General features: G+C 57.6%; 47 protein-coding genes and 1 other RNA gene. 12 read left to right on the forward strand and 36 right to left on the reverse strand.

Annotated features, from left to right (window positions below):
* Positions 1–101: 101 nt before the first annotated feature.
* The 18 genes from QFX05_RS07355 to glf form a co-directional block, all read right to left on the reverse strand.
* A complete protein-coding gene (locus QFX05_RS07355) occupies positions 102–704 on the reverse strand; it encodes a hypothetical protein (RefSeq protein ID WP_279742069.1) in 603 nt (200 codons plus the stop codon).
* A gap of 972 nt (positions 705–1,676) precedes the next feature.
* Positions 1,677–1,916 carry a terminase TerL endonuclease subunit gene (locus QFX05_RS07360; protein WP_279742071.1) on the reverse strand — a complete coding sequence of 80 codons (240 nt, stop codon included), beginning with the start codon at positions 1,914–1,916 and terminating at the stop codon, positions 1,677–1,679.
* Between the two features lie 216 nt (positions 1,917–2,132).
* Positions 2,133–2,505: a transfer-messenger RNA gene (gene ssrA, locus QFX05_RS07365) on the reverse strand.
* A gap of 376 nt (positions 2,506–2,881) precedes the next feature.
* A complete protein-coding gene (locus tag QFX05_RS07370) occupies positions 2,882–3,736 on the reverse strand; it encodes a DUF4190 domain-containing protein (RefSeq protein ID WP_279742073.1) in 855 nt (284 codons plus the stop codon).
* A gap of 238 nt (positions 3,737–3,974) precedes the next feature.
* Entirely contained in the window at positions 3,975–4,439 is a 465-nt protein-coding gene (locus tag QFX05_RS07375) for a DUF4190 domain-containing protein (RefSeq protein ID WP_279742075.1), read from the reverse strand.
* A 123-nt stretch (positions 4,440–4,562) separates the two neighbouring features.
* Positions 4,563–5,057 (reverse strand): SsrA-binding protein SmpB, encoded by a 495-nt coding sequence (gene smpB / locus QFX05_RS07380; RefSeq protein ID WP_005505423.1) that lies wholly within the window; start codon positions 5,055–5,057, stop codon positions 4,563–4,565.
* 19 nt (positions 5,058–5,076) lie between these two features.
* A complete protein-coding gene (prfB, locus tag QFX05_RS07385) occupies positions 5,077–6,204 on the reverse strand; it encodes a peptide chain release factor 2 (protein WP_279742078.1) in 1,128 nt (375 codons plus the stop codon).
* A gap of 247 nt (positions 6,205–6,451) precedes the next feature.
* A complete protein-coding gene (locus tag QFX05_RS07390) occupies positions 6,452–6,949 on the reverse strand; it encodes a Tad domain-containing protein (protein ID WP_279742081.1) in 498 nt (165 codons plus the stop codon).
* Positions 6,912–7,361, reverse strand: a complete 450-nt coding sequence (locus tag QFX05_RS07395) for a pilus assembly protein TadE (protein WP_279742082.1) — start codon at positions 7,359–7,361, stop codon at positions 6,912–6,914. Before QFX05_RS07395 ends, QFX05_RS07390 begins: the two co-directional genes overlap by 38 nt.
* A gap of 22 nt (positions 7,362–7,383) precedes the next feature.
* A complete protein-coding gene (locus QFX05_RS07400) occupies positions 7,384–7,839 on the reverse strand; it encodes a TadE family protein (protein ID WP_279742083.1) in 456 nt (151 codons plus the stop codon).
* Positions 7,839–8,066 carry a hypothetical protein gene (locus QFX05_RS07405; protein ID WP_279742084.1) on the reverse strand — a complete coding sequence of 76 codons (228 nt, stop codon included), beginning with the start codon at positions 8,064–8,066 and terminating at the stop codon, positions 7,839–7,841. The genes QFX05_RS07400 and QFX05_RS07405 overlap by 1 nt, the downstream gene beginning before the upstream one ends.
* Positions 8,067–8,173: 107 nt before the next feature.
* On the reverse strand, positions 8,174–9,106 hold the full coding sequence (locus tag QFX05_RS07410; protein WP_279742085.1) for a type II secretion system F family protein: 933 nt from the start codon (positions 9,104–9,106) through the stop codon (positions 8,174–8,176).
* A complete protein-coding gene (locus QFX05_RS07415) occupies positions 9,103–9,957 on the reverse strand; it encodes a type II secretion system F family protein (RefSeq protein ID WP_279742087.1) in 855 nt (284 codons plus the stop codon). Before QFX05_RS07415 ends, QFX05_RS07410 begins: the two co-directional genes overlap by 4 nt.
* On the reverse strand, positions 9,957–11,219 hold the full coding sequence (locus QFX05_RS07420) for a CpaF family protein (RefSeq protein WP_279742090.1): 1,263 nt from the start codon (positions 11,217–11,219) through the stop codon (positions 9,957–9,959). The genes QFX05_RS07415 and QFX05_RS07420 overlap by 1 nt, the downstream gene beginning before the upstream one ends.
* Positions 11,220–11,676: 457 nt before the next feature.
* Positions 11,677–12,450: an ABC transporter ATP-binding protein gene (locus QFX05_RS07425; protein ID WP_279742092.1), complete on the reverse strand. Its 774-nt coding sequence runs from the start codon at positions 12,448–12,450 to the stop codon at positions 11,677–11,679.
* A gap of 4 nt (positions 12,451–12,454) precedes the next feature.
* The gene (locus QFX05_RS07430) at positions 12,455–13,336 is read right to left on the reverse strand and encodes an ABC transporter permease (RefSeq protein WP_279742094.1); all 882 of its coding nucleotides are present in this window, start codon (positions 13,334–13,336) and stop codon (positions 12,455–12,457) included.
* Positions 13,333–15,339, reverse strand: a complete 2,007-nt coding sequence (locus QFX05_RS07435; protein WP_279742095.1) for a glycosyltransferase — start codon at positions 15,337–15,339, stop codon at positions 13,333–13,335. Before QFX05_RS07435 ends, QFX05_RS07430 begins: the two co-directional genes overlap by 4 nt.
* 2 nt (positions 15,340–15,341) lie before the next feature.
* On the reverse strand, positions 15,342–16,529 hold the full coding sequence (glf, locus tag QFX05_RS07440) for a UDP-galactopyranose mutase (protein WP_279742096.1): 1,188 nt from the start codon (positions 16,527–16,529) through the stop codon (positions 15,342–15,344).
* A 204-nt stretch (positions 16,530–16,733) separates the two neighbouring features.
* Between glf and QFX05_RS07445 the strand changes: the two genes are divergently transcribed.
* Complete coding sequence (locus tag QFX05_RS07445) at positions 16,734–17,135, forward strand: hypothetical protein (RefSeq protein ID WP_279742097.1); 402 nt, start codon at positions 16,734–16,736, stop codon at positions 17,133–17,135.
* A 14-nt stretch (positions 17,136–17,149) separates the two neighbouring features.
* Positions 17,150–21,679: an FtsK/SpoIIIE domain-containing protein gene (locus QFX05_RS07450; protein WP_279742098.1), complete on the forward strand. Its 4,530-nt coding sequence runs from the start codon at positions 17,150–17,152 to the stop codon at positions 21,677–21,679.
* A gap of 64 nt (positions 21,680–21,743) precedes the next feature.
* Here QFX05_RS07450 and QFX05_RS07455 read toward each other — a convergent pair whose 3' ends face one another.
* A complete protein-coding gene (locus QFX05_RS07455) occupies positions 21,744–22,184 on the reverse strand; it encodes an alpha-N-acetylglucosamine transferase (RefSeq protein ID WP_279742099.1) in 441 nt (146 codons plus the stop codon).
* Positions 22,185–22,659: 475 nt separating this feature from the next.
* Here QFX05_RS07455 and QFX05_RS07460 point away from each other — a divergent pair, with 475 nt between their 5' ends.
* Positions 22,660–22,908: a WhiB family transcriptional regulator gene (locus QFX05_RS07460; RefSeq protein WP_005505386.1), complete on the forward strand. Its 249-nt coding sequence runs from the start codon at positions 22,660–22,662 to the stop codon at positions 22,906–22,908.
* Between the two features lie 155 nt (positions 22,909–23,063).
* Here QFX05_RS07460 and QFX05_RS07465 read toward each other — a convergent pair whose 3' ends face one another.
* From QFX05_RS07465 to QFX05_RS07475, 3 genes are all read right to left on the reverse strand, one after another.
* Positions 23,064–24,638 (reverse strand): sensor histidine kinase, encoded by a 1,575-nt coding sequence (locus tag QFX05_RS07465; RefSeq protein ID WP_279742100.1) that lies wholly within the window; start codon positions 24,636–24,638, stop codon positions 23,064–23,066.
* 323 nt (positions 24,639–24,961) lie between these two features.
* Positions 24,962–26,617, reverse strand: coding sequence for an AAA family ATPase (locus QFX05_RS07470; protein WP_279742101.1), 1,656 nt, complete (start codon positions 26,615–26,617; stop codon positions 24,962–24,964).
* Positions 26,614–27,306, reverse strand: coding sequence for an SAF domain-containing protein (locus QFX05_RS07475; RefSeq protein ID WP_279742102.1), 693 nt, complete (start codon positions 27,304–27,306; stop codon positions 26,614–26,616). The genes QFX05_RS07470 and QFX05_RS07475 overlap by 4 nt, the downstream gene beginning before the upstream one ends.
* Before the next feature lie 358 nt (positions 27,307–27,664).
* On the opposite strand from QFX05_RS07475, the gene QFX05_RS07480 reads away from it, so the two are divergent.
* Positions 27,665–27,898: a helix-turn-helix domain-containing protein gene (locus tag QFX05_RS07480; protein WP_279742103.1), complete on the forward strand. Its 234-nt coding sequence runs from the start codon at positions 27,665–27,667 to the stop codon at positions 27,896–27,898.
* 178 nt (positions 27,899–28,076) lie between these two features.
* Here the strand turns inward: QFX05_RS07480 and QFX05_RS07485 are convergent, their stop codons facing one another.
* Entirely contained in the window at positions 28,077–28,727 is a 651-nt protein-coding gene (locus tag QFX05_RS07485; protein ID WP_279742104.1) for a histidine kinase, read from the reverse strand.
* Positions 28,728–28,934: 207 nt separating this feature from the next.
* On the opposite strand from QFX05_RS07485, the gene QFX05_RS07490 reads away from it, so the two are divergent.
* Positions 28,935–29,945: a LysM peptidoglycan-binding domain-containing protein gene (locus QFX05_RS07490; protein ID WP_279742105.1), complete on the forward strand. Its 1,011-nt coding sequence runs from the start codon at positions 28,935–28,937 to the stop codon at positions 29,943–29,945.
* An 83-nt stretch (positions 29,946–30,028) separates the two neighbouring features.
* Entirely contained in the window at positions 30,029–30,706 is a 678-nt protein-coding gene (locus tag QFX05_RS07495) for an Rv3235 family protein (RefSeq protein WP_279742106.1), read from the forward strand.
* A 116-nt stretch (positions 30,707–30,822) separates the two neighbouring features.
* Here QFX05_RS07495 and secA read toward each other — a convergent pair whose 3' ends face one another.
* The 10 genes from secA to QFX05_RS07545 form a co-directional block, all read right to left on the reverse strand.
* On the reverse strand, positions 30,823–33,438 hold the full coding sequence (gene secA / locus QFX05_RS07500; protein WP_279742107.1) for a preprotein translocase subunit SecA: 2,616 nt from the start codon (positions 33,436–33,438) through the stop codon (positions 30,823–30,825).
* 370 nt (positions 33,439–33,808) lie between these two features.
* Positions 33,809–34,444, reverse strand: a complete 636-nt coding sequence (gene hpf, locus QFX05_RS07505; RefSeq protein WP_314078916.1) for a ribosome hibernation-promoting factor, HPF/YfiA family — start codon at positions 34,442–34,444, stop codon at positions 33,809–33,811.
* A 216-nt stretch (positions 34,445–34,660) separates the two neighbouring features.
* Entirely contained in the window at positions 34,661–35,632 is a 972-nt protein-coding gene (locus QFX05_RS07510; RefSeq protein WP_279742109.1) for a ComF family protein, read from the reverse strand.
* A gap of 36 nt (positions 35,633–35,668) precedes the next feature.
* A complete protein-coding gene (locus QFX05_RS07515; RefSeq protein WP_279742110.1) occupies positions 35,669–37,270 on the reverse strand; it encodes an LpqB family beta-propeller domain-containing protein in 1,602 nt (533 codons plus the stop codon).
* 389 nt (positions 37,271–37,659) lie between these two features.
* Complete coding sequence (gene mtrB / locus QFX05_RS07520) at positions 37,660–39,411, reverse strand: MtrAB system histidine kinase MtrB (protein ID WP_279742111.1); 1,752 nt, start codon at positions 39,409–39,411, stop codon at positions 37,660–37,662.
* A gap of 34 nt (positions 39,412–39,445) precedes the next feature.
* A complete protein-coding gene (gene mtrA / locus QFX05_RS07525; RefSeq protein WP_279742112.1) occupies positions 39,446–40,147 on the reverse strand; it encodes an MtrAB system response regulator MtrA in 702 nt (233 codons plus the stop codon).
* Positions 40,148–40,202: 55 nt separating this feature from the next.
* Positions 40,203–41,510: a uroporphyrinogen decarboxylase/cobalamine-independent methonine synthase family protein gene (locus QFX05_RS07530; protein WP_279742113.1), complete on the reverse strand. Its 1,308-nt coding sequence runs from the start codon at positions 41,508–41,510 to the stop codon at positions 40,203–40,205.
* A 133-nt stretch (positions 41,511–41,643) separates the two neighbouring features.
* Complete coding sequence (locus QFX05_RS07535; protein ID WP_279742114.1) at positions 41,644–42,033, reverse strand: chorismate mutase; 390 nt, start codon at positions 42,031–42,033, stop codon at positions 41,644–41,646.
* Between the two features lie 101 nt (positions 42,034–42,134).
* Positions 42,135–43,358 (reverse strand): tRNA 2-thiouridine(34) synthase MnmA, encoded by a 1,224-nt coding sequence (gene mnmA, locus QFX05_RS07540; RefSeq protein WP_279742115.1) that lies wholly within the window; start codon positions 43,356–43,358, stop codon positions 42,135–42,137.
* Between the two features lie 190 nt (positions 43,359–43,548).
* Positions 43,549–44,796 carry a cysteine desulfurase family protein gene (locus QFX05_RS07545; RefSeq protein ID WP_279742116.1) on the reverse strand — a complete coding sequence of 416 codons (1,248 nt, stop codon included), beginning with the start codon at positions 44,794–44,796 and terminating at the stop codon, positions 43,549–43,551.
* Positions 44,797–44,953: 157 nt separating this feature from the next.
* Between QFX05_RS07545 and QFX05_RS07550 the strand changes: the two genes are divergently transcribed.
* Positions 44,954–45,421, forward strand: coding sequence for a tRNA (cytidine(34)-2'-O)-methyltransferase (locus QFX05_RS07550; RefSeq protein WP_279742117.1), 468 nt, complete (start codon positions 44,954–44,956; stop codon positions 45,419–45,421).
* 1 nt (position 45,422) lies between these two features.
* On the forward strand, positions 45,423–46,070 hold the full coding sequence (locus QFX05_RS07555) for a uracil-DNA glycosylase family protein (protein WP_279742118.1): 648 nt from the start codon (positions 45,423–45,425) through the stop codon (positions 46,068–46,070).
* 170 nt (positions 46,071–46,240) lie between these two features.
* Here the strand turns inward: QFX05_RS07555 and QFX05_RS07560 are convergent, their stop codons facing one another.
* Positions 46,241–47,551: a S1C family serine protease gene (locus QFX05_RS07560; RefSeq protein ID WP_279742119.1), complete on the reverse strand. Its 1,311-nt coding sequence runs from the start codon at positions 47,549–47,551 to the stop codon at positions 46,241–46,243.
* A gap of 355 nt (positions 47,552–47,906) precedes the next feature.
* Between QFX05_RS07560 and QFX05_RS07565 the strand changes: the two genes are divergently transcribed.
* The 4 genes from QFX05_RS07565 to QFX05_RS07580 all read left to right on the forward strand — a co-directional run bounded on the left by QFX05_RS07565 (position 47,907) and on the right by QFX05_RS07580 (position 54,019).
* Positions 47,907–48,074 carry a hypothetical protein gene (locus QFX05_RS07565; RefSeq protein WP_279742120.1) on the forward strand — a complete coding sequence of 56 codons (168 nt, stop codon included), beginning with the start codon at positions 47,907–47,909 and terminating at the stop codon, positions 48,072–48,074.
* A 302-nt stretch (positions 48,075–48,376) separates the two neighbouring features.
* The gene (locus QFX05_RS07570; RefSeq protein ID WP_279742121.1) at positions 48,377–50,689 is read left to right on the forward strand and encodes a non-ribosomal peptide synthetase subunit; all 2,313 of its coding nucleotides are present in this window, start codon (positions 48,377–48,379) and stop codon (positions 50,687–50,689) included.
* 237 nt (positions 50,690–50,926) lie between these two features.
* Positions 50,927–52,987, forward strand: coding sequence for a TPM domain-containing protein (locus tag QFX05_RS07575; protein ID WP_279742122.1), 2,061 nt, complete (start codon positions 50,927–50,929; stop codon positions 52,985–52,987).
* Positions 52,988–53,254: 267 nt separating this feature from the next.
* Positions 53,255–54,019, forward strand: a complete 765-nt coding sequence (locus tag QFX05_RS07580; protein ID WP_279742123.1) for a PspA/IM30 family protein — start codon at positions 53,255–53,257, stop codon at positions 54,017–54,019.
* 105 nt (positions 54,020–54,124) lie between these two features.
* Here QFX05_RS07580 and QFX05_RS07585 read toward each other — a convergent pair whose 3' ends face one another.
* Both QFX05_RS07585 and QFX05_RS07590 read right to left on the reverse strand, forming a co-directional pair.
* The gene (locus QFX05_RS07585) at positions 54,125–56,593 is read right to left on the reverse strand and encodes an S-layer homology domain-containing protein (protein ID WP_279742124.1); all 2,469 of its coding nucleotides are present in this window, start codon (positions 56,591–56,593) and stop codon (positions 54,125–54,127) included.
* 333 nt (positions 56,594–56,926) lie between these two features.
* Complete coding sequence (locus QFX05_RS07590) at positions 56,927–57,259, reverse strand: hypothetical protein (RefSeq protein ID WP_279742125.1); 333 nt, start codon at positions 57,257–57,259, stop codon at positions 56,927–56,929.
* Positions 57,260–57,671: the final 412 nt, after the last annotated feature.

Consider the following 57,671-nt stretch of genomic DNA (forward strand, 5'->3'; position numbering starts at 1 on the left):
CCCCCCGGGTCCGCCCACCTCCCCGCGCGCGGCCAGCCCCCCCCCCCCCCCCCCCCCCCCCGCCTCGCTATTATCGCTATGAGAGCAAGCGTTGCCTGTTTTTAGGACAGCATCGTGAGGGTGCCGAGCAGACCCAGCAGGCTCAGACCCGAGATGATGTAGGCCAGAATGTTGAAGGTCGTCATCTTCGAGGTGTACTTGGTGGTGTGACCGGTGTTCACCTTCGCCGAGTAGATGGCAAGCCAGATAGACACGCCTACCGGGATCAGACCCACGAGCAGCAGAGCAATCACCATGATGTTGGGGCTCAGACTCAGATTGGAGCTATTAGCAGAGGAGCTGTAACCGCCGGAGCTGATCCTTGCCTCAGCGTGGAGTGCCGCGACCTGAACCCACGCGTAGAGGGTCAGGGCCAGGGCACCCAGGGAGGCACCGAACGCACCGATGGAGTAGAAGTAGCCGGGGCCGCGGAAGTCGCCGGTGGTCTCACCGTAGGGGCGGCGGTGCTCAGCCGGCACCCGGTAGATGTCCGGGATGCGCTGGTAGCTGTCGTCCCGGTCGCGCACGTTAGCGGGTGCCACGCCCAGGGCGGGTGCGGGTGCTACGCCTGCAGGTACCGGCTGCGGGGAGTTTGCGTTGTTCTGCTCCGGGAAGGAGGGGGCGGGAATCTGGTTCTCCATGGTGTGTCCTTGAGTGGTCGTCATAGCGGCTGTGTGGCTACCGTATCGTAGCGTTGGCGTCACTATGAGCGGCTATGCTATATGACCGGCTACTTTGTGGCTCGTTTGGTGGCTCTGTGGTTGCTCTCTAACGTTGCCGGTGAGATTGAATAAACAATCAATACCGAACAACGGTATCTACCCTTCGATACTACGGCATAGGACGCGTTTTCGTCTTCTCTGATGGCGTTCTCATTACAATGCGGTCACCTGAGCGCCCTCGGGCACGCCGGTACACCCCAGAACGGACCGGCAATACAGGACCGACCAATTGGGTATAAAAATACCCGGCAGGTGACGCGGTGGGCGTTCTGCCGGGTGGTAGAAACCTACCACGGTTCTTCCTCTGGATTGGAACCGATAATCACCGCCGCACCCCATACGGGATAGCGGACGGCTGGGAGATCGTGGAGATGCGGGGAACGCGGTGTTCGTCAAAGACCAGGTGTTCTGTGGTGCTGATGGAGCAGGTGTTTTAAGACCAAACCAAGATAAAAGACTCATATATTACCTTTATATACAGCAAGATGTGGCAGCAGTTTTAAAACTGCTACCACATCTCGTTGACCACTTAGAAACTTCTAAGCGATGTTTTACACACTAGGTCCTTTAGGGGGTCCCTTAGGGAACTTTGAATCACTCTCAAGCGTCTTTTTGGCTACAAAAGTGACAAAAAGACCTCCTAAAATTGCACTTAGAATTGATACTGGATTAAAGAACTCCCCGTCTCTGGCAAATGAGATAATCACCCAGAACACCGGAACAATAGTGAGAAAAAATCCTAATGTAAATATATTCTTCGTACGCATTGGACCTCTCCCAGGTTAAAGAGTGAGAGCACAGGACACTGCTGCAACAGTATGATGAATGCATTCCCACACCATATAGTGATGCATCTCACATCACTAATTAATAGTTTACCAGAGAGTCTCATCAGATGCAACACGTAAATTGACATTACATGAAAAATATGCATTTGCTATCATACACGCTCTCAGTGGCGGGTCCACTACCGCATCTAATCGCACGGTCGAGGCCCATGATAGTGGCCACCACACCATCGATCTTCTCGGTGAATTTTTCTTTGTCGGGTTTGATGTTCCCGGCAGAGTCGGTGCGGACGAACATATTATCCATCATCCACTGCAAAACCGGGTGACCCTCATGAGCGAGCTTTCCCTCCATGACCAGGTTCATCAGTTCCTTTTGACGTTAGCCTAAACCTTTTGACGCCCAACCCACGAGCATGCCGGTACACCCCCGGAACAGACCGACAATTGGGCATAAAAAATACCCGGCAGGTGACGCCGTGGGGCGTCCTGCCGGGTGGTAGAAACCTACCGCAGTTCTTCCTCTGGATTGGAACCGATAATCACCACCGCACCCCATACGGAATAGCGGACGGTTGGGAGATCGTGGAGATGCGGGGAATCGAACCCCGGTCCGATGTGGCGTCAACGGGGCTTCTCCGTGCGCAGTTTATGCGAACGCTACTTTTCGGCTCCGGTACTTGCATAAACACATATACCGACGAACCTAGTCACGTAAAAGTCCCGCCAGCCCCCGCAACAAGGGCTAGCAGCAGTGGCCTTTTAAGTCGATGCCGGTAACTGAGCCAAAGGCATGCTCAGGCCGACAGACGGCAACTCGCGCTTAGGCAGCGAGTGCGAAGTCAGTGCGCTTAGATTCTGCACTTAATTTTTTGCAGAGGGCGTTAACGAGATAACCCTGCATCCTCGGCACGCTTCACCCATCTCAACTCACATCGTCGAAACCGATCATCCCCCTATGCTTTTATCAAAAAGCCCACCGTCTTCTGAAAGTTTTCCTCAACATACCTTGATGCCGCGGTGCCATTCAAACACGGTAGAGATTCAGTATATCGGAGGTGTTTAACGGTGTGCAAGTCCCCTACCCCACACGCAGGGTGCGCTCACTGACAGAGAACACCCGCCAAGAACAGACGCAGAGAACGCTGCCTGCGAAGAGCGCACCTCCACCGCCGAAACATCCGCCACCGCACACACCCGAATCAACGGCGGGCCCAGAAAATCGGTGCAGAAAATCGGCACAGAAGATCACGGGCACAGCAAACGGGGTGAGGCGCCCCAAATCTTCTGGGAGCCTCACCCCGTTCGCGTACCGCACTAGGCTGTCAAACCTTAGCGGTGAGCCGAAACAGTCATGCGGTTGTTCGGGTTGTCACCAATCTGGCAGACCACGTTACCGTGACCATCCTCGGTACCAACCTCAAGGCACTTCTGAGTAGCCTGAACTAAAGAAATGGCTACGAAAAGCATGCAAATCGAAATCAGGACAGACACCGCACCAGTGATAATACCGGTCAGGGCGAATGCCTTACCTGCGCCAACTTCCTTCGTCTTCTTGAGGGACAGCACGCCCAGAATAATCGCGGCGATACCCAACAGGGCACCAAACACAAGGAAACCTGTCAGTACAGCCGCGATACCGAGAATCATCGCCGCCAGTGCCATGCCGGGAGCCTTCTTCGTCACCGGAGCCGCATACGGGTAACCCGCGGGCTGGCCGTAACCGTAAGCATCCTGCTGAGGCTGCTGCTGGTAAGAGTTCTGCTGGTAGTTGTAGTCAGCGGGCTGCGCCTGGTAGGAGGCGTCCTGACCGTAGCCATACTGCTGCTGGACGGGCTGAGCCTGGCCGTAGGGGTTCTGCGCTGCAGCACCCTGAGCCGAAGCGCCCTGGGCAGAAATACCCTGAGCAGCGTTCTGGCCGTAAGCATTCTGAGAAGAAGACTGCGCACCGAACTGACCGTACTGGTTCTGCTGGGGCGCGTTCTGCGCAGTAGTGTTCTGTTGAGTCTGGCCGTAGCTATTCTGGGCGGATGCGCTCTGACCGTAATCCTGGCCGTAAGTACTCTGCGTTGCAGGAGCCTGGCCGTAATTCTGACCGTAAGAGCTCTGGGCTGAAGAATTAGGCTGCTGAGCAGCGTAGGGGTTCTGTGCGTTTCCCTGGTTGTTTCCGTAGTTATTCTCAGACATCCGTCGTTCTTTCCATCACAGTTACAGCGAACAATTTATACTCACCCAATGCACCATTGCGCGCTGAGTTCAGTTCCATTATATGAATAAGCCATCACCTGGGGCATCTATGAAGTCTAAGATTCCAGAATCATCCCCCAGAATCCACCAATCGGGCAGATTCAGCGCCGAAAAAGAGCAAGGGACCGAATAGTTCACCACTATTCGGTCCCTCAACGTTTCAAAGACTCAACGTGACTTAACGGCGGACAGATTCATATTCCTTAGGGCTCATCGTCATGGTTTCACCATGAACGGTGCACACATAGTTACCGCTCGAATCCTGCACCGCATTCTCAGCGCAGTCGCTGAGCATACCAATGCCAATCAAGCCCAGAATCAGCACGCCAACAGCAACAATCATGCCCAGCGCACCGGTGACAATACCACCAATCGCCATACCCTTACCGGAGGCGGTACCATTCTTCACCTTCACCAGGGCAACAATACCCAGAATCACGCCAACCAGACCCAGCACGCCACCGAAAATCAGCCAGCCAGACAGCAGACCAATAATACCCAGAATCAGCGAAGCAATCGCCAGAGCCGAGCTCGGAGTCGGCTGGTAGCCGGGGTAGCCACCCTGCATATTGTATGCGGGGGCCTGCTGCGGTGCGGGGATGAACTCGCCCGGGTTCTGCTGGTAATTCGGGTTCTCAGACATATGTCTCCTCATAAAATATGGTGCTCGCGGTACGCCACGATTTTCCAACAATTATACGCGAGGAACCGTGCCCGCATCTACCAGAAGTCACCGACTAGATAGGTTCCCGCCGCCGCCTCAGCTCTAGCCGAGGTTGCGGTAACGCATCGCGCGGCGCGCCTCCAGGTCATCCTGACGCTCACGCAAAGCCTGACGCTTATCGTACTCACGCTTACCGGTCGCCAAAGCAATCTCAACCTTCGCACGACCATTCGAGAAGTACAGCTTCAACGGAACCACCGTGTAACCGGTCTCCTTCAGCTTCTGCGCCAACTTATTAATCTCAGAACGATGCAGCAGCAGCTTCCGGCGACGACGAGCTGCATGGTTCGTCCACGTACCGTAACCATACTCCGCGATATGAATACCCTCGAGCCACATCTCGTTATCGGTCACCTGGCAGAAACCGTCCACAATGGACGCCCCGCCATCACGCAGAGATTTCACCTCAGTACCCAGCAGAACAATGCCCGCCTCATAGGTATCCACAATGTTGTAGTTGTGGCGAGCCTTCTTATTCTGGGCAATAATCGCGTTATTCGGGTCCTTCTTCGCGTCTTTCTTCTTTTTCTGAGCCATCACTCAATCCTTATACGTCTTAGCTCTCTTCAACCGCGCGCCCCGAAGCACGCCAGCGAATACCAGCATCAATAAAGGCGTTCAAACCGCCATCCAAAACATTAGAGGTATTACCCTCCTCATAGCCGGTACGCAGATCCTTCACCATCTGGTATGGATGCAGAACATAGGAGCGCATCTGATCACCCCAGCTTGCCTTAATATCACCGGCAAGCTCCTTCCTCTTCGCATCCTCCTGCTCCTTACGCAACAGCAACAGGCGAGACTGTAGCACACGCAAAGCCGCCGCACGGTTCTGCAACTGAGACTTCTCATTCTGCATCGACACCACAATACCGGTCGGCAAGTGAGTCATACGCACCGCCGAATCCGTCGTGTTCACCGACTGGCCGCCCGGGCCCGACGAGCGGAACACATCCACCTTAATCTCGGACTCGGGGATCTCAATAGCATCCGTCTGCTCAATCAGAGGAATTACCTCAACCGCAGCAAACGACGTCTGACGGCGGCCCTGATTATCGAACGGAGAAATACGCACCAGGCGGTGAGTACCCGCCTCCACCGACAGGCGACCAAAAGCGTACGGCGCATTAACCTCAAAGGTCACCGACTTCAGGCCCGCCTCCTCAGCGTAGGAGGTATCCAGAACCTTCGTCGGGTAGCCGTTCTTCTCCGCCCAACGCAGGTACATGCGCAGCAGCATCTCCGCGAAATCAGCAGCATCCACGCCACCGGCGCCCGAACGGATCGTCACCACAGCCTCACGCTGATCGTACTCACCCGACAGTAGCACCAGCACCTCAAGCTCTTCCAGTTTTGCGCGGATTTCACCGCACTCACGCTCAGCATCGGCGAGCAGCTCGGCGGCAGTCTCCTCATCCTCAGCTTCTGCAAGCTCCACCATTACCTCAACATCATCAATGCGAGAAGACAGCGAACGCAGACGATTCAGTTCCGATTGCTTATACGACAGTGCGCTCGTCACCTTCTGCGCATTCTCCACGTCATCCCACAAATCGGGTGCAGCAGCCTGCGCAGACAGGTCCTCAATGGCGCGCTCAATCCCCTCAATATCGCTCACAGCAGCAATAGAGGTGAAAATCGTGCGAAGCTCTTTAATCTCAGCAGAAAAGTCGAAGGATGCCATAGCTTTTAACACTATCGCGAAACTGCCAGAAAGTCCCGCCGTTACAGCCCGCAACAGCCCACAGCGCAGAAGGACAGGTGGGTAGAGGGCAAAGGCCGCGGAACGAAGATGTAAAAGAAGGCAAAAAACGAGGGTGCATCCGCTAGCCGTTACACTACCTTACGGATGCACCCTCGCAAGCTATGGGGGCTCACAACACACCAATAAGAGAGTGAGCTGATAAGCCCTTGCGCCGTTGATAGACGCACTAATCGGTGGAAGGTCCCTGGCTCATCTTCAAACGCGACGAACCATGAGCGGTCACCTCAATGCCATCAGGCACCAGAATCGACAGCAGCGGCGGACGAATACGAGCCGACAGGTACACGTGCACGCTGTGATCAGAATCCACGGACACGTTCTCCAGACGCAACCTATGAAAATCCTGTCCCGGCTGAACCTCAGCCAGGTACGTGCTCGCATACTCCCACGCCGCCGAACCATTCGCCTCCTCCGGAGTGCGGATCGTGCGGGTAATCGAGTTCGCCTGAGCGTCCGCCACATCCTGCAGATGCTGAGTCTGCAGATAGGCACCGGTAATCGCCACCGTCACCGAGCCGATAAGCAGAAGCAACGCCAGCATGCCCACAATCAGCAGGGCAATACTGCCCTCTTCCGGGTCTGAGGCGAGCGCCCGGCTCTGCACACCGGCATGAGCCGGTAAACCATTAGGAATCAGCATGACCAGACCCCCAACTCGTCGCATGAGAACTCACCGGAATCACACCGCCGCCCATAAACGAAGGCAACAGCAGCAAACGTGCCTGAACCGTCACCGTGGCGTACGCCTTCGTACCCGAGACGCACTCCCCCGACGAACAGCTCAACGACACGCTCACATCGGAGGGCTCAACCCCGTAATCAGCGGCAGCATGCACCGCCAGACGCTGAGCCAAATCCGGGCCAACCGACGAATCCTGCGGTTGCTCCTGCACATACAGCACCACCTGGGCGCTCGCAGCATGAGCCGCCATCACTGAAGACTGCAAGCTAAAGATCGTCAGAATGCCGTAGAGCACCGGGATGAGCAGAGTAATGCCCAACCCCAGGAACTCCACAATGGCGCTACCCTCTTCAGGATTGTACAAATCGGAGCGGTTCTTCAGGTGTTCCTTCACACACCGCCGAAGCGAAAAGCCACTAATCACCGGAACGATGCTCCGCATAAATCGCATGCCCCTTCACCTCAATGGAATCCGGAAAACCCCACGGGCCCAGCACCGGCAAAGGCGACTTCACCGTCACCTCCAAGGTGCGCACCCCCGTAGAATCACTACTCTGATGGTACGAAATATTCTCAGCATAGGAAGACGGAAGAACCCCCTCAATCATCTGACGGGTACGCTCCATGCCCTCCTGCGGAGTGCGGTCACGCATCGTACCGTAACGTGCCCCAGCCGCCGCAGCATCCACCAACATGGTTCGTGCATACAGAGCGAAAGAAACCTGCAGAATCGCCATGGTTAGCAACACCAACAGCGCACCGACCATGACGAATTCCGTGCTGGCGTCACCGCGCTCGCTATCCTCCACAGAATATTCCGCGGAGGATAGCTCAGCGGCAGTCAGCTCAGAAGCGATGCGGGGCTTACACATTACTGGTGAACCAGAGCAATCGCGTCGTTGAACATCTTGGTCAGAGCCGGCTGAGCGATCGCCAGGATAGCGGCAACCAGCACGGCACTCATCATGGTGATCATGACCCAGCCGGGCACGTCGCCGCGCTCGGGGTCACCCTGCTTGTTCTTCAGGCGCAGAGCCAGCACGGATGCGATAGCCAGGGCAATCAGCACGGTGAGGGTGGTGCGGAAACGACGGAACATGATTTTCTCCTTCATCAAAGGGTGTAGTGTGTGGTTGGTGCGGTGCACCGGGCAATCAGCCCAGCCCATCGCGGCGCGGCCGGTACGGTGTGTACCCGCCGCAAAATCTAAAAGTTCAAACGCATGAGCGACAGGCCCGGGAAGACCGCAAAAATTACGGTCAGCGGCAGGATGAAAAACACCACCGGGGCGAGCATCGCAATCTCCTTCTTACCGGCTGTTTCCATCAGCTCACGCTTAGCGTTATCGCGTACATCCTGAGCCTGCGCACGCAACACATCAGCCAGAGGGGTACCGCGCTCAATCGCAACAGCAATACCCTCAACAAAGCGGCTCAACACCGGAACGCGAGTACGCTCCGCGAACTCCTGCAACGCGCTCAAGAGCGAAACACCGGTGCGGGTCTGAGCCAAAATATCAGAAAACTCACGAGCCAACTCGCCGCGAGAAGTCAGGCAGATACGCTCCAAAGCCGCCAGGGCCGACTCGCCCGCCGTCACCGACAGCGCCATCATCTCCGCCAGCGCCGGGAACTCAGCGACCAGCTGCTTCTCGCGCTTAGTCACCGTCTCGCCCAGCCACCAGTCACGCGCCAGAAAGCCGCTCAAACCACTCACCAGCACCAGCACAAGAGCCACCAGAATGGAAAAACGCTCCTGCACCACGCCGATGACAGTCAGGGCACTCATGACGGTCACACCGGCAAGAGCCCACAGCAGCTGCTCAGCACGAAACGCGCTCACACTCTGCGAAGAGCCAGCCCGACGCAAACGCTCCTGCACCGAACTATCACTCAGCGACGAGCCGCTCAACGACGAGGACAGCGAACGCAGAAGCGGCGCACAGAACGCCGAAATCGCCTCCAGCAGGCTCGCCTCGCGGCGCTCCTGCTCCTTCAAGAGCGACTCACGCAGAGTCTCACTGCGCAGCTGCGACGCCACACGATCAGAGAACGAAATACTGCGAGTATTCAGCACCGATGAGAGAATCAGACCCACGCCGGTCGCTAACAGCAGACCAAAAATCAGAGGTAGGTTCATCCGAAAACCCTCCGTTCACGCGGCAACTCACCAATACGTAGCATCAGACGGTACGCTGCCAAAGAAATAGCGGCGCCGGCAATCATCAGTGTCGCACCTGCAAACGAGTTATAAACCATGCGCGCGGCAGGCTGAGTTGCCATCAGACACAGCACAAACCAGGGCGCCACGCAGGAGAGGCGAGCCGCATTCACAGTCCACGACTGACGCGCCAGAAGCTCCGAACGGGTACGCGCATTCTCACGTAGAAAATCACTCAGCGTGCCCAGCAACTTACCCAGGTCCGACCCACCCACCTCGCGGGCAATCTTCAAGGCCTCGATAATGGTGTCTGCCACCGGGTCAGAGAGGTACTCCTTCAAACGGTTCAGTGAGGTCACAAACTCACCGGACGCGCGGTAGTCACGCGAGAAATGGGTGAAGGCATCACGCAACTCTTCCGGGCCGCGGTAAGAGAGCTGAATCAGCGCCTCGGGCAGGGACAAACCCGCACGAATGGCCGAACGCAGGTGGTCCACCGCATCCGGCCACAACTGCCAAATACGGGCATCCGCTGCGCGGGCACGATGATTCACGACTACGCGAGGCGCCACAAAACCACCAATCAGGCCCAGCAGACCCAGCGGCAAAAGCTGAGTAAGAATCAGCAACAGAACCGACGCGCTCACACCGCTGGCAACACTCACCCACATAAACGTTCGTGGAGTCAGCGAATGCATACCTGCCTTACGCAGTGCCACAACCAGCGCCGGGTCGTTACTCGGCTTCGGCGGCTTACCATTATCAGGAAAGCAGGAAAGGTAAATCAGGCAGACGCCCAACGCCAAAATCAGGCTCAGAAACAGAGGCATTACTGACCCGCCTTCGCCGCCGCCAGCACCTGCTCGGGATGGTGACCGACACGAACCCAACGGTCCGGGTTCGGCAGCTCCAATGCCACGCACACCATCTGCCCTTCACGACGCACAAACAGCGGGGACATCTCAATCACGCCGTCCTCAACGCGGCCGCCCAGCATGCTAATCTCTTCGACCTGACGCTGACCGTGCGAATCGCGCCCGCAATGCACCACAATGTCAAAGCAGGACGCCACGGTCGGCACCACGAATGTCGAGGAAATATTCTCGCCCGCCAGCAACGGCAGAGTGCAAATCTTGGTCACCGCGTCACGCGCCGAGTTCGCGTGAATCGTGCACATACCCGGCAGACCTGCATTGAGCGCAATGAGCATATCCAGGGATTCCGCTTCACGCACTTCACCAATGAGGATGCGATCGGGGCGCATACGCAGAGCTTCCTTGACCAGGCGGCGCAGCTCAATCGCTCCGGTGCCCTCAAGGTTCGGTTGGCGGCACTGCAGACCCACCACATCGCGTAGCGGAACTGCGAGCTCAAAAATTTCTTCGCACGTAATCACACGCTCACGCGGCGGAATAGATGCCGATAGGCAGTTCAGCATCGTGGTCTTACCCGCTTGGGTTGCGCCCGAAACGAGGATGTTCATGCCGCTCTCCACCGCCGCGTGCAGCAGGGACGCCGCGCCGGCACTCAGCGAGTTCATGCGCACCAGGTCGGGCAGGCGGCGGGCACGCACCACGAACTTACGGATATTGATGCTCGTGTGCCTGCGGGTAATATCCGGAATCACCGCGTGCAGGCGGGAACCATCCGGCAGGGATGCATCAACAAACGGGGAGGAAAGGTCCACACGACGACCCGAAGGCTTGAGCATGCGCTCCAGCAGGCTATTAATCGCCTCGGCACTCAGATGCAGACCGGTCAATTCACTTTCGCCGTTGCGGGCAATAAAGATTTCGTCGGGAGAGTTGATCCAAATTTCTTCAACGCTCTCATCATCGAGGAACGGCTGAATCACGCCAAAGCCGCAGATTTCATTATGCAGGCGCTGAATCACGGATTCACGGTCACCCAAATCGGGCAGAGAAATGCGGGTACGTCGCTGTTCGTAATCGTTTAGGTGCTCGTCAATAAGCCCGCGAACGGCGTGCTGGTCCTCGTGCGGGTCCAGGCTACGGTGGCGCATTGCCTCACGAATATTTTCTTCGAGCAGATTTAGATGCTCCGCCCGGGTATCCAGTACGGTATTCTCCATTGAAGTGATCCGATGCTGTGTGTGGTTATGTGGTTATCTGGAATACGGCGAAGTAGTAATATCTCAACGCCACCATCATCCTACCCTCAGCGCATCAAATTTATCAAAATGTAATAAAACACCCCTTAATATTTACGAGTATAATATTTGAGTATTTTTGACGCATAGAAATGCACATATCGTTACCTAACGTGTACTAAAACCCAAAACACCTAGTCGGTTGTGACTTGCAAAACAAATGCATGTGCATCCCTCGAACCAATTACCGTTGGCCACCGCCATATTGCGCACGGTGCACACGTAACATTTCGTCTTAAATCCCCGCAGCCGCCTCTGTTGAAACGCTAGAACCCTATCGAGCAACAATAGATTCTCAGGCACAACTTCCGGGCATAGCAAAGGGGCGTGCGCTCCCCCATCGGGAATACACGCCCCATCACCAGCAATCATTTAGCAGCTAGTCGCCACCGCGAATCACCTTCACAGCTTCCTTAATTGGGCCGTCAAAACGCAGGTTACCGTGCTCCAGCACCACGCCACGGTCACAAATCTTAGAGACCAAATCCAAGTCATGGCTCACCACGGCAAGAGTTCTACCGGCAGAGCACAGCTCCTGAATCTTCGCAATGCACTTCTTCTGGAAAGGCTCATCACCCACCGCAAGAATCTCATCCACCAGGAAGATATCCGGGTTCGTATGCACCGCAACCGAAAACGCCAGACGTAGGTACATACCTGAAGAGTAGAACTTCACCTCGGTATCAATAAAGTCGTGAATCTCAGCAAAATCCACGATCGAATCGAAGGAAGCCTCAATCTCTTCCTTGGACATACCCAAAATCGCACCGTTGAGGTACACGTTATCGCGACCGGTCAGATCCGGGTGGAAACCAGCGCCCACCTCAATCAGACCTGCAATATTGCCGCGAGTGAGAACCTCGCCCTCGTCGGCGCGCATCACGCCAGAAATCATCTTCAGCAGCGTGGACTTACCCGAACCGTTCAGACCGAGAAGAGCCACACGCTCACCCTGACGAATGTCCAGGCTCACGCCGTTGAGCGCATTGAACTTCTCCGAAAGATCGCCCTTGCGGCCCTTAATCAGCCACACAAAAGCTTCCTTCATCGAACGGGTGTGGCGCAGAACGAAGCGCTTCACCAAATTCTCCACGTGAATCACCACGGGAGCGTCCGGGCTCACCGGCGGGAACTCAAGCTTCTTAATATCCACAGAATCAGAGCTCCTGGGCGAAGTTGCCTTCAAACTTACGGAAGAGCAAATCACCAATTAAAACGGTCAGCAGAGAAATACCAAGGGCAATCGGAGTCCACAAGCTGAAGAGATGCGGAACCACCTGCGAAGCAGGAAGCGCCAAATCCTCAGGACGGAGCGTCGGATGCCAGAAGCCATAGTGGAACAGCTCCACCGCAACCGTCAACGGGTTCATCATGAACACGTTGAACACCCATGGGTAGAGAGTTTCACGCACCATGGTCCAGGAGTACAGCACCGGCGAGAACCAGGTAGCCACCATCAGCAGCATGTCCACAATGTTCTCCGAATCGCGGAAGAACACGTTCGCCACGCCAAAAATCAGACCCAAACCATAGGACAGCATCATCACGATAAGCATGCCCACCAGAATCGACCCAAATGCAAGGAAGGTCGGGGACCACCCCACCAAGAAGCAGGCCAGTAGCATCACAGCAATCTGAGGCACAAAATGCACCAGAGCCACCCACACCGTCGACAGCGAGAACAACTCACGCGGCAGGTAAATCTTACGAATCAGCGCGCTGTTAACCACCATTGCGCGAGCACCATTACCAAAACCCTCCGAAAAGAAGTTAATGGCAATCATGCCCGAGAACAGGTACACCGCATAGTTGTGCATACCGCGTTCCAAGCCAAGGAACATACCCATGGCAATGTAGAACACCAGGAACTGCACACCCGGCTTAATGTACGACCACAAGATGCCCAGCACCGAGCCGCGGTAGCGAACCTGGATTTCCTTATCAACCAGCAGTCGAAGCAGGTAGCGGTTCTTCACCGCATCCAGGATGCCGCGCCCACGGCCGGGCGCCTTCAGGGGAACAGACTTCAGATCGTTCATCGGGTCAGCTCAGAATCCGTGTGCTCAGCGAAGGTCTTAGCCCACGCATCGTAAGAGGCAACCTCAGCAGCCTTCGAACGGTACTGCTCACGCAACTTATCCCAACCGGTCACTAGCTGAACGTGCAGCTTAGCGGCCTGAGCCAGCTTCGACTTGAGCTGCTCGGGGTCGCGGCGGTACCAGAACAGACCGGTACCCTCAGCGTTAGTAGCCAGAGCCGAGTCGAACTTCGACAGGGTCCACCAGTTAGTCTCGCCGTAGTTCAGCTGAATCTGCGGGTGAGTCTTCGCCTCTTCACTCACCGGCTTGAGCAGCTGACGAGCAACAGTCTTCGCGGTCCACGAAGCAAGCTTCGTGTAGCCCGGAGACGAGAAGGAACGGCGACCACGGAACGGAGGCTTCTTTGTCTGAATAGCCGGGAAGTCATCCACGTTCGGCTTCACCTGAGATTCCGGGTACTCCTTAGCCATCGCACGAATCACCGGCAGACGCTGCGAGAGCGAGGGGTGCAGGTGATCGGGGCCGGAGAGCAGATCCTTCAGCGCCATCAGGCGGCCAGCCTCGGTGTAGTACTGCATGGACAGGGTATGCTTGACGTCCAAGAACAGGGAGTCCAGCAGCACGCGGCCGCCCTTATCGAAGGGCGAGTGTAGCAGCGCCGTAATGAGGCGGTTGCGCTCGTGGTAGTACGCCTGCCAGCCGACGGAGTCATCCTTATCGGTCCAGGACACGTGCCACACGCCCGCACCGGGAAAGGACACGGTAGCGAAGCCCGCAGCCTTAGCGCGCAGACCGTACTCAGCGTCATCCCACTTCAGGAACAGCGGTAGAGACAGACCGATTTCCTTAATGACAGTGGTCGGGATGAGGCACATCCACCAACCGTTGTAGTCCACGTCCACGCGGCGGTGCAACCACGGGGTGCTACGCAGGTTATGGTAGCCCAGGTTGTGACCCATGCCCATGTCTTGGTGCGGCTTAGCGTAAAAGTTGCGCCACGGGTCAACAACCTCACCAAATGCGTGCAGGACCGAACGGTCATACATGTCGAACATGTGCGCACCCACGATAGTAGGTTCCTTGCAGTAGTTCGCAAAAGTCACCATACGCAGAATCGACTCGGGCTCAACGATGACGTCGTCATCGAGCAGTAGCACGTAATCGGATCCATTGTTGACAGCCTCGAACATGCCACGCGAGAAGCCGCCGGAACCACCCAGGTTGCCCTGGTTGATAATGCGGAACTTACCGGAGAGGGGCTTGACAACCTCTTCGAAGTCCTCGTGGTCCTGCACCTTCTGGGTGCCCTGATCCACAATCAGGAACTCGTGCACAGCATCGAAAATCTCGGGGCTCTCACCCAGAGCACGAATGTTGTTGATGCAGTACTCCACCTTGTTCATGGTAGTAATCTGGACGGTCGCCTGACCAGCCTTCACGTCCGCGCGGGACTCAATATTGCCCAACCAGTTCGCTTCAATCAGCTCAAGGTCACCGGTACCAGCCAGGTCGAACCAGTACCAGCCGCCGTCACCGAATGGTGCCAGGGGCAGGGTGAAGGTGCTGGTCTCCTCGCCGGAGAGCAACTTCGCATCTACGCGCTGAATCACGCCACGGCCATTGGACTTGTACACAATGACCATGCCCTCGCCGCGAGTCTGAACGCTCAGCACGACCTTCTGCAGGTCGGTCCAGCGGCGCCAGTACGAAGCGGGGAACGCGTTGAAGTACGTACCGAAAGACAAGCTTTGGCCTGCATTCACGGTGATGGAGCGGCGGCTATTCAGACTGTTCGCGGCATCACGGTTCGCTCTAGCGCTCGAAACAGACTGACCGGAGATGTTCATAGCCTCCGTAATGGAGGTGGAAGCGTCACCGTCAATACGGGTGGGCATCTGAACGCCGGTTGCAACACCCGCATCCACATACAGGGGGACGACGTCGGTCTCAACTGCGCTCGGGAAAATAACCCGCTGCAGGTTCTTCAAAGTCTTATCAGCCATGGTTATGCGTCGACACCACCGGACTCGATCTTCGCACCGTTAGCGAAGTGCGGGCGGATCTTGTTGTCGAACATGGACAATGCAGCACCGATAGCCATGTGCATATCGAGGTACTTGTAGGTACCCAGGCGACCACCGAACAGCACGTTGTTCTCGCCCTTAGCCAGGTCGCGGTACGCCAGCAGCTTCTCACGGTCCACGGAGGTGTTGACCGGGTAGTACGGCTCATCCCCCTTGTTAGCGAAGCGAGAGTACTCGCGCATGATGACGGTTGCGTCCTTAGTGTAGTCACGCTCGGGGTGGAAGTGACGGAACTCGTGGATGCGGGTGAACGGAACATCAGCATCGGGGTAGTTCATCACGGAGCAGCCTTGGAAGTCCTCAATCGGCAGGACCTCTTCTTCCAGGTCGATGGTACGCCAGGACAGGTCGCCCTCAGCATAGTCGAAGTAGCGGTCAACCGGACCGGTGTAGACCACGGGAATCTGACCCAGGACGTTCTCGCGAGAGTACTGGTGGCCGGGCTCGAAGAAGTCAGTGTTCAGGTGCACCTCAATGTTCGGGTGCGCCGCCATACGCTCCAGCCATGCTGCGTAGCCGTCAACGGGCAGACCCTCGTACTTGTCGTTGAAGTAGCGGTTATCGTAGTTGTAGCGAACCGGCAGACGGGAAATGATGGATGCGGGCAGCTCTTCCGGCGGGGTCTGCCACTGCTTAGCGGTGTAGTGCTTGATGAACGCCTCGTACAGGGGGCGACCAATCAGGGAGATACCCTTATCGTTCAGGTTCTGCGGGTCGGTGCCAGCCAGCTCACCAGCCTGCTCAGCGATGAGCGCCTTTGCTTCTGCGGGAGAGTAAGCTGCGTTGAAGAACTGGTTGATGGTACCCAGGTTAATGGGCATGGGGTACACGATGCCGTTGTGGCGGGTGTACACGCGGTGTACGTAGTTGGTGAACTTGGTGAAACGGTTCACATACTCCCAGACACGCTCGTTGGAGGTGTGGAACAGGTGCGCACCGTAGCGGTGCACCTCAATACCGGTCTGCTTCTCCTTCTCGCTGTATGCGTTACCACCGATGTGGGAACGGCGGTCCAGCAGGGCAACTTTCAGGCCCAGCTCAGTGGCAGCCTGTTCTGCGATGGTCAGACCAAAGAGGCCCGAACCGACTACTACGAGGTCAGCGGTCAATGTTTTCTCCTGTATTATCACGGCGCACCGCCGCTTCTGCGAGGGCGGTATTCACCTACCAGATTGGACACATCCGAGGGTTCTCAGTCGCGCCGCAATCCGCACGGGCGGGTACAACAACCCCTCCCGTGATGGATATAGTCATAATCTAAGATACCTGTTTATCAAGCACTACACATACTTATGACGTGCTTTTAGGGACTTTTGGACTATTGTTCGCGCCCTCTTTCTCTGGGTGAATATTCTTCACAAGCCCCGAGGTCAAACGGGTCTAAGAAAGGTCTTTCTTCTGCGCATTTTTACGGCCTGCTCACAATAAAAGAATTTTATTTATGGGTAAATATTCACCCCACTCTATTTACTACGGTAATTAGCCGCTACATAGGGCTGCAAACACAAGCAACAGATCAGAGCGGGCACTTCAACGCTCTCACCCGCTACAAGAAAAGCACCCCTGCCGGCATATTTGGGGAGGCGCGCCGGTGCATACGAGAGGTGATTGGGGCGGTTTATCCACAGCTTTTTGAAAATTGGGGTGAAAAATTCAAAAAATACGAACATATTGGTTTATTTACAGATAATTTATTGAGCTTTGATAGTTTTTAATATTTTCTGAGAGTATGACTCTCTTCTTTCTCGACCACCACAACACCACCGACGCGCTCCCCTACCCTCGCGTACTCCGACTCGACGGCGAGGTGGCATCCAACGGAATACAGCTGCACCCCGGTAGCGCAGGTAACGCAAACCAGCAGGCTCTAGAGCAGGCACTCAACCACGCTCTGCAACGCTCGGCACCCGGCGCGCGCGCTAAAGCACAGGAGACGACATTCCAACTACACCCCGAGCACAATAAGGACCCCCTCAACGCCTCGACAACGCTAAATATCCACATTCCGAACGAATCTCAGTCCCTGAATTCTCAGCCACTGAACGCGCCCGCTGTCAGCCTCCTGAACATTCTGCGGGGCCCCAACGCGGGCACAACCTTCCCCATCAGCCGCGGCCGCACCAGCCTCGGCAGGGCAGCGCTAACTGCCCGCGGAGGAGAACAACCACATCATATCCATCTGCAGGACCCCTTCCTCAAGCCGGTGCACGGCAGCTTCTACGCCGATAGTTCCGGCATCCGTTGGATCGAGAAGCATCCCGCCACGAGCGAGGGTAGCGAGAAAAAGCAGGGAAGTAAGAAGGTACAGGGCAGATTGAGGGGGCAGAACGCCGAGCCGCACATCCTGCACTGGAACGAGCCCTTCCGCCTTGGCTCTTCACTCTGCGTACTTACCTCCCCCAGCACCGACGGCGAACACACCGCACAGAAGGCAAGTGTCACCGCCGCTACCCCCGGCTCTTCCCCCGATTCTTCCTCCGGCGAGCTCGTGCAAACACTCGCTCCCCTGGGCGATACCGGCAATCCCTTTGAGCCGGTAGGGGTGAACCCTCCCGCACCGCGTAAGCTCAAGCAGATTCTGTTGAGCGTATGCCTGCCAATTGTGGTGGGTCTGATTATTGCGCTGGCGACAGGCATGTGGTTCCTTCTGCTGATGTCTGCGGCATCTTCACTGCTGATGCTTCTGCATTTCTTTGGTGGTCAGGCGGAGAGCCGTGCCGCATCGCAGCAGACTCATCAGGCGGCGTTGCAAGAAAAGGAACGTGCTCTCGCCCTGCCGACCGCGGGAGACCTGGCGATTTCGGGTCCCTCTGACCTGCATAATGCCGCCTACCTCGCTATTGTGCTCGGGTGCGGTCCTCGCCACCCCTACCTGCGCGGCCGCAACCTCCCGCTGGGCGCTCTGGAGAAGCAGGATGCACCCCACTATCTACCACTCCCCACCCCGGCTCTCGGTCACTACCTGAAGCTGGAGGAGGCGCATCTGCGCGCCTACCTGGTGCAGCTGGTAGCAGGCTATCCCGGTTCGATGCACATTCTGCTGGGTAGCGCTGATAGCGCTGGCCAGCAGCGAACTAATCGTCTGATACAGACTCTGGCTGTGGTGCCGGGGGTGAGTGTGCATTGTCTGCCGGGTGTACAGCAGGAGAAGTATCTGCAGGCCCTACAGAGCAGCTTGCAGTCGGAGCTTTCCGCATCTTGTCCGCCGCTGATTCTCATGCCCCAGCAGGCGAGCGCTATCTACGCTCCCCTGCTGACCTCGCTGACCTCTGAGGCGGTCGCGGAGTCTTCACAGTCCCGTGCGTTCACTTCCCCGCGTGAACAAAAGGTGAATGCCCCAGCGCTCTGCGTGCTGGATAGCGCTGAGGGAGATAGTTCCGCCCATGCACCCGGTGCGCTTTTTAGTGCCGCCTGGGTTGAGTGCGCGAGTGAAGGTAGCCATCATCAGAGCATCCGCTACCGCGCGCAGGGCTATGCGGCGCCTCCGGTGCAGCCCATCGAGGGTGTCTACCAGGTGCATCCTCTGGCGTGTGAGGGTCTGTGTCAGCACGCCGATGGGCTCAGCGTTAAGGCGTTCTGTGCCGCTCTTGAGAACCTGTACCGCGCCGGGTGCGAGCAGGAGCAGGGCGCGCTCAGTGAGGCGCAGGTGCACCAGTCGGCACATCTTTTCTCTTCTCTCCAGTCGCAGAGTGCGCGGCAAAGGAACCGCGCCGATGACATGGCGGTGGAGTCTGTTCTGCAGCGCTGGTCGGCTCAGTGTTACGCCTCCGATATTCGCTGCTACCTAGGTGTTTCTTCGGGTGGCTCGCTGAATATTGGTTTGTCTGAGCACGGTCCGCACTGGTTACTCGGTGGCACGACCGGTGCAGGCAAGTCGCAGCTGTTGCGTTCGCTGGTGCTCAGCGCTGCGCTACGTTACCCGCCCGAGCGCCTCGGCCTGATTCTGGTGGATTTCAAGGGCTCGGCTGGTTTGGGCCCTCTGGCTCAGCTGCCACATGCGCTCAGCGTGTTGAGTAATTTTGATGTATCCGCGGTGGAGCGTGCGCTCGAATTTTTGCGCGCCGATATTCACCGCCGCGAGGTGGATCTGCAGGCGCTCGGCGTAAACTCCTACCGCGATTACCTGGCCTCCTGTCAGGCGGCGGGCACGACTCCGCACTACCCCGAGCTGCTGATTGTGGTGGATGAGTTCCGAATGCTCATCGATTCCATGCCGGATGCTATGGCTGAGCTGATGCGCATCGCCACGATTGGTCGCTCGCTGGGTCTCCATCTGGTGTTGGCGACTCAGCGTCCGCAGGGTGCTATTTCGCAGGATATTCGCGCCAATATTGCCACGAGTATTTGCTTGCGAGTGGCGAGCGCTCAGGATTCATACAACCTGCTGGAGCATGAGTCTGCGGCGTATATTTCAGCCGCGCATCCGGGTGCCGGGTATGTGCGCCTGCCGGATGGCCGTTCCGTACCGTTCCGCGCCCCGCTGGTGGATGCGGTCCCCTCGAGCAGCGATGCCCGCCCGGTGCAGGTGTTGAGTCTAGAGGAGGGCGGCTGGCGTGAGCTGACTGCCGCTTCTGCCATTCAGAAGGGCAGCAGAAATGAGGATGAGCTGCTGATTCGTTCGGCGCAGCAGATTCGTACGCTCTATGAACGCGAGTACGCGCCGAGGAGTCTTCAGAAGAATGTGGTGGTTCAGGGTGAGTATTGCCCGATTCCGCCGGAGCTTCCCGAGAACACCCTGCTGCCTGTGTTGGAGGCGCCGGTTAGCGAACCGGTAGCGTACGGCATTGACCGGGCCGCCACCCCACAGGAACCTGCAAACTCTGGTGCTGCCTCCGAAGGGTATCTATTGGGTGAGCTGGAGATTGCCCGCTACGGCGTGCGCCGCCCGATCAGCTGGTCGGGTCAGCAGGCACTGGCATTGCTGGCGCAGAGCGCCGAACGAGCCCCGATGCTCTACGGGCTTTTAGCTCAGGCGTTCGCCGCCCGCACGCCAGTTGTTCTGCTGACCTCTGACGGTGCGCTCTACCGCGACCTGGAACCTTACGCCGGTGCCTTTGAGGCGCTCGTGGGTGCGCAGGAACTTTCACATCTGCGGTTCTGCCTGGAGGAGCTGCGCACCCCGAACCTGTGGGGTGCCGAGGCTTCCACCCGCCCGCTCATTGTCGTGGATGGTCTAGACACTTGGCTGGAGTCGCTAGTTCGCCAACCCGATACGGAGAACCTGCTCTATGATCTGCTCTCACAGGGGTGCCGCCGCGGCTATTCGGTGGCGTTCACTTCCGCGTTGAACCCGCGCGGTCGTTTCGCCGCTGCGGCGCATTCCACGCTGTTGAGCCGCCGCTTCCTGGATGCTGACCTGATGCGTTCACCAAGCAAGGACTACCCGACTCCGGCACAGAGCCACTACTGCGTGGAGGGTGCCATTAATGAGGAGTTGATTGGAGATCAGCCGCTGAGCGCTTCGATTCTTTCGCCCTGCGTTGCGGGTTTTCAGGAGCTGGTTCAGGTTCTGCAGGGTAACGCCACGAGCGCTTCTAAAGGGTCAGACACTCGCCCTGGCACTCTTCTGCGGCAGTTCCCCGAGTACTATCGCATGCCCTCGACCGAGTACGTGACCGCCGCCCACGCCACCTGCAATCCACGGGGCGCTAAGCTGTTGGTCGCCTTTGACCGCGGGCAGATGCCGGTCTGGTTGAGCGCCCCGGCTGGCGCGGTAGTTCCGGTGCAGGGTTCCCGGTCGGCGGGTAAAAGCACCCTGCTGGAAAGCATTGCTCAGCTCAACCCGCAGCTGAGCACCCTCGTCCTTGAGGGTTCGGGCGGCACCATGGATGAGCCACCGAGTGTGGAACATACCCGTGCGCTCCTGGACTCGGTAAAGAACCCCGCGCGCACGCTCGTATTCATCGATGACCTGCAGTATCTCTCCCCCGCCGTTCAGCAGCTACTTCTGGAGCGTCGCGGTGAGTTCCGCGCCATGCTGGTCGCCTACACGCCGTGGCCGAGGCGCGCCTCCTCACCCCTGCTGGCTGCGCTCATGGGATGCTCGCGTGCGCTTCTGCTCGCTCCCGCATCCTTGGCGGATGCTGACATGTGCACAGTGACCGCACTGCCTCTGGATCGATTCACACAGGGCGAGCAGCCCGCTGGTCGTCTTGTGGTAATGGATGGTGCCTCCGTGTGCGCGGCACAGGTTCCCCTGGCGCTGGCCACGGCTACACAGGCTGTAACAGCTACGCAGAAGGTGCCGGTAGCAGTCTAGAGCTGAGCACTCTAGAGCCAGCTATCTAGGGTTTAGCGGCGCTAGGGTTTTACGCTCTAGGGATTTAGCGGTATCGGCGGCTGTACTTCTCTGCTTCTTCGCCCGACGCCTCGGTGACCGCTTCAATATAGCGGCGGCTACTGGGCATAAGCACGAAGATGAAGGCAGCCGCTGCGCCAATAACACCCGCAATCGTGATGATCTGGCCGATATTCAGGCCGTAAGCGCTCACGTTCATGACGAGGGTGCTTGCGGTGACCCACAGGGCACAGAGGGTAATTAGGATCATGGGCAGGCGCGAACCGAAGCGGCCGCGGTAAAAACGCAGGCCGAAGTAGGTCATGCCCGCAGCGATAAGCACCTGGAGTACGCCGCCCACAATCGCCTGGGCTGTAGATATACCACTGACGATAAAGGGGTAGAGGATACCGCGAATCAGAATGTATGCCGCGAAGACTTCGGTCAGAACGAATGCATAGATGACGTTGAACGGGCGTGACGTCACGGTGGGCTCCTCATGGTAGTGTTGGGGCAGACCGGGGTGTATTCGGTCCGATGGGCTGGCATTTGTCCGATGCGCTAGTGCGTTAGCGGGGGTGCTCCCCGTCTCGGGTTCACCGCCTCGTCATCGGTGCGGTATTTCAGGGGTAGGTACCGCTTTATATTATGCATGAGGCGCCGCTCCCCCAGCCGCCCGCATCTTATCTATGAGACGCGGCGCAGGATATGCGTGTCAGCATGCGATTCCCCATCCCCTCAATTAGACAAAGGTTTACCTAAGTGATAGATGACTCAGTGTAATACTGAAGTTTTTAGAGAAAAGTACTTGTCACATCCGCTCCAACATGCGAAAGTTGATAAGTCAATTTTCACCCTAACGCTGGGTGAGCATCCCATCAGCGGATGTATTTGACACGCGCACAGGAAAATAGATGTGTCTTGCCACCGCGTGAGACCGTAAATCATGAAGGAGGTCCACCGTGGATTGGCGTAGTCGTGCAGCTTGTTTGGATAAGGATCCGGAGCTGTTCTTCCCCGTAGGAAACACCGGACCTGCCCTGTTGCAGATTGAAGAGGCAAAGACCGTCTGCCGCTCTTGCGAGGTTGTAGACGTCTGCCTGAAGTGGGCCATCGAGACCGGCCAGGACTCCGGCGTATGGGGTGGCACCAGTGAAGACGAGCGTCGTGCGATGAAGCGTCGCGCAGCTCGTGCCCGCCGTGCATCCTAACTTCCGGAGTATTCAATAGGGCATCAAAAGCGTGGTGCAGTGATTTAGAGTTACTGCACCACGCTTTTGCCATATACAGAACCCTTCGAGACAGCAAACTGCCGCCACCCCGTACTCGGGGCGGCGGCAGTTCCATATGTCATGTAAGAAGAGGCTTAGATGAGCACCGCGGTAATGACCACGCGGGTACCGGTCGGTTCGTTAGCCTCCCAGCGGATCGAGCCGTTCAGCTCACTCGCTACCAGGGTGCGCACAATCTGCATACCAAGACCTTCCTTGCCGGTCACCGGGCGGTACGCGTCGGGGCCGGATTCTTCAATCTTCTTATCACCCATGCCCTTACCGTCATCGGTAATCACAACGGTGAGGATGTTCTCACCCTCATCATTGATACCGCGAATGCCCTCAAGGGTCACAGTGCCGGTCTCACCGTCCAGGCCGTGCTCCACGGCGTTCGCGACAACCTCGTTGATAACCAGTGCCAGAGGGGTGGCGAACTGGCTCGGCAAAGCTCCAAAGGATCCAATCAGCTTGGTGGACACGTGCTGACCGGGGGAAGCAAGCTCAGCGGCAAGGTGGAACTGACGCTCAATCAGCTCGTCAAAGTCGACGTTTTGGGTCAGACCCTGCGAGAGCGCCTCGTGCACGGTAGCAATCGTTGCCACGCGGCGCATCGCCTGCTCCAGGCCCTGACGCGCCTCGTCCGTGGCCATACGGCGCGACTGCAGGCGCAGCAGAGCAGACACAGTCTGTAGGTTGTTCTTCACGCGGTGATGAATTTCGCGAATGGTCGCATCCTTAGTCATGAGTTCCAGCTCGCGGCGGCGCAGCTCGGTCACATCGCGGCATAGAATCACGGCGCCTTCACGTTCGATACGGGTACGCTTCTGCGCCAGCAGTGGGATGGATCGCATGGTCACGCGGGCACGGGCAATGACCAGTTCGGTGCGCAAGTCACTACGACCGGCAAGGACCAGTTGCAGGGTTTCATCCGCCTGTTCACCAGCGGGGAGCATCGCGCGGGTGACATCGGCAAGGTTTCGCTTTTCGAGGTAGCCGGTCATGCCCATACGGTTGTACATGGAGTTTGCGTTCGGGGAAGCGACGACCACACGACCGGAAGGGTCGAGCACAATAATGCCATCAATTACGCGGGGATTGCCCTGAGTGTTGTTTCCCTCCGCGAGGGGATCGGGCCACAGACCGGAGTGCACCATGGAAAGCATGGTATCGGCAACATACTCGTAGACTTCGCCGCTGATGCTCGGGTAGCCGCTCGGGGCGGCGACTCGGTGGCTGGTCAGCAATGCGATGGTGCGGTTATTGCGCACGATGGGAACGAAGGTCACGTGTACGCGCGGGCGGGCGCCAAGGCCTTCACCGCTTCCTTCGTCGGTGTAAGTGCTGATGTTCTGGTCAATCCAGACGCGGTATGCCTCGTCGCGGATTGCCTCATCCATCTCGTGCTCAATGATGTCGTGGTGGAAGAGGGTTCGGACATTGGAGGGGCGCACGTGAGCAATGGCACAGAAATTACTGGTTGCGCTGGGGCCGGATACGGCATCCGGAGAGCTACCGTCGGCAACAATGTAGTTGGTGGGGAACCATAAAACCAGGTCACTCTGGGCAATATCAGAGATGACCTGCCATTCACCCTTGATGAGGTGAATGCGTTCAGTATCGCCAGGACCGAAGTCGTAGGCGCTCAGAGTCGCTTCTGTAAAAGACATATGTTTGTGTGCTTCCCATGAGTTCGGGTGGATTCAACCATTTTACGGCTTGTTCGCCGCAATTCCCATTCAAACGGCAATACGTGGAATAGTTTACAGAGCATTTCTTGGAGCGCACTTTTAATCGCATATATTACGCAGCGCAATGAGATACCCCCTCAATTTTAAGGTGAAATATTCGCGCTACTCCCCTACCCTCAATATGCGTGAGGCGCAGAAAACCCGACCTGGTGGCGCTCCCAATTTCGGGATCTTATACCGGTAGGTCGGGTCTTCTTGTGCTCGCTTCTAACAGACAATAATTTTAGCGCTTTAGGCTCACGCTACGCGCCGGGCTTGACGCATGCGCCGACGCGTACAGCGTACATGCCTTCAAGCATCACTTCCAAGGACTGCACAACCGCGTGGCGGGGCGACACCTCCAGCAGCGCTTCACCGTTACGGCGCAAACGGTCCATGACCTTACGCTCATACGGAATCACACCGGTAAGCGGAACCGACAGGTAGCGTGCCCAGTTATCACGCATCTTCGCCTCGGGGTTGAATCCGGCGGCTTCGCGGCGGCTGCGGTTGAGCCAGTACTGCACATCCGTTTCGGGGGCGAAAAGATCCGGGCGCGACTGCACCTCGCGGGCGAGGTTAATCAGGCGTGGCAGGCCGATAACGTCCGCTTCTCCAAGCGCAATCACGCGGTCGGCGCAACCGAGCGCGGTGAGGGTTGCGGCGTTACGGCGCGGTGCCGGACCATCAAAGGTCAGTTCCTCGTCGACCTCGATGGGGGCGGCAACATCGCAGATGACCAGATCATATCGGTGTTTGAGCCATTCGAGTACCTCGGCGAAGGCGCGGGCGCGCACCTCGGGCCAACGCGAGGAGGAAGTAATGCCGCTCAAGAAGTCGAAGGTGCCGTTTTTGAGGGGCACACGCTCCATAATGGCGCCGGCTTTTTTCTCGTCGAGCTGGGCGCGGTCGGCGTCCGAGCAGAGAATTGCCAGGCCGGAGCCGGTATCCTCGAGTGCCATGAGCGCATCCAGGCTGGGCGCGTAGGTGTCTGCGTCGATGAGGCAGACCTGCTGGCCCTGCTGCGCGGCGAGGGCGGCGAGGTTGAAGGCAATGGTGCTTCGACCGGGCGCACCGTGGGTACCCCAGACGGTCACAATTGTGCCGAGGCGGTGGCCGGGCTGGTAGGGGGAGGGCGCGGCGAGGTCCTGGTTGATGTCCGGGAGCTGAGGCAGGGTGCCGTCGTTATTGTCGTTCTGCACGTGCAGGGCGTAGTCATTACCGGGCGCGAAAGAGTCGACGATGGCGGCGGCCTGGCTGAGCACGGATTCTTCGTTGCTGGGCACAACAGAGGAGGCTTCTACCGGGTCGTGCACGCCGGGTGCGTTTCCAGCGGATACTGCGGGGTCGATTCCGTAACTTCCGTAGGGCACGACGGTATTTGAGGAAGTGCCTGCGGCGGAGTCGTAGCCGTAGCCGCCCGATCCATAGCCAGCAGCGCTATAATCCTGACCGTAGCCGTACCCTGCATCGTAGCCGTAACCGGCATCCTGACCGTAGGCGGCCTCGGGACGGCGGGCAATAGGCTGATTGGGCAGCTGAGCCGGAATCTGCGCAGGCACGCCGTATCCTGCGGTGGGCCGGGCGAGCGCCGCATCCACAGCCTGTTCGAGCGAGCCCAGGATCTCTTCAAGGGCTGCTTCGGGGCGGATGCGGTGTGCCTGCGTAGACAGCGGCAAGTTATCCGGGGCAATAACCGCCAGGAGCACATCAGAAGCGGCGAGCGCGTCTACGGTGGAGGCGCTCATTTCGGCAGGCACGTGGGCGCAAAGCAGTACACGGGCGATACCTGTGTGCGCCATTCCGACGGCTTCGCTGAAGTCCTGCACGGTGCGGGCCACGGAGACGCGGCCGCGCTGGGATTCGATGCGGTTCAGGAGCGAGCCGTCATCGCCGTAGAGGATAACGGGGATGTTCACTGACCCTCCCCGTAGGTGCCGGGGATGAGGCTGATCTTGGAATCGCTATTGCTTTCCTTAACGAGGGCGGCGAGGGCTTCTTCCTTGACCCACAGCTGCACGGTTGCCTTGCCGTTGGCGCCGAGTACGCCTTCATCAACCGTTACAGCAACGATTTCGGCGTTGGTGACGATGGCGCGGGCACCATTTTCGTTGCGGTTATCGCTCTTAGTGTCGGGGTTACGCGGGCCGGAGGTCCACACATCCACACGCTCACCTGCCTTCAATGCGGAGGCGGCGGTGCGGTCAACGCTGACGGTGGCAAGGCGGCGTCCCGGGGAGGTTTCGGTACCTACAGATTCTTTGCTGATAAAGTTGCCAGCGGGGATGCGCTGGGTGGCGATTTTACCGTTTATCTGTGCGGCTTCGGCGCTGGTGAAGTACTTGTCCTTGGCGGAGTCGATGCTCGCTTCGACTCGGGCGAGTTTGTCTTCGGTGATCTTCTCGCCGAGGCGGATTTCGCTTTTAGCCGTGTAGTACTCAGTTTTGCTGTTGTTGGCTTGCACATAGAGCTGCACACCGGTGATGGAGACGAGCACAAGAAGTACACCGAGGATGAATCGCCAGTCTTTGACGGTGGGCTTTTTGAGGCGCTTGGTATGGGTTTCGGTGAGGGTGGAACGCTTCGTCGCGTTCTGTCGTATGCGCATGATGTGGTTGTGCCTTTCGGTGCGGAAGCCGGCGGTGATTCCGGTGTTGTTCAACTGATCGATGAGCGATTGGTGTGCTTTCGATAGCGCTTTGTCTGGTTCTGACACTAACCCTAACAGTATATTTCATTTAGTACTCTCTCTCAAGAGTCGCGTTTATGAAATATTTTTGAGTCTTGCCCCTTTTGAATGGGTAATTAGATAACTTTTCAGCTCATATAAGGCTTTTTGCGAGCAAATTTCACGGTGATGACATATACTGAAAGTACTCAATAGATGTTCAGTACGGACTCTATAGAAAAGGCCACTAACGTTGGCTAAGGGACCCAGGATTTCACTCACGGAAAGGAATAATTTGATGACTGCACCTCGTTTCCTCACTCTGAGCGACGTTGCCGAGGAACTGCAGGTTTCGCTTTCGCAGGTGCGTGCTCTAGTGCGCAGCGGCGAACTTCCCGCCATTCAGATTGGTGGACGTAACCAGTGGCGTATTGAACGCTCTCGCTTTGAAGAGTACATTACCGAGCGCCACGAGCAGACTCTGGAGGCGATTGCTTCCGGCAAGCTCACTCCTAAGGCTAAGGTTGATTAGCATTTCGATATGCACCTCGCGGGCGTAATGCTTGAGTGTTTTAGAAAGGTCCGCTCCTTTCGTTGAGATTTCAATGGAGAGGGGCGGACCTTTTTGTGTGTACTGTTGCTTCTATAAGGGCATTTATACTTCTCGAGGCGTTTTTACGGGAGTTCCCACGAATTGCACTGTCCACTATTTACCTTATGCTTTTAGCGTGAGATACGGGCAATGACTGCGCTAATACGAGCCAGCGGAATGGTGCGCACCCAGCACCGCGAGGTGCACGGGAGTACCCCGAGGCCCCCTGACCGTAACCACCCTGCACGCCATAGGCTGCACGCGAGTACTGGTCGCGTTCATAGATGCGCGGGTACTGGCCACCGTTGAGTAGGCGCAATTCCAGGAAGTCGGCGCCGACTCGCTCAATCACACCATCGTAGCTGACGGTGCCACCTTCAAGGGAGAGGCGGACGGGCTCACGCGCCATTGCGAGGGAGCGGAGGGCGAGCTGGATTTTCATGCGGTAGCGTTCGGGGCGAACATCAGCACGTCCAGGAGCGATGCCACCTTCCCACCAGAGCATTCCACGCAGGAGGATGATAATGTTTTCGCCGCGCGCATCGATGCTGACCCATTCTTCGCCGACCATTTCGAGCTTACCTTCATAGGTTTGCATGTCGGTGGCGCAGATGCGGATAGGGCCACCAACCTGTGCGAGGAGGCGGTCGTCGAGGGTGATAGTTGAATAGTGGACACGGGCGACTTGACGGGCGTCTTGTTCCATATCCCAGGCGCGTTCGGAGGCGAGGCGCGCCTCAATGTCTCGTAGGAACTTTTCCATGCTCATACTATGACCCTACCTGAGGAGGGGTGCAGATACGAACCGGAGCATTTTCTGGTCAGATGATGATTCTCAAGCCTGATTTTTGAAGCAAATTCTATCAAATTATATATTTTTCATACATTTTAATGCGTTTTGCTTTATTTTTTGCGCACCCTCCTGTATAAATGAAGCAACATCAAAAGCTATCAAATACATCATTTGGAGGTCACTGTGGACCATCTTCCCACTCCAGGCTCAGCCCCCGCAGCCTTCGCTTTACGCCCTGTCACCGTCGCTTCACGCTCTGCAGCCGCGCCTCGTACTGTCAGTGCAGAGGTAGCCGCCGCAGCAGACTCTGCAACCGAGTCCAGTGCTAAGGCAAACTACCAGGACGCACTACTCTTCATCATCCCTCCCCTGCTTTCGGCAGCAGTCTTGGGCGCGTTGAGCGTGAACCTGCACCGCATCCCTTCGGCGCACCCTCTTGCTGACGCTTCGTTGCTCTGCGCTGGCGCGGCGGCAATCCTCATTACCGCCTGGTGGTTCATCAGTTTTATCTACGCGCTCTTCTACGCTTGGTCTTTGCGCGTTTCGAGCCACAACGCTGACCGCGCAGTTCTGAAGGTTCCGGCGTTTTTCCGTCCGCGCTTTATGCGCCGCATCGTTCTGACGCTCGGTGGCACGGCTCTTGGAGTGGGGGCGGTCTTGGCTCCCGCTCAGGCTACGGTAGTTACGCCCAGCAACGCCGGAGCAAACGGCACGGATGGACTGTCTCAGACAACTATTTCGGCAGTCATGACCACAGATTCAATGGGTGCCGTAGCATCAACGAGCACCGCGGCGGCAGAGACCAGCCCAGCCACCGTCTCAGATGCGGATCCTGCCAGTACCACCATGGACAGCACCACCCCGGAAGCGCCCTCCGCTCCCCTGGCCCTCTCTGCTAAGATTCCCGATATTCCGTTGGCTCCTCACCCCACGGAAGTGGCAGGCTCACTGCAGGATCGCAGCCCGTTCTTCTCTCCTCTCCGCGCTGAGGCGGGCACCTACTCCTACACGGTCCAGACAGGCGATACCCTCTGGTCTATTGCCGCTGAGCAACTGGGGGAAGGCACCGACGCCTCCACCATTTACAACTACACTCTCGATATTTACGAGGTGAATAAGGACGCTCTGGGCCAGAACGCCGAACTGCTCTACGCAGGGCAGGTTCTGCAGATTCCCGAACAACCCGTTCATTAGCCTTTTCTCACCCGATAGCTTTTCAAACACTCAATCTCATTCGCTCAACCCACCTCACATTCCCTGCCTTGAAAGGAGCCGTCATGAGCTTCGCCAACCTTCTCCCCCGCGCCCCGTGGACGCCGCCGCATGCTCAGTCTGCATTGCCTGCCTCCCGTAACGATCAGCCCGTCCGCCCGTATTCAAAGCGTCAGGCGGCACGTACCTCCCATCCGGTGGCTCAGCCTGTGCCTGCCTCGCAGGTCGCTCCGCTACCGGAGCAAGGGCAGGGCACGATGGCACTGGTGCAGAGTAGGAACAACTCGTCGGTCTATTCACTATTGCCGCTGCCGCGTTATGAGCAGCATTCGGCGCAGCACCCGCCGACTGCGTTGAGGGGCCGTCCATTGCGCCCTGCGGATACGTTGACTCGCCAGCTGGAGGGTCGTTGCGCGGGTGTGGCAATTGCTTATCTGGAGATCATGTCGGCTCGTCGTTCACGTCAGCAGCTGGCGCAGTGGGTGTCAGCGGATTGTTTCCACCGTCTGCTACCATTTTTCCCCAAAAATCCGCGCCAGGTGCGCAAGGAGATGCTGTTGACTCTTCCGCCGGTTCTGTTGCGGGTACGAGCGCAGAAGGTGCACGAGGAGCTCTACGAAGTGGTGGCGCTACTGCGTTGTGCGGATAAGGTTCGCGTGGTGACCATGCAGATGCGCCTGATTCACGGTATGTGGCTGATTACCGCGATTGAGCAGCCTCAGAGCCGAACGGACGAAGACTAAGGTATCCCGTACACAACACGCACAGACATGCAGAGACACGCAGAGAGGGTGCAAATCCGGTATTGGATTCGCACCCTCTCTGTTGCGTCTATAGCGTTTTCGAGTTTACGCCGAGGCTAGCTCTCCTTGGTGCGCTCAACGTGAACCTGCTCGTGGCCGTCCTCATCGGGGGCGGAGTACTGCAGGAACTTCGGGCGCGAAGGTTCAGCCAGACGTACGGCAGAAGCCTGAGTACGCTGCTTGGACAGGTCCAGGTTAAACAGGTAGGTTACGGTCTCTTCACGGACCGCGCCGAGCATCAACTGGTACATGTCGTAGCCTTCACGCTGGTACTCGACCAGCGGGTCACGCTGAGCCATTGCACGCAGGCCGATACCTTCCTTGAGGTATTCCATCTCGTACAGGTGCTCGGGCCAGCGCTCACCAATGACGGACAGCATGACGCGGCGTTCAATTTCACGCATGCTCTCTTCGCCGATGCTCTTTTCACGCTCATCGTAGATGAGGTGTGCGTCCGCCAAAACTTCCTTCACGATCTGGTCGCGAGTAATCTTGGTGCGGTCTCCAGCGTCCTCTGCTAAGTCGTCCACGGTGATGGAGATGGGGTACACCTGCTTGAGTGCATCCCAGAGTTCGTCGAAGTCCCAATCCTCGGCGTGACCTTCAGAGACACGGGCGTCAATGATGGTGGTCAGCACTTCGTCCACGAAACCGGAGATCTGGCCCTTCAGGTCGTCACCGTGCAGGATGCGGCCGCGGTCCTTGTAGATTGCTTCGCGCTGGCGGTTGAGCACATCGTCATACTTGAGCACGTTCTTACGCTGCTCAGCGTTACGGCCCTCAACGTTTGCCTGCGCGGTAGCGATAGCGCGGCTAACGATCTTGGAGTCCAGTGCGGAGTCCTCGGGGGCTGCCGACATGAGGCGGGTTGCCATGCCGGTGTTGAACAGGCGCATCAGTTCGTCGGTCAACGACAGGTAGAAGCGGGACTCCCCCGGGTCACCCTGACGGCCGGAACGACCGCGCAGCTGGTTGTCGATACGGCGGGACTCGTGACGCTCAGTACCGAGCACGTACAGGCCACCGAGCTCGGTGACTTCCTTATGCTCTTCTGCTGCGGCGTCTTCGCAGGCCTTCAGAACCTCGGGCCAGCGTGCCTCGTACGCCTCGGAGTTGGTGTTCGGGTCCAGGCCGAGCTCACGCATCTTCTCGACGGCCTCAAATTCGGGGTTACCGCCGAGCATAATGTCGGTACCACGACCAGCCATGTTGGTTGCCACGGTGACGGCGCCCTTACGGCCCGCCTGCGCAACAATAGCTGCCTCACGCTCGTTGTTCTTTGCATTTAGCACCTCGTGGCGCACGCCTGCCTTCGCCAGCTGGCGGGACAGGTATTCGGAGTTCTCCACGCTTGCGGTACCGACCAGAATCGGCTGGCCCTTTTCGTGGCGTTCCTTAATGTCCTTGACGACCGCCTTGAACTTGGCGATTTCGTCGCGGTACACCTTATCGGGGTTGTCGATGCGCTGCACACCCTTGTTGGTGGGGATGGGCACCACGCCGAGCTCGTAGGTGTTCATGAACTCTGCCGCTTCGGTTTCCGCGGTACCGGTCATACCGGACAGCTTGTCGTACATGCGGAAGTAGTTCTGCAGGGTCACAGTCGCCATGGTCTGGTTCTCAGGCTTGATTTCGACGCCTTCCTTCGCCTCAATCGCCTGGTGGATGCCGTCGTTGTAGCGGCGGCCCGGCAGAATACGACCGGTGTGCTCGTCAACAATCAGGACTTCACCGTCAATGACCACGTAGTCCTTGTTGTTGGTGAACAGCTCCTTCGCCTTGATGGAGTTGTTCAGGAAGCCAATAAGCGGGGTGTTCTTGGATTCGTAGAGATTCTTCACACCCAGGTGGTCTTCCACCTTGTCAATACCGGGTTCAAGGATACCGACGGTGCGCTTCTTCTCATCTACTTCGTAGTCTTCACCGCGCTTGAGCAGGGTTGCGGCAATACGCGCGAACTCTGCGTACCAGCGGTTCGCCTCACCGGCTGCGGGGCCGGAAATGATCAGAGGGGTACGCGCCTCATCGATCAGGATGGAGTCCACCTCATCGATAATGGCGAAGTTGTGACCGCGCTGAACCTGCTCCTCCACGGTCCATGCCATGTTGTCACGCAGGTAGTCGAAGCCAAACTCGTTATTCGTACCGTAGGTAATGTCTGCGGCGTACTGCTTACGACGCTCATCAGGTTCCATGGAGGAGAGAATAACGCCACACTCCATGCCGAGGAAGCGGAACACACGACCCATGAGGTTCGCCTGGTACTCAGCCAGATAGTCGTTAACAGTCACAATGTGAACGCCCTTGCCGCTCAGCGCATTCAGGTACGCGGGCAGGGTCGCGACGAGGGTCTTACCCTCACCGGTCTTCATTTCGGCAATGTTACCCAGGTGCAGCGCTGCACCACCCATGAGCTGAACGTCGTAGTGGCGCTTGCCCAGGGTGCGCTTGGATGCTTCACGGACTACCGCAAAGGCCTCCGGCAGCATAATGTCGAGGGATTCGCCGTCGTTGACGCGCTCGCGGAACTTGTCAGTTTCCGCTCGCAGTTCCTCATCGGTCATAGATGCGAAGCTGTCCTCGAGCGAGTTCACCGCCTTAGTGTACGCTTCGAGCTGTCGCAGAACCCTCTTATCGCCGGTTCGGAGGATTTTCTCCAAGAAAGATGCCACTGAGCTTCTACTCCTTGCTTGTTTCGGTACCCTCACCAAGGGCGCGCAAAAGTGCGCGCGGTGAGGCCTTCCTACATATTGTATGGCAGAGCCGCCTAATTCACCCGTCCGAGCTATTTTTTACGCTGTACGCCCAGAGGTAACATTTTGTGACGTTGCGCGTCATTCATCCTCTGCTGAGGTGGAGGGAGCACCGGGTTCCGGGGTCGGGCGCAACCCCGTACTGAGAATCCGAGCTGAGAACCTCAGCTGTAGAAGGCAGAGAAAAACCCGGGAGCCTGAAGATTCACAGTGCGTGTTTCCAGACCGCCCGGGTCTTTAGCCTGCTCACTGGGCATGCCGCCTCAGCAGTTAGCAGGTACCTTGGATTTTACTCGTCGTCCAGAGTAATGATGCCGTAGCTCCAGCCCTTACGACGGTATGCCGCAGCCGGTGCCCCGGTCTCGCTGTCAATGTACAGGTAGAAGTCATGGCCGACCAATTCCATACGGTCAACAGCTTCTGCGGGAGTCAGACGCTCGCCCTTGAAGCTCTTGTGGCGAATCTCAATGGGAGATGCTGCCTCATCGGCGAGGGTCACCTCACTATTATCGAATGCTGCTTCTTCCACCGGAATATCCGGCAACAGAATCTCGGTAATTGCTTCGGTAACCACGGGAATCGAGCCGGTAGCGTCCGCCACGGATACGGGGTGCTTGCCACCGCGCTTGTGCAGCTTGCGGCGGTCACGTGCACGGCGCAGACGCTCCAGGAGCTTGCCGTAGGTTTCATCGAAGACCGCGAACTTATCGTTACCCTGGGCTTCGGAACGGAGGACAGGACCGGTACCAACGACGGTAATCTCAACGCGGATGGACTCGCCACCCAGATGACCGTCCTTGCTGAACTTGACGTCAATGTCCTTCACGTTATCGCCGAGCTGAGCGAACTTCTGAACCTTGTCGCTCACGTATTCTTCCAGGCGTTCGGTGACCTTGATATTGCGGCCGTAGATGTTGACTTCCACGATCATTCCCTCCAGGTTGGGGGCTTATACCGCGTCCGGTTGGACCCGGTACGGGGGATTCGACTCCGGTGCCGTTCCCTTACACACATTTTAGTACGAAACATGCCGTATATCACTGTATGTGACAAATATTTAGCCCAAATAATAGTTACTCGTCCGTCTGCGAACTTTAAGAGCTAAAAATCGTGTATCTCTTGCAACTAATTACAAGAAACGCTATGTCAGCATTCTTTTCGGTACCGCAGCAACCGCACACACACCCAGCACCCGCGAACCTGATTCCTGTAGCACGCGCACCATCTCAGAGGCGGTCGCTCCGGTGGTTACCACGTCATCACAAATAACACTGAGCTGCCCCGAACACAGGGCAGGCTCCATGACGCGTAAAGCACCGTGCATCCGCTCGGCACGGCCCACAGCGCCCAGGGTCTTCTGCTCGTTCTTTGCCTCAGAAGCACTCAGAAGAGAAGACACTATGTGAGAAGACCCCACACGTGAAGATAAGGAGGCGCCGCTCCCCTGCCGATTACGAGGCGCGTAACCAATGACGTCCACAACCCGCACCCGCACCGAGTCGGGCAGACGCTGATTGAGCTGACGCGCCGCCTCCTGCACCAAAAGATTCGCCGGCGCATACCCGCGGTGGCGCACACTCTGCGCCGAAGACGGTGCCGGAATCAGCAGCACCTCAACCGGTGCTGCAGAAGCATCTACAGGAGAGATAGAAGACGCCGGTGCGCTCTGAAGCTCAACCCGATGCGCCCGAAGAAGCTCATACACGCTACGCGCCAGCCCCTCGCCTAACAGTGGCAACAAATCAGTGCGACCAGCGTTCTTCAACGCCAACAGGGCACGCGGCATAATGCCCACGTAACGGGACGCCGCACGCACCTCAGGAGCAACCGCGCCTTCAAGAGGTTGCAGAACCTGCACACGTTCCACATGCGCCAACGCCGAACGTAGCTGCGGCAAGCATTGTTCACACAGCGGCGAGCCGACACCGTAGAGGACCGGCACCGCACAGCACGGGCAGGTACGCGGCATCAATACCTCGCCCAAAGCCCCGCTGGCATTCTTGAAAGCCCCGGCAAGGCGGGTCAAAGGCTCGTTCAAGGGCACGTTGCTAGAGCGCGCATTGTTTGAGGGCACGCTGGAGGAATCGTTCAAACCACGCTGTTCTGAAGTCACCTAGAGCACCCTTTCCTCGCTCGCGCCTGCCCACGGCTAACCGGCGTAACTAATCTCATGCAGAGTCGTGTCCAGACGGATCCAGCCGCGCTCCTCCATCAGGTAGCATGAACCGTCAGAACGGTGAGCAATAATATTCGACGTATTATCCGCTGTCGAAATGGTCATTACACCATCCAAACGGTCCAGCTTCGTCTCTTCACCACTGAGGGAAATCACCTCAGACTCACCATTCTTCACGTTCACCACCACTACGCTCTGGTCGCCAGCCCAACGGGCATTACGCGGAGTCACAGAAGAACTCAGACGCACTATCTCCGTCAGGCGCAGAGGCTTACCGGCATCATCACGCACAATACCGGAAATAATCACAGCTGACGCACCCTCAGTAGAGGCCACAATCGCCATGCGGGCACCATCATGCGAAACGTTCACGCTCGTAAAGATCAAATTACGCTGCCAGGACAGACCAATATCGACACCGCGCTCACGCTCGGTTGCATCCTCAGAACCCGGTTTGAAGGCACGAACAACACCCTCACCATCGGCAACCCACACCCAGCCATACGCATCAAAACTGGGAGCAGTCAGAGCGGTACTCTGCCACACACTGCGGACACTGCCCTGATACACCGTGTACAGGCTCGCGGCATCGTTCGCCAAGCAGGCGTAAACATCCGCAGAGTAGCCCATCGCTGGGGAACTCAACTGGCTCACACCACTCAGAAGCAACTGTTCGCCCGTATTGCTCATATAGTCATCGCGCGCCACCATCTGGCCGTTCGAATTAATAGCGACAGTGCGGGCGGGAACACCCGGATTCAGCTTCACCGCAGAGAATCCGCTCGGATCAGAGTCAGAAATCTGGGCGCCGTTATAGAACACGTCGGTCTTACCCAGACCTGAAAAGTTCGTCAGACCGTGCACAATCTGCTCACGCACACGCGCCAAACGGTTATCGTCTAAGTGTTCACCGGAGAGGCGAACCAGCATATCCTGGTTATCGCTCATGCTCACAGCTTCAAGGCGCATAGACTCGTTCAACGCGGAGAACGCAACATCCTTTAAATAAGACGCAGGGCCAGCCATCAGGGTACGCACCAGTAACTCAAAATAGCGGTCCGTATGCGGGAACCAACGGATATCCGGCACAGCATAACGGAACGCACGGTCATAGAAGTACAGGCGGCACGGGCTAAACACGCGCTCAAACTCGGTACCGTCCAGCCACAGACCGTCCGGGCAGGAGCTAATACGCCACTGCTTGTCCTCCATGACCATCTTGAAATCATGGGTCTCAATCTGAGCCTCGGGGAAGGTGCTCGTAATACCCTGACTGCTCACCGTAGCAGTCTGCTGGAAACGCATATGATACGTACCCTCAGCATTGCCGCTATCGTCACTACGCGCCTGCACCGTATTACGGTACACGCGGGTGGCACCAATCGGGTTCCAACGGCCCGCAAAAGAAGAGCTCAAATACTGGCGCGCCACTGCATAGTTCTCGATGCTATCCACACCGGCACGCACAAAACCCTCAATAATCGCCTCTGGAGTCGCACCAGCCAGCGGACTGGGAGCACGAGCCGGAGAAGTGTTAACGCTCTTCACATCCAGGCCGCTGCTATACTGAGTCACTCGATTGTTTGACGGAAGACCCGCGCAAGAGCTCACGAGCGTCGCCAAGGACACCACCCCCAAAGACAGCGCGGCGCGTCGAGAAACAATAGCCCTGTGAGACATGGAGGTCTTAACCTTCCTCTACGACCCTTGATAAGAATCCACTCCATCTAACGTTGTAGGCCATCGCAACGGAGTGAAAATATATCTGCCTTGATTGTACTGGTTTGCCGGTGCAAATACGCAAGGATAAGCGCAAATGCTCATTAGTTAGCATCAGCACCCTAACCTGGACAGAGTCGAAAACCCTTATACCCGGCAGGAAAACCCACACTCGTTCGTGGAGCTTCCCACCAGTTTCAAACTCTGCCGCTAATACTGTCCATAATGCCTGTCGGTGTGAGTCGCTAAGCGTCATCCTCCACATTCACACGAGGAGAAATAGCCGGCAGCGTATCCTTCGCAGTCGCCGCACGATGTGCGCTTGCTTCAGGCTCACCAGTTACAAGAACCGGCGACTCGCCCAAAGGTGCACCGTGCACCAACGGCAGGTTCATCGTGAAGCAGGCGCCGCGGCCCTTCTCGCCCCATGCCTCAATCGTGCCGCCGTGCAGACGCACATCCTCGGCAGCAATCGACAAGCCCAGACCTGTACCGCCCAGGGTGCGCTTACGCGAAGTATCAGCACGCCAGAAACGGTTGAACACCTGAACGGCTTCATCCTCAGACAGACCGATACCGTGGTCACGCACCGCAACGCCCAGGTTCGTGGCGTTCGCGCCCACATACACATCAATCGGTCGGGATTCGCCGTGCTCAATCGCGTTATACAGCAGGTTACGGAGCACACGCTCAATACGCACACGGTCCATATCCACCATGATGCTCTCATAGCTCGTATGCACGTTCAGCTTCGTATTTGTACGCTCCAGGTGCGGCAGAGCCTCCTGCAGAATATTTGACAGCACCCATATGAAGTCTTCAGTATCGATGGTCAGCATTGCGTTACCGGCATCGAAGCGAGAAATTTCCAGCAGGTCAGTAAGCATCGACTGGAAACGATCCACCTGATCGCGCAGAAGCTCCACAGTGCGGCTCAGCGGCCGCTCCATATCCTCACGCGAGTCGTACAAAAGCTCGGTGCCCAAACGCACCGTTGCCAGCGGGGTACACAGTTCGTGCGAAACGTCAGAAACGAATCGCTGCTGCAGAGTCGACAGGCGCTCCAGCTGAACAATCTTCTGCTGCAGCGAGTCAGCCATCAGGTTGAAGGAATAACCCAGACGCGCCGCCTGATGCTCACCATGCACAGATACACGCTGATCCAGGTTACCGGCAGCCAGCTTTTCAGCGGTAATAGCGGTCTGAGTAATCGGGTGGACCACCAAACGAGTCACAATCCACACTACAGAAAGCACCACAGCAAGCAGTGCACAGAAACCGCCAAAAAGAACAAAGTTAATATGCGCAATCGTGGCGGAAGAATCTGTCATGTCGTACACAAGGAACAAACCGTAATTAGGGTTCTGGGCAATAGAAATATGGGTACCAACAATAAGCACTGGATAGGTACGCTCACGGTTATTTTCAATAGTAGTCACCGTAGACGTCTGCCAAAAAACACCGTTCTTATCACGAACAGTTTCTTTAAAATCATTCGGAATGCTCGAAGAATTCAAAGAATTATTACTACTCTGCTCAGGAATAAAACCCTGTTTACCTTGACCTTCCAAAGACACAAGAATCCAATTGCGCTTACCCGAACCGCCCGCGTCAAGAATGGTCAGGGTACGGCTCACGTTACGGCGAATTTCGCTATCACTACGAGCTTCAGAGGAGTCCAGCACACTCTGAACGTTGCGGAAACCGCTTGTCGATTCTTCCAGCGCCTGAGTCTTCTGATTCTCAAACAGACTCGTCGCAATCTGGTTCGACAAGGACCAACCCACCATCAAGAAGCTCAGGAACATCATGATGCCCGCAGTGCCAAGAGCACGGAACTGCAGGGATTCTTTCCACAGACGCTGAACGCGCTGAGGTAGCCTCTTGCCCTGCTTCTGCACCTTACGCGGCTTAGATGAGCGGGTACGCGAAGAGGCGGAGGCGACCGCCTCCGCCGTCAAAGCGCGGTGCTCATGGCTCGACTTCGCAACAGACAATCAGGTTATCTCTTCGCCTATGAATAGCTTCCGCTTAGCTGCCGGAAGATCCTACTAGCTCGGCCGGAATCTTGTACCCAACACCGCGAACAGTCTGAATAAAACGCGCCGCACCCAACTCATCGAACTTAGCGCGCAGACGCTGGACATGCACGTTTACCAGAGAATCGCTCACATCAGTGTAGCCCCAAACCATGTCCAACAGCTCCTGGCGGCTCAACGCCTGGCCGGGGTGACGCACCAGCGCAGCCAACAGGTCAAACTCCAGAGGAGTCATGGGAACCTCGGCGCTGTGGTACTTGACGGTACGACCGTCCATATCCATGGCAATATCGCCAATGGACACGACCAGCTGGCGGCTCTCACGCGGACGCAGACGAGTACGAATACGCGCCAAAAGCTCAGCATGCTTAAAAGGCTTAGCAATGTAATCATCAGCGCCAGCCTCAAGACCTTTCACAACATCTTCTGTGTCGCTTTTAGCAGTCAACATAATAATCGGCACATTAGAAGAGCGGCGAATTTGCTGGCAAACTTCGATACCGTTCATGCAAGGAAGCATCAAATCCAAAAGCACCAAATCAGGAGTGGAGCGCATAAAAGTTTCAAAAGCGCGGCCGCCATTTTCGCAGAAAACAGCGTTAAAGCCCTCTTGTGCGAGCACGAGGCCAATCATTTCCGCCAGAGCATCATCATCATCAACCACCAAAATGGTGTGTGTGTCGCTTGCGCTCACAGTACCTCTCTAAAGAAATATCGTAAATGCTTACATAAAAAATCTGATTCTCCAATCATACCGTGCACTCAGACAATGCACGGGCACACTCTGCCACCCGAGCCAGCGAAGCCGTGGCGTCCAGCACACTCACCGTACCCGGAGTGGAGGCAGAAGGCACTGAACCCGTTTGCGGACGCTCATCAGCCATTAAACCCACTGCACTCAACTGCTTCGGCTCAAGGCCAACCTCACGCCACAGGCTGTACAGACGGCGCACCTGATCAGGAACCCGTACAGAAGTCACCACCGGCAGCCATAGCTGAGCCTGAGCCTCCAAAAGCTGCGCCACAGGTTCCCAGGAACGAGGGTCACTTAGCGGCGGAACCTGCAGCATGCCCGGCCCCTTCAAACGGGCACGGTCAGGATGCAACAGCAAAGCACCAGGAGCAGCACCCTCAACCTGCATAGCTTTCAACAGCGCCAAAGTGTCAAGGGCGGGACGGGGCCGGGTGAGAAGCTTCAGCTCCTGCACCGGTTTGAGCACAGTGCCATCCACGTCCAGGATGAGCTGCAGATTGAGTTCAGCAAAACGATCCGCCACCCGACGGTACACCTGCTGATAGTAATGAGGCTGCAACACCGGCAGGGAGCGGAAACCACTGACGGTAGGAATGGAGCCCTCCATCAGACGCTGAAACTCCGATTCCTCCAGTTGCACAGCAATCAGCGCTTGGGGAGCCTGCAGAGCCTCACGTAGAGAGTCCGACCAGCGTTTCAGTCCTTCCAGGAACGATTCCAGTAGGTCACGGCTCGCCCCTGCATCACTGATGGCACGCTCGCCGCCGGGTAGGTAGATGCTGGCTGCAAGGGTCAGCGGACCAACCAGCTGAATCTTATACACCGCAGCGGAATCCTCAACACCGGAGGTGAACCTCTTCTTCTGCACACCCACACGGTCAGCTAGAAGGTTGATATCGGAGAGCAGACGGTCCTGCGCTAGGGCAGACTCGCGCGCTCCTCTGCCGCCGCTATGCACCATGCGCCAGCCAAACGAGGCACCGTCAAAGGCAAGTCCCTCGCACACCGCCAGGGTGCGTGCCAGCGGGGTAGTCCGCCAGCCCAGCGCCGGCAGATGCGGCAGGAACGGCAAGTGCGGGGAACCCAGCTCGCCTTCTACACGGGACATCGCCTCAGCCAAATCATTGCCGGGAAAATCGCCCCGACCGCTAGCACGCACCAGCGGACGCTCAGTAGCGAGTGCGGCAAGATCTTGCTCGGTCAGTTCGTCTCCTTCGGGGGCACGGTACTCACCGGGCAGTAGCAGGCGCTCTGGCACCGGCTCGGTACGGGCATTCTGGCGGGAGGAAGATTGAGGGGGCATAAACAGGTGAGGTTAAGACCGGTTAGGGAAAAGTGCGGGCAGGTCAAAGCTCTGCCGCTGGATGCTCAGCACGGATGAGAGCAGGGCTTTTCGAAGAGGCTGAGCTTTCAGAAAGTCATAGCCTTCCAGGCTCTTAGCTTTGAGACTTTTCAGTCTCTTTGTCATGGTCAGCATGCTCGTTCGCGATGCGCACGTGGTGGCGAATCACCTCAGAGATGATGAAGTTCAGGAACTTCTCCGCGAATTCCGGGTCCAGGCTGGATTCCTTCGCCATGGCACGCAGGCGAGCAATCTGTGCCTCTTCACGGCCGGGGTCACCGGCGGGCAGGTTGTGCTCAGCCTTCAGGACGCCCACGCGCTTGGTTGCCTGAAAACGCTCCGCAAGGATGTGCACCAACGCTGCATCGAAGTTGTCGATGGAGCGGCGCATGGCGAAGAGCTCCTCGTAAACCTCCGGCGCGACTTCATCGCCCATGGAGGTGGCGTGGGGGTCAAATTCGCAGGAAGTGTGTTCGGCAGTCATCGGTCTCTCCTCAGTTCGGTTGTGGTCTTCTGTGCGTTGTGTTCAAGCAGGTTATTGCGGCAACAGCTGGGGATAGCGGGGTGTGCAGCTATTCTGTGCGGCTAGTTGGCGTTGGTAGAGGCGCCACTAGACAGGGTTTCCTGAATGTCTTCGCGGTCCAGCGAGTAAGCGCGGGCGATGGTGGACTGACCCAGTACGCGGGTGCCCTGGTAGAGAACCATGGTCTGTCCCGGTGCCACACCGGAGAGCGGATCCAGTAGGCGCACTACGGTTTCCAGGCGCAACACATCTTCTTCTTCAGCTTCGGGGTCGGATGCCCAGGTCATGTATGCCTTGGCGCGGACCGGGTCGGCGTGCGCGCGCACCTGTGCGGTCACTTCGAACTCTTCGCTGCGAGTACCAGCCTGCGGGGGCTGTTCCAGGAAGCGTGCCGCCTGCTCTACGGGTACGCCCGCCCAGGTGGCGCGGATACCACGGATTTCGTGCACGGCAAGCAACTCACGGGAGCCGACGATAACTTCGTTTTCCTTGGGGCGCACCTCCAGAACGAAGCGGGGCTTGCCGTCGGCGGCGGGGCGGCCCAGTGCCAGGCCCTTGCGCTGACCTACGGTGTATGCCTGCGCGCCGGGGTGCTCGCCGAGCACCTCGCCGTGGGTGTCCTTAATGAGGCCGGGGCGCATCTTGATGTGGTCGCCCAGCCAGGCGCGAGTATCACCTTCGGGGATAAAGCAGATGTCGTAGGAGTCCGGTTTCTTCGCCACGGAGAAGCCGCGCTCTGCCGCCTCCGCACGTACCTGTGTCTTGGAGGGGGTGTCTGCAAGGGGGAACCAGGCGTGCTTAAGCTGTTCGTGGGTGAGCACACCAAGTACGTAGGACTGGTCTTTTGCCCAGTCGGCGGCGCGGTGAAGTTCGCGGTTGCCGTCTTCGGTGGTGATGACGCGGGCGTAGTGTCCGGTCACCACGGCGTCGAAGCCGAGTGCGAGGGCCCGTTCGAGTAGCGCGGCAAACTTAATCTTTTCGTTGCAACGCATGCAGGGGTTGGGGGTTCGTCCGGCTTCGTATTCGGAGATGAAGTCGTCGACGACATCTTCCTTGAAGCGTTCGGAGAAGTCCCAGACGAAGAAGGGGATGCCCAGCTGGGAGCAGACGCGGCGGGCGTCCATGGAGTCTTCGAGAGTGCAGCAGCCGCGGGAGCCGGTGCGCAGGGTGCCGGGCATGCGGGATAGGGCTAGGTGAACGCCGACTACTTCGTGTCCTGCTTCTACGGCGCGAGCTGCGGCGACTGCGGAGTCAACGCCGCCACTCATAGCTGCAAGAATTTTCACTGCCTATCCTTCTGTTGTGTTGAGCCTTTAGAAAGGTACGCTGTATTTGTGTGGGCGGACTTTCCGGTACTGTAGCTACCCATTGTACGCAGGGGCTCGGCGGAATATTGGGCAGTGCACCCTCAGCCAGCCCTCAGCGAACGCTGAGATTCCAGGCTGAGGGCAGTTGGGTCTCTTCTCTCCTGGTTTTCTAGTGCCAGCGGGAGGCGTCCGGCAGCTGCGAGGAAAGCCCGGCCTTTGCCGCCTGTTCGTAGGCGGCGGGTAGTGCCGCGATGAGGCGCGCAATATCGGCTCCGGTGGTGGAATGACCGAGGGTGAAGCGCTGGGCGCTGCGGGCGGTGTCTTCGCCCATTCCCATTGCCATGAGCACATGGGAGGGGCGGGTCACCCCGGCGTTGCAGGCGGAGCCGGTGGAGCTGCTGATGCCCTGCATGTCCAGCAGGAAGAGCAGGGTGTCACCTTCTGCGTTTTCGAAGGTGAAGTGGGCGTTACCGGGCAGTCGCTTCTGGCCGGGGTACTCTTCAGTGAGCGGATTTTCTCCGCTCAGGTGCGCCTGCGGGATGAGCGCGCTAATTGCCGCAATGAGTTCGTTGCGTAGCGCGGCGATACGGGCAGATTCTTTGTCAAGGTACTGAACCGAGTGTACGGCGGCCTCTGCAAAACCTGCTATCGCGGGTGCGTCGATGGTGCCGGAGCGTACGGAGCGTTCCTGACCGCCTCCGTGTAGGACGGGGGTCATCTGTACGGCGCGGGTTGCAACCAGCGCACCGATACCCATGGGACCGCCAATCTTGTGGCCGGAGATTGCGAGGGTCGCCACGCCGCTGGCGTGAAAATCAATGGGCACCGCGCCAAAAGCCTGCACCGCGTCCGAGTGCACGGGGATACCGTATTCGGCAGCGATAGCGGCGATCTCGGGGATGGGCTCTACGGTACCGACCTCATTGTTCGCCCACATGACGGTCACGAGTGCGACGTCTTCGGGGTTCTTTTCGATGAGCTCGCGGACGGTCTGCGGGTTGACGCTACCGTGCTCGTCTACGGGGATCCATTCAAGCTGCGCGCCTTCTGCCTTTTCGAGCCATTCGCAGGTTTCTTCCACGGCGTGGTGCTCGATGGAGGAGACGAGAATTCGGGTGCGCTGCGGGTCTTCTTCGCGGCGCTTCCAGTAGATGCCCTTGACGGCTAGGTTGTCCGCTTCGGTGCCGCCTGAGGTGAAAATAACCTCGGCGGGGTCGGCTCCGATGGCGCGGGCGATGCGTTCGCGGGCGTATTCAACGGTGGCGCGGGCGTCGCGTCCTACGGCGTGTAGGGAGGAGGGGTTGCCGCCGTTGCGCATCTGTTCGACCATGGCGTCGATGGCGGCGGGCAGTACGTCGGTGGTGGCGGCATGGTCGAGGTAGACCCGGCCGTTCTGAGGGTTGGTTTCTGCGCTCATGCTTCCTCCTGCTGGGTTGTCGGCGGTTTTTCGCCTTGCTTATTTTATCGCGCTCTATCCGCACTCTTCTAGACATGTTCATCTCGGCAGGGTCGGCGAGCGCTACTCTCCCGGGACGCTCAATGATGGTCGTGGGCTGCGCGGTACACTTAGGAACGTGTTCAAGATTCTTTTCTATACCCCTGAGATTCCCGGCAATACCGGCAACGCTATCCGTTTGGCGGCGATTACTGGCGCTGAGCTACACCTGGTGAAGCCGCTGGGCTTTAACTTTGATGATGCGCATCTGCGCCGCGCGGGTCTGGACTATCACGACCTGGCGGTGGTGACGGTGCATGAGACCCTTGAGGATGCGTGGGAGGCTCTGGCTCCGGAGCGTGTTTTTGCGTTCACGACCACTGCTTCGACTTCATATGCGGATATTGAGTACCGTCCCGATGATGTGTTCATGTTTGGTCCGGAGTCGGTGGGGCTCCCTGCTGAGGTTCAGCAGGACCCGCATGTGAGCGAGCGTGTGAAGATTCCGATGAAGCCGGGCCGTCGTTCGCTGAACCTGGCTAATTCTGCGTCCATTGCTGTGTTTGAGGCGTGGCGTCAGAACGGTTTTGAGGGAGGCGCCATCTAGCATGACTGCAACACACCATAATCTGCCGGAGCATCTGGTTCAGCAGATTCTGGAGACGGACCCTCCCCTGGCTGAGCAGATTCGTTTGGATCGGCAGAATAGGGAGTTTACGGGACGGGGCTGGGCGCCGGTCTTTTCAGCCTCCCCTCATGCTCGTATTGTGGTGATTGGCCAGGCACCTGGACGTGCCGCGCAGGAGAGCCGTATTCCATGGAATGACCAGAGCGGCGTGAAGCTGCGCGAGTGGATGGGCGTAACGGACGAGCAGTTCTATAATCCTGAGCTGATTTCGCTACTACCGATGGATTTTTACTACCCCGGCAAGGGCACACACGGTGATAACCCGCCGCGTAAGGATTTCGCCTCCAAGTGGCATCCGCACTTACTGGAGCTCATGCCGAATATTCAGCTGATTCTACTAGTGGGCGCATATTCCCAGAAGTATTACCTGGATGGTGTGCACGCCCCGAAGGCACAGAAGAACCTGACAGAGACGGTTCGTGCGTGGGAGTCTTATCTTCCGAAGTTCCTGCCTCTGGTGCATCCTTCGCCGCTGAATTTTAGGTGGCAGGCAAAGAACCCATGGTTCGAGCAGGAGGTTATCCCAGCTTTGAGGAGGCGTGTGGGAGAGGTCCTCAAGGACGCTTAGCCCGCCCGCTCTGCAGTATCACTATAGTTCTGCCTTACTAATAAAGATGCTCCCACCCCATATATGGGGTGGGAGCATCTTTATTATGCACGTTGTTTAGGCTAACTAAGCAGTCCCAGCTGAGCGGGTGTTTCTCAGCTACGCCGTACTGTTAGTTCAGACGCGAGGGGTTACTTCTGACTGTCGGCGTTGCCCAGAGTCACGGTGATGTCCTGGGTGGAGGAGCCGCGCTTGATCTTCAGCTTCAGGTCGGAGCCTGCCGCTGCGGCACGTACGGTACCGTTGAGCTCTTCGCTCTTGGTGACAGCATGGCCGTCGGCTTCAATCACGACGTCGCCGGATCGCAGACCTGCCTTGGCGGCGGGACTGTTGGATTCTACCGAGACAATTTCAACACCACCGGGGATGAGCTTGGACGAGCCCGAACCGGTGTCCGCGGGGGTGTTCTTTACGCTTGCGCCCAGGTAGCCGTGAGTTGCTTTACCCTTGGCAATAATCTCGGAGGAGATGCGCTTGGCGTAGTTGGAGGTAATGGAGAACGCCATACCATCAGCGGTGCCACCGTCCTGACTTGCCTGGCCCTGCGCGTTAATACCGATCAGTTCGCCCTTGAGGTTCACCAGCGGGCCGCCGGAGTTACCGTGGTTGATGGGCACATCAACCTGAATCATGGGGATGTAGTTCTGGCCCTTCGAGTCAGCAGGCTGCACGCGGTTTGCATTTGAGACTACGCCGGCAGTCACCGATTCGCTACGACGATACGGTGCACCGAGGGCAACCACAGCCTCGCCGGAGACCAGCTTGGAGGAGTCGCCCCAGGTGATGGGCTGCAGATCCAGGCCGGAAGGGTTAATCTTCAAAACCGCCAGGTCAGCTGCAGAGTCCAGGCCCACCACTGTTGCGGTGCGCACGGTGCCATCGCTTAGGCGAACCTCAATGATATATGCTTCTCTGGAAGATTCGAGGGTGACCACGTGATGGTTGGTGAGGATGTGGCCGGCCTTATCGAGGACAACACCACTACCTCCGCCGGAGGCGGAGCCATTTGACGCCATGATGGTCACGGTGGAGGGCAGGACCTTCTTCGCGGTTTCTGCTACGCCTGCCACGGTGGAGGAGTTACTGATATTGGAGCTGACGGAGCCGCGGGAGGAGGTGCTGGAGGAGCTGTTGTTCGAGGCAGCGATACCGCCTCCGACGCCCGCACCGACACCACCACCGACGAGGGCTGCGAGTAGGGCTGCAGTGAGCACAACGCCGGCACCGTAACGCTTGTTGTTATAGGTATTCTGGGGTGCAGCCTGTGCCGCGCTAACCTGAGCGGCGGCTTGGGGGTAGGTGTATCCGGGAGAGGCGTATGCCTGCGGGTATGCGTTCTGGCCTTGCTGGTAGCTTGCCTGTCCGTTCACGTTCTGCATGGGACGGGTTGCATCCGTGACGCCGTCATTGCCCCCGTAAAACCATCCGTTGTTTTGAGTCATGAGTTCTCCTAGAGTTGAGCGTGTACCTCACCCTGAGCGCACGCTATGTTTCTACTGTAGAGGGTGTTTTATAGCATTCTGTATCTTTTTGCTGTTAGTAATCGGGGAGTTCGCTGGGAATTTTTCTCGCCCCTTTCATTTGGGGCAGATTAGCTGGTCTGAGCTACCCGGCGATTCATTCGGCGGCTAGTTTATTTTGGGGTTTTGTCCGCTACTCACTCTCAGGTTTGTCTTTTAAAGCGCCCAATTTTTCTTCACGGTTTACACAGCCTGATGCTTCTTGGTACACAGCTTGGTCACAGGGTTGCTCCGTAATGTTTCAGGTGCATAGAGACGAGGACAAAGGAGGAAACCCATGATGATCGGAACCCTGATTTTTTGTGCGATCTTGGCAAGCTCCATCGGTATCGGTGCGGGTATTGTGGCCTGTTGCTCGGGAACGGTGCACCGCCGTCATCGTGCGGAAAAAACTGCCGAGTTGACGCAGCCACTGGCTACACAGGTGTTGACCACCGGTAGGTAGCGCATAGAATTTGATAGTTTCCGGGGCGGGAGATAAGAGCCCTGCACCGGAAGGGACGAGAATCCCCAGTATGTCCCGAAGGGGCGGTGTGAGGACCTGCCCGGGTACGATAGTGAGTTGAGTGATGATCGATGCGGCGTGAACCCTTGCATGAGGGCTTACGCCGCATCGTCTTTTAACCGTGGTGCGAGCGCAGGAGGCACTGGGCGAAAGCACCCGGTACCCGGGCTACTTCCCTTTTAGTATGCGGTAAGGCGACGGCGTTGCGGGCACCCAGGATTTAGCTGGGTTATGGTGAAGTTATGAGGATTATTTCTGCTGTTTTCGCTCTTGTTGGCGCGCTGCCGGTCACATCTGCGGCGGTGGCGTCTTCTGCGGACGGTACAACACGTCTGTACGCGTTGCTTATCTTTGTTCTGATCTACGCAGCGGTAGCGTTGTTCGCGTCGTTGAGCCCCTCGCGCCGTCGCGCGTGTGAGATTAGACAGCAAGTGTTGCAACAGCAACAGAACCAGTCGATGAATCAGCAGGTACCGCACCCGCAGGCACCCGATCAGCAGGGGCCTTCACAGCCTGCGCCGCAGCAGGCACAGTCTCAGCAGATTCAGGGCACGGTGAGCTACCCGATGCGCTACCAGCCGAAGCAGGCTCAGCCGGGTCATAGTGCTCAGCAGCCGGTGGCGGTGCCATCGCCTCTGGAGCCGATGCAGGTAGGTGGCGCCTCCGGTTCTTCAGCGCAGAGCCATTCAGCAGAAAGCCAGGTGCAACAGAGCACGCCCCTGAGCACCCTGGCGCAGCCTGAAGAGCGCCCGCAGCAGGAGGTTCCCCAGCAGGCGCCTGAGAGCAAGCCCTCCGATCGTTTCTCTTTGAGTACCAATCACAAGCTCATTCCCCCGCTAGAGGATGCGCAGCGCAGCCGCTACCCCATGGTGCTTTCTGTCAGTACATCAGAGGATGAAGTCTTTGCACTGCCGTCGATTAGCGGTGTACCGGAGCATCTGCTGGTGGGCGCGCAAGAGAATCATGTTCCGCTGAATCAGCGTCCGCGCTGGCAGCAGGTCGATATTCTAGAGAACTACCTCATGCGTGCGGTCATGAACCTGCAGACGCTGGAGCGTGCGCAGTTTTCTCCGCTACACAGTTTCAAAGAGACTGCCCAGGCTGACCGTACGGGGCTTGCCGCCGAGCTGGAAGAAACCATCCGGATGTCTCAGCTGAAGCTGAGCGGGGCGTTAGAGTTCTATACGTCCCTACCTCGTCTGGCGGATGCCCCGAGTTCTTACGCTTTTGCTCGTGATCATGCGCTCTCCCTGAGCGCCGCCGTCATTAGCCTGACGGAACAGTGCTTTGAGCGTACCTTCAGTTGGCGTCTGTTGGAGGATACCCTCCCGGACTCTTTGAACGACCGCCTCTACGCGGTGCGTTATCTGCGTGAGAGCGCGCAGAAGCTGGCGGCTTCTGTGGAGCTGAGCGATTTTGACCGCGCCATGCAACTTGCCGAGACCTGGAAGAAGACTGTTCGCAAGGACTCGAATCTCGATGAGGTCAAGGTCTGGAATGAGATGACGGAAGTTGCCTTTGACGTTCTACCCCACTTGCGAGAGCGGGCGTTGAAGGGCGTTCAGTCTACGTTGGAGTTTAGCGAGCTTTTCTACCGTTCCAGCGAGGACGGTACGCACCGCATGCTCCACCCAGAACAGCTGAGTGAGTTTGAGCTCAAGGGCGTACAGTCCACGCTCGAAGAGCACCTGGAAAAGGTGCGTCTTGAGCTTCAGGATGCGGAGTTCTGCGCCGCAGTTTTGAGTCTGCAGGCGCGCTCTATCATTGAGCTTATCCAGGAGCTTCTGCAGGTTGAGCAGGAAGGCGTTCTGGCGGAGGTTGTAACCGATTTGCGGGCACTTGCTCATTACTCGCCCCACCTTGCCAAGCAGCCTATCCATACGTTGATGTTCAGGCGCGAACAGTACGCCCCCGATCGGGAGGATCTGCCAACCATTGGCGAGCGCATCCGTTCTCTCTCAAGTGTCCCCGAGGTTCTGGCGTTCGTTCATTATGAGGGAACGGTGCTTCTACTGGGCGTCTCAGATCCGTATCAGGCGTTTTCCGGGGAGGGTTCCCCCGAGGGTCTGCTTTCGGAAGAGATGAAGTTATCCTCCATGCCGCTGTCTGTGTTGCGGACCCATTCGCGGCTTCTGCAGCAGGTGCTTCGCCTACAGAATCTGCGTTTAAAGCTGGCGTGGGTGAGTAGCTGTAGTGGCTACATGTCTTGGCCCCTGGTTGATCGTCATTTCGTTGGTCCCTCTGCCGCTGATGAGGATTTGAAGGAGCTGACTGAAAATATTGAGGCGCTCGCTGAGCTTCTGGACGCCCGTTCTAACTCCCAGATGTATAAGGGCCGTAGCGTGCCGACTACACCCTTTTTGTGGTCGCAGATGCGGGAACAGGCAGATTCCAGTTCTAGGTTGCTGAATTATGTGCAGTTCTTAGGCTGGATGTACGCCTTGTCTTCGCGGGTTCAGGTGGTGAACGGTGTGGTACAGAGTATCCACGATGTTAGTGCCGCGGAGGTAGTGGAGCATCTGATAAGTAATCTGGAGATTGCGCGGCGGCGCTAATTAACTGAATAGCCGGTGAGCCGGGATCTAGCGTGAGGCTAGCCCCCGGCTTTCCTGTATAAATCCTGGGAAGTCGGTAAACGGGTGGCAAATAGCGTCGCAATATTCTCGTATCTGTGCGTCTGTGTGACTAGGCCACCGCTACACTAATAATGTGACCGGCACTAAGGTGTGCGATGAACAAGCACGCCGTGAAGTGCAGGTCAGTTCGTACTTCACGATAACGGAGGAAAGACCATGACCGAGCACGCCTTTGCGCGTCAGATTCGTCCCGCACGCCCTCGCCTGCGCACTATCTTGGGTGCCACCGTGCTGGCGGCTGGTCTTTCTTGTGCCCCGGTGGTTCTGCCGGCTGGTTCTGCATTTTTGAGCACGTCGGCGTTGGCTGTTGCCCCGATGCAGATTACGGGCACCACCGTATACGATTCCACGAACTCTTTGGGTGATACCGCTACCCTAAAGTCTAAGATTTCGGCTCTGTCGAAGAAGCACAACGTGGATTTGCACGTGGTGGTTATCGATAAGTTTGAGAACCCGTCTACTTCTTCAAGCTGGACGAAGGCGCTTGCTACGAAGAACAATTGGGGTTCTGCCGATGTGGTGTTGGTGATTGCTACCGAGTCTCGCCAGGCGTATTTCTTGGCGGGTAGCGCCAAGACTCTTTCGAGCGACCAGCAGACGAAGGTGTATCAGAACTACATCAAGCCGAAGCTGCAGAATAGCGACTATATGGGTGCGGCACTGGCTGCGGTTGAGGGTATCGAGGCTCAGAAGGGAGGTAGCTCTTCTGGCCTGGTGACCGGCGTGCTCGGTGTGGGCGCGGCGGCAACCGTGGGTGCCGGTGGTTACGCGATGTACCGCCGCCGCAAGAAGAATAACGCGCAGCAGCAGCCTCAGCGTTCCTACGGCACGCCTCGCAACTACTCCCCCATTCCGGAGGTTCCATTGGAGGAGCTGCACACTCGTGCCGGTAGCGCCCTGCTCCAGGCTGATACGACGATGAGCCACGCGAAGCAGGAGCTTGAGTTCGCGCGCGCCCAGTACAACGATCAGCAGGTCACCGAGTTCGCTCAGGAGATTGCGCGTGCTGAGGATCTGATGAGTAGGTCCTTCCAGCGTCAGCAGCTTCTAACCGATAACATCCCGGATACTGACGCTGAGCAGCGTGCTTGGTTGACTGAGATTATTGATAACTCTCAGGAAGTCACCCGCATTGCTCAGGAGCAGGACGCTAAGCTGGCTCAGTTGCGCAACCTGGAGCAGGAGGCACCTGCGGCTATTGAGGCTCTGGCTCAGCGCCTACCGCAGCTGCGTGCCTCGGTGGAAGAGATTGCCGCTCAGTACCGCGCGCTGAAGGAACGTTACCTGCCCAGCGCCCTGGAGCCCATTTCCAAGACTCCTACCCTGTTGGAGTCGAATATGGTGCTGTGCGCTGCGGAGGTTGAGAAGGCTAAGGCGACCGTTGCTACGGCTCGTTCGGAGGCGGTTGCTCATCTGCGCACCGCCGAGGAAGCAGCCTCGCAGATTCAGGCGCTGGGTGCGGCCGTGAATACCCGTTCGCATGAGCTAGAGCAGGCTCAGCTGGGTCTGAGCACCGACCTGCTGAGCATTCAGCGTGACGTGGCTGAGGCGAAGAGCCTCGCGGCTTCTCAGCGTCGCGATGATTTGGGTGCGGTCGCCGCCGGTATGGAGGCGGTACTCAACCAGGTCACCCAGAGCGCTTCGACTCGCCCGAATGACCCACTAACTCTGGTGAACCAGTTACATCAGCTCTCCGCTGAGCTGGATAAGGCAATGACGAATATGCGTGCTACCCGCGAGCGTTCTCGTGCGGCATCGCAGAACCTGGATCGTACAATGCGTTCTGCCTACGCTGCTGTGAACGGTGCGCGTAGCTACATCAATAACCGCCGTGCTGCGGTGGGCCCGATGACTCTGACTGCTGTTTCTGAGGCGGAGCGTCACCTGGATCAGGCTCAGCGCTTGGCTTCTTCGGATCCGCTGAACGCTATGAAGGAAGCCAATATGGCCATCCAGAAGGCAACCGATGCACAGAACCGCGCTCAGAGCGAGGTCGGCAACTACTACAACAACCATGACCGCGGCGGTGGCTTCGGCGGTGACCTTGCGAAGGGTCTGCTGCTGGGCGCTCTGATGACCGCGATAAACTCCGGCACCAGTAGCTGGGGTAGCAACGGTGGCCACAGCAGTGACGGTAGTAGCAGCGGAAGCTGGGGCGGTGGCTTCAGTGGAGGCGGCGATTGGGGCAGCGGCGGCGGTGACGGCGGTAGCTTCTAACCGCCTCCATGCTAACGATCCTGCCGGTCGGTTTCTGCAGATTTTTTCTATACCCTGACTGGCGAGGGTACGTAGCTTACCTCACCGGTTTCTTCCCCAGCCGGAAAACACCTAAGGTAATTTACTAGAAGTTTAGGTAACAGAAATCAGGCGTGCATCATGTTCACAGCATGCACCCAGAAATCTGCCACATAATTAGCTATACGGGCACGGCTCACGAGGAGCGTAGTGCTCCCCCCGCAGCCCGTGAACAGAAAGTAGGAGATTATGGCTAAGCAGACCATCTTCGGCCGTATTGCACAGCTCGCTAAGGCAAACATCAACTCTCTGATTGATGCAGCTGAGGACCCGGAGAAGATGCTGGACCAGATGGTTCGTGACTACACCAACAACATCCGCGAGGCGGAGGCTGCAGTAGCACAGACCATCGGCAACCTGCGTCTGCTCGAGAAGGATCACGCAGAGGACGTCAAGGCCGCTCAGGAATGGGGCACCAAGGCTCTGGCAGCTTCTAACAAGGCTGATGAATTCCGCGCAGCTGGCGACGTTGCCAATGCTGACAAGTTCGACAACCTCGCTAAGATCGCTCTGAACAAGCAGTTGCTCGCTGAGAAGGCTGCACAGGCTGTTGAGCCCCAGCTGGCTTCCCAGACTCAGGTCGTCAACCAGCTCAAGGACGGCCTGGAGAAGATGCGCTCCAAGCTTGAAGAGGTCAAGTACAAGCGTGATGAGCTTACTGCACGTCAGAAGACTGCAGCAGCTCAGGCTCAGGTGAACGACGCTCTGAAGGCATTCGATGTCCTGGACCCGACCAGCGAGATGAGCCGCTTCGAAGAGAAGGTTCGCCGCGAAGAGGCACGCGTCATCGGTCAGCAGGAACTGGCAGCTTCCTCCCTGGACGCACAGTTCAACACCCTGGACCAGATGGAGCGCGAGACCGAGCTGGACGCTCGCCTGGCCGCTCTGAAGGCTAAGAACGCTCCAGCAGCTCCGGCTCCCCTGGCTGTGGAATCCCCCACCCAGACTCTCTAAGCCTGGTCTAGCGCATAGCTTCTTAGGCTAAACCTATAAAGATCCGCCCCGCTCCTGAACTCATCAGGAACGGGGCGGATCTTTATGCGTTAAGGGGTGCGAGCTTTAGTTCGCGTAGATGTACAGGTAGCCTGCCATAGCGTCACGGGTGACCGCAGCATTAGAGGTGGAACCGGTACCGATACCGTTGGAGGCAGCCCACGCCAGAGCCTGGGAGGCATAGCCGCCCTGGTCCTGTGCCGGGGAACCAGCTGCACGGTACATGAACTCAGCCATGGTGGACTCGGTGACGGCCTCCAGGGGGCGGAAGTCGCTACCGCTGATGCCCTGCTGGCTCAGCCAGAAAATCTCCTTGTATGCGGGGTGGTTGACCGGGACGTCGCTGAACGGCGAAACAGCCGGTACGTTCACTGCGGGGCGACCAGCCACGCGGTACAGGTAGGTTGCCAGCTGTGCACGGTTGACCGATGCGTTCGGGCGGAAGGTACCGTCCGCGAAGCCGATCATGATGCGGTGATCAGAGTGCCAGCTAATCTCGTTGTAGTTCGGGTTCGAATCGGACAGGTCGCTGTAGCCCAGTGCGGGGGTCTTACCCGCGAAGTCCAGGGAGGACGCTAGGATGTGCGGCAGATCGTAGTCGTGGTGGCTGAAGCCGTCAATCAGCTTCACACGGGCGTCGGAGAAGCCTGCGCCAAGGTATGCGTTGTAGCCGGACTCGACTGCGCCTCGTGCGCTCCAGGTGACGGGGTTGGTGTTACCGGAGGTGTCGTTCGCGCCAACCCACCAGTACATGGGCAGACCCTTGGTGGTTGCGTCAGCGTCGATGGAGCCGTCCGAGTCTCCACCTGCGACCATGATGGAGCCGCCACCGTTACGCCATGTGGTGTTGTGGTCGGTCAGCTCATAGGTGATGAACTCAGCGCCACCAGAATAGCCCATGGTCCACACCTGGGAAGCGTCCAGGTTGTTCTGGCTGATGAAGGACTTCGCGAAGGATCGGAAGAACTCACCGTTGGTGTTCATGTCTTCCCACCAGGTGATGCCGTCGCCGGATGCATTGGTGTCCGGGGAGATGACCGGCACGAAGACCATGTTGCGGGTGTTAGCGATCTTGCCCATTGCCGCGAGCATGCCCTCGTCGGGGGTGTAGACCTTGGACTCGTTACGCTGCCAGTAGTCACCGTCGAAGTAGAAGACCACGCCAACAGGCTTGGAGTAGTCTAGGTTGTTCGCGTACACGTGGTACTGGGAAGTAGTACCTGCCGGGGAGGTGTAGCTCTGGTAGGTTGCAGAGCGCATGGTGCGGGCACGCTGAGTGCTCTGTTGCTTCTGTTCGGTCTTCTGCTCGACCTTAGGGGCGGCGGTTTCCGTACCCTTGGTGAGCGAATTGCTCAGAATCTGCGAGAAGTTGTAGTCGAAGTGACCCGAGCCGTTCAAAACGGTCGCGGAAACGTTGGTGTAGCCGGCGTTGCGGTAGGCGTTGTAGCCGCCCTTAACCGCGCCTCGTGCGCTCCAAGTCTGCGGGTAGGTCTCGCCGGTACCGTCATTCGCATTGGCGTACCAGTACATGGGCTGGGACTTCAGCGCATCCGAGGGGGTGCCCTCGTCCAGGCCGCCGCCAGCGACCATGATGGAGCCGCCGCTGTTACGCCAGGTCTGGGGTTTGGTGTTCAGTTCGTAGGTGATGAACTCAGCGCCGCCAGAGTAGCCCATGGTCCACACGTTGGAGGAGTCCACACCGTTAGCCGCGATGAAGGAGGATGCGAAGGCACGGAAGAACTCACCGTTACGATCCATGTCTTCCCACCAGGTCACGCCAGCATCGTAACGGTTGGTGTCCGGGGAGATGACGGGCACGAACAGCATGTTCTGTGCCGCTGCGGATGCAGCCATCTGAGCCAGCTCGCCGGAGGGGTCGTAGACCTTGGACTGATCGTTGCGCCAGTAGTCGCCGTCGAAGTAGAAGACCACGCCAACGGGCTTGGAGAAGTCCACGCCCTCAGCGTAGACGTGGTACTGCGAGGTGGTACCAGCCGGGGAAGTGTAGGACAGGAAAGTCTGGTTGGTGCGGGTTGCCGCCACACCGGATGCTTCCTGAGTAGCCTGTGCGCTCTGCGCGGGCTGAGCGGTGGGGGTTGTAGCATTCTGGGTAGCTGCGGGGGTCTGGGCAATCTGTGCCAGGGTGGGCTGAGCGGAAGGCTGAGCCGCCTGGGTAGCCTGAACAGCCTGTGCGGACTGGAAGGTAGCCGAGGGGGTCGCCTGCTGTGCTGCCTGAGTTGCCTGAGCAGTGTAGGTTTGCTGGATGGGCTGAACCGCGGTCGTTGCGGGAATCTGTTGAGTCTGCTTTGCCTGTTCTGCCTGCTGGCGGATCTGCACAGAAACCTGCGAGAGGGTGGGCTGCACAGTGGAGGTGAACAGGGGCTTGGGAGCGGTGGTTGCGGTAGCTGCGCCGGGAATGTCCTGAACAACGGGTGCGAATGCGGAAGCGGGTGCTACCAGGGTGCTACCGAGTACGGAGGGTACGGCGATAGCTGCCAGGGAGCCAGCCTTAACGGTACGGGGGCGAAGTGCCATGGGGTTGTCCTCATTGTTAATGTTTCTGGGGCGCAAAGGCCCGTAAGTGGTTGAGTGATAGATGGTCGATAGGTGAGACGTCCTATGGGCGGTCGGCCTGCGGATGTGACGCTACCCGGAACGCTTCCATCAACCAGCCCGTACGTGTTGCGGGGGTGTCTGATGTGATGGAGGGCGCGGGGCCAATCCGGAGAACTGCGCGGTGAACCGCGGTGACCATGTACTCAAAGCTACCAGGTCAAAAAGCCTTTTCCAGCGGTTTTTTGGGGCTATTTTTGGGTATCGAACAAAATTAGATCTTAACTAGAGTTTTTCTTCAACTTCTAGCCGAACTTAAGCCACCCTCAAGTAGAGGTTGAATGGGCTGTTTTTCCTTGATTTTCCGGGGTTTTTGAATGTTTCTTGAACAATTTTCAAAAACCCTATAATTAACTCGAATGTTTCACCTGTGACTACAATCACTTTCATAGTGAATTGTTGCACTCGAAGCCCATTTTTTGCCAAAAACCCCGGAATTCCGGGATAAAACGGGTGATTTCCAAGCCAGGAATATAGGCAACTTTCGCATATTCCACTTTGAGAATGCACTTTGAGGCAAAAATATCCCCTCACCACTCCCTCACTCAGGTATCCTTTTGGACCCCTTATCACGTTCTTGAGCCCCACCCCAGAACCCCCTTCAGAGCCCCTTTTTGAGGGACCCAAAAGCAGCACCTCAAGAAGGCATAACCGCTGGCCAATAACTGCCCAAAAGCAGCTCTGCCCCACCCTATGAGCACACCCGCCTAAGCCTCGATAGAGACACTGAGGAACACCTCGAAAGACACATCGGGAGACATTCAGAGGACCAGCCCAAGGTGCTTTCAAAGCAGTTCTCTAAGGAAGTTTCGAGAGGCTCGAAGATCCACGTTAAGCACCTCTGAAGGGTCAGCAGGCAAGTCCCCGCCAACTTCTCCGAAGCGCCCTCATAAAGGGCAGGTCAACCTCGACAAGGCTCAGAAGATCCCCTCCACGGATTACAGAAGGCATGAGATAAAGAGAGCCGCCCAACAGGCGACAGGCAGGCGGCAAAAGAAGA

The sequence above is a fragment of the Rothia similimucilaginosa genome (genome assembly GCF_029850875.1).
Classification (GTDB): domain Bacteria; phylum Actinomycetota; class Actinomycetes; order Actinomycetales; family Micrococcaceae; genus Rothia.

Bases quoted from the DNA above. Each gene is read 5' to 3' on its own strand.
- prfB (WP_279742078.1), bottom strand. From the start codon at position 6,204: ATGGCATCCTTCGACTTTTCTGCTGAGATTAAAGAGCTTCGCACGATT.
- QFX05_RS07565 (WP_279742120.1), top strand. From the start codon at position 47,907: ATGATGATCGGAACCCTGATTTTTTGTGCGATCTTGGCAAGCTCCATC.
- QFX05_RS07575 (WP_279742122.1), top strand. From the start codon at position 50,927: ATGACCGAGCACGCCTTTGCGCGTCAGATTCGTCCCGCACGCCCTCGC.
- QFX05_RS07555 (WP_279742118.1), top strand. From the start codon at position 45,423: ATGACTGCAACACACCATAATCTGCCGGAGCATCTGGTTCAGCAGATT.
- QFX05_RS07415 (WP_279742087.1), bottom strand. From the start codon at position 9,957: ATGCCTCTGTTTCTGAGCCTGATTTTGGCGTTGGGCGTCTGCCTGATT.
- QFX05_RS07450 (WP_279742098.1), top strand. From the start codon at position 17,150: ATGACTCTCTTCTTTCTCGACCACCACAACACCACCGACGCGCTCCCC.
- QFX05_RS07480 (WP_279742103.1), top strand. From the start codon at position 27,665: ATGACTGCACCTCGTTTCCTCACTCTGAGCGACGTTGCCGAGGAACTG.
- QFX05_RS07420 (WP_279742090.1), bottom strand. From the start codon at position 11,219: ATGGAGAATACCGTACTGGATACCCGGGCGGAGCATCTAAATCTGCTC.
- QFX05_RS07390 (WP_279742081.1), bottom strand. From the start codon at position 6,949: ATGCGACGAGTTGGGGGTCTGGTCATGCTGATTCCTAATGGTTTACCG.
- QFX05_RS07430 (WP_279742094.1), bottom strand. From the start codon at position 13,336: ATGAACGATCTGAAGTCTGTTCCCCTGAAGGCGCCCGGCCGTGGGCGC.
- QFX05_RS07400 (WP_279742083.1), bottom strand. From the start codon at position 7,839: ATGTGTAAGCCCCGCATCGCTTCTGAGCTGACTGCCGCTGAGCTATCC.
- smpB (WP_005505423.1), bottom strand. From the start codon at position 5,057: ATGGCTCAGAAAAAGAAGAAAGACGCGAAGAAGGACCCGAATAACGCG.
- QFX05_RS07545 (WP_279742116.1), bottom strand. From the start codon at position 44,796: ATGAGCGCAGAAACCAACCCTCAGAACGGCCGGGTCTACCTCGACCAT.
- QFX05_RS07410 (WP_279742085.1), bottom strand. From the start codon at position 9,106: ATGAACCTACCTCTGATTTTTGGTCTGCTGTTAGCGACCGGCGTGGGT.
- QFX05_RS07465 (WP_279742100.1), bottom strand. From the start codon at position 24,638: ATGTCTTTTACAGAAGCGACTCTGAGCGCCTACGACTTCGGTCCTGGC.
- QFX05_RS07485 (WP_279742104.1), bottom strand. From the start codon at position 28,727: ATGAGCATGGAAAAGTTCCTACGAGACATTGAGGCGCGCCTCGCCTCC.
- QFX05_RS07355 (WP_279742069.1), bottom strand. From the start codon at position 704: ATGACGACCACTCAAGGACACACCATGGAGAACCAGATTCCCGCCCCC.
- QFX05_RS07435 (WP_279742095.1), bottom strand. From the start codon at position 15,339: ATGGCTGATAAGACTTTGAAGAACCTGCAGCGGGTTATTTTCCCGAGC.
- QFX05_RS07585 (WP_279742124.1), bottom strand. From the start codon at position 56,593: ATGGCACTTCGCCCCCGTACCGTTAAGGCTGGCTCCCTGGCAGCTATC.
- QFX05_RS07475 (WP_279742102.1), bottom strand. From the start codon at position 27,306: ATGCGCATACGACAGAACGCGACGAAGCGTTCCACCCTCACCGAAACC.
- QFX05_RS07360 (WP_279742071.1), bottom strand. From the start codon at position 1,916: ATGAACCTGGTCATGGAGGGAAAGCTCGCTCATGAGGGTCACCCGGTT.
- QFX05_RS07530 (WP_279742113.1), bottom strand. From the start codon at position 41,510: ATGCCCCCTCAATCTTCCTCCCGCCAGAATGCCCGTACCGAGCCGGTG.
- QFX05_RS07370 (WP_279742073.1), bottom strand. From the start codon at position 3,736: ATGTCTGAGAATAACTACGGAAACAACCAGGGAAACGCACAGAACCCC.
- QFX05_RS07535 (WP_279742114.1), bottom strand. From the start codon at position 42,033: ATGACTGCCGAACACACTTCCTGCGAATTTGACCCCCACGCCACCTCC.
- QFX05_RS07375 (WP_279742075.1), bottom strand. From the start codon at position 4,439: ATGTCTGAGAACCCGAATTACCAGCAGAACCCGGGCGAGTTCATCCCC.
- QFX05_RS07495 (WP_279742106.1), top strand. From the start codon at position 30,029: ATGAGCTTCGCCAACCTTCTCCCCCGCGCCCCGTGGACGCCGCCGCAT.
- QFX05_RS07405 (WP_279742084.1), bottom strand. From the start codon at position 8,066: ATGTTCCGTCGTTTCCGCACCACCCTCACCGTGCTGATTGCCCTGGCT.
- QFX05_RS07560 (WP_279742119.1), bottom strand. From the start codon at position 47,551: ATGACTCAAAACAACGGATGGTTTTACGGGGGCAATGACGGCGTCACG.
- QFX05_RS07570 (WP_279742121.1), top strand. From the start codon at position 48,377: ATGAGGATTATTTCTGCTGTTTTCGCTCTTGTTGGCGCGCTGCCGGTC.
- QFX05_RS07580 (WP_279742123.1), top strand. From the start codon at position 53,255: ATGGCTAAGCAGACCATCTTCGGCCGTATTGCACAGCTCGCTAAGGCA.